55 protein-coding genes and 1 pseudogene (1 of these 56 running past the window's edge) are annotated in these 57,671 nt (G+C 43.3%); 27 read left to right on the top strand and 29 right to left on the bottom strand.

Features of this window, described 5'->3' with window-relative positions; translation table 11 throughout:
- The 9 genes from BLS23_RS17795 to BLS23_RS17750 form a co-directional block, all read right to left on the bottom strand.
- Positions 1–105: the beginning of a DUF4166 domain-containing protein gene (locus tag BLS23_RS17795; RefSeq protein ID WP_089654402.1), read on the bottom strand. The gene continues 540 nt to the left of window position 1, outside the view; the window shows 105 of its 645 coding nt (coding positions 1–105); it begins with the start codon at positions 103–105; its stop codon lies beyond the left edge, outside the window.
- Positions 106–528: 423 nt separating this feature from the next.
- Complete coding sequence (locus tag BLS23_RS17790) at positions 529–2,055, bottom strand: RQC-minor-2 family DNA-binding protein (protein ID WP_089654401.1); 1,527 nt, start codon at positions 2,053–2,055, stop codon at positions 529–531.
- 82 nt (positions 2,056–2,137) lie between these two features.
- A complete protein-coding gene (gene rpiA, locus BLS23_RS17785) occupies positions 2,138–2,836 on the bottom strand; it encodes a ribose 5-phosphate isomerase A (protein ID WP_089654400.1) in 699 nt (232 codons plus the stop codon).
- Between the two features lie 915 nt (positions 2,837–3,751).
- Positions 3,752–4,384 carry a response regulator transcription factor gene (locus BLS23_RS17775; protein WP_089654398.1) on the bottom strand — a complete coding sequence of 211 codons (633 nt, stop codon included), beginning with the start codon at positions 4,382–4,384 and terminating at the stop codon, positions 3,752–3,754.
- Complete coding sequence (locus BLS23_RS17770) at positions 4,381–5,421, bottom strand: sensor histidine kinase (RefSeq protein WP_089654397.1); 1,041 nt, start codon at positions 5,419–5,421, stop codon at positions 4,381–4,383. Before BLS23_RS17770 ends, BLS23_RS17775 begins: the two co-directional genes overlap by 4 nt.
- The gene (gene liaF / locus BLS23_RS17765) at positions 5,418–6,137 is read right to left on the bottom strand and encodes a cell wall-active antibiotics response protein LiaF (RefSeq protein ID WP_089654396.1); all 720 of its coding nucleotides are present in this window, start codon (positions 6,135–6,137) and stop codon (positions 5,418–5,420) included. Before liaF ends, BLS23_RS17770 begins: the two co-directional genes overlap by 4 nt.
- Before the next feature lie 67 nt (positions 6,138–6,204).
- Complete coding sequence (locus tag BLS23_RS17760; RefSeq protein ID WP_089654395.1) at positions 6,205–6,846, bottom strand: PspA/IM30 family protein; 642 nt, start codon at positions 6,844–6,846, stop codon at positions 6,205–6,207.
- Between the two features lie 21 nt (positions 6,847–6,867).
- Positions 6,868–7,215: a lmo0954 family membrane protein gene (locus BLS23_RS17755; protein WP_089654394.1), complete on the bottom strand. Its 348-nt coding sequence runs from the start codon at positions 7,213–7,215 to the stop codon at positions 6,868–6,870.
- Positions 7,216–7,454: 239 nt separating this feature from the next.
- Entirely contained in the window at positions 7,455–8,555 is a 1,101-nt protein-coding gene (locus BLS23_RS17750; RefSeq protein WP_089654406.1) for a M24 family metallopeptidase, read from the bottom strand.
- A 181-nt stretch (positions 8,556–8,736) separates the two neighbouring features.
- Here BLS23_RS17750 and BLS23_RS17745 point away from each other — a divergent pair, with 181 nt between their 5' ends.
- The gene (locus tag BLS23_RS17745) at positions 8,737–9,138 is read left to right on the top strand and encodes a hypothetical protein (RefSeq protein WP_089654393.1); all 402 of its coding nucleotides are present in this window, start codon (positions 8,737–8,739) and stop codon (positions 9,136–9,138) included.
- A gap of 34 nt (positions 9,139–9,172) precedes the next feature.
- Here BLS23_RS17745 and BLS23_RS17740 read toward each other — a convergent pair whose 3' ends face one another.
- Both BLS23_RS17740 and BLS23_RS17735 read right to left on the bottom strand, forming a co-directional pair.
- A complete protein-coding gene (locus BLS23_RS17740; protein WP_089654392.1) occupies positions 9,173–9,760 on the bottom strand; it encodes a biotin transporter BioY in 588 nt (195 codons plus the stop codon).
- Positions 9,761–9,891: 131 nt separating this feature from the next.
- Complete coding sequence (locus BLS23_RS17735; RefSeq protein WP_089654391.1) at positions 9,892–10,389, bottom strand: carboxymuconolactone decarboxylase family protein; 498 nt, start codon at positions 10,387–10,389, stop codon at positions 9,892–9,894.
- 112 nt (positions 10,390–10,501) lie between these two features.
- Between BLS23_RS17735 and BLS23_RS17730 the strand changes: the two genes are divergently transcribed.
- Positions 10,502–11,950, top strand: a complete 1,449-nt coding sequence (locus BLS23_RS17730) for an HsdM family class I SAM-dependent methyltransferase (protein ID WP_089654390.1) — start codon at positions 10,502–10,504, stop codon at positions 11,948–11,950.
- Between the two features lie 54 nt (positions 11,951–12,004).
- Here the strand turns inward: BLS23_RS17730 and BLS23_RS17725 are convergent, their stop codons facing one another.
- Entirely contained in the window at positions 12,005–14,284 is a 2,280-nt protein-coding gene (locus BLS23_RS17725) for an ATP-dependent DNA helicase (protein ID WP_089654389.1), read from the bottom strand.
- Between the two features lie 173 nt (positions 14,285–14,457).
- Between BLS23_RS17725 and BLS23_RS17720 the strand changes: the two genes are divergently transcribed.
- The 3 genes from BLS23_RS17720 (at position 14,458) to cysK (ending at position 17,045) form a co-directional block, all read left to right on the top strand.
- On the top strand, positions 14,458–15,384 hold the full coding sequence (locus BLS23_RS17720; RefSeq protein WP_089654388.1) for an SGNH/GDSL hydrolase family protein: 927 nt from the start codon (positions 14,458–14,460) through the stop codon (positions 15,382–15,384).
- Positions 15,385–15,401: 17 nt separating this feature from the next.
- Positions 15,402–16,037 (top strand): YpmS family protein, encoded by a 636-nt coding sequence (locus BLS23_RS17715; RefSeq protein ID WP_089654387.1) that lies wholly within the window; start codon positions 15,402–15,404, stop codon positions 16,035–16,037.
- Between the two features lie 78 nt (positions 16,038–16,115).
- Positions 16,116–17,045: a cysteine synthase A gene (gene cysK, locus BLS23_RS17710; RefSeq protein WP_089654386.1), complete on the top strand. Its 930-nt coding sequence runs from the start codon at positions 16,116–16,118 to the stop codon at positions 17,043–17,045.
- A gap of 622 nt (positions 17,046–17,667) precedes the next feature.
- Here the strand turns inward: cysK and BLS23_RS17705 are convergent.
- Positions 17,668–18,279: a trimeric intracellular cation channel family protein gene (locus BLS23_RS17705; protein WP_089654385.1), complete on the bottom strand. Its 612-nt coding sequence runs from the start codon at positions 18,277–18,279 to the stop codon at positions 17,668–17,670.
- A gap of 297 nt (positions 18,280–18,576) precedes the next feature.
- Between BLS23_RS17705 and BLS23_RS17700 the strand changes: the two genes are divergently transcribed.
- From BLS23_RS17700 to BLS23_RS17690, 4 genes are all read left to right on the top strand, one after another.
- Entirely contained in the window at positions 18,577–19,113 is a 537-nt protein-coding gene (locus BLS23_RS17700; protein WP_089654384.1) for a helix-turn-helix domain-containing protein, read from the top strand.
- An 11-nt stretch (positions 19,114–19,124) separates the two neighbouring features.
- Positions 19,125–19,271, top strand: a complete 147-nt coding sequence (sda, locus tag BLS23_RS21540) for a sporulation histidine kinase inhibitor Sda (RefSeq protein ID WP_115894725.1) — start codon at positions 19,125–19,127, stop codon at positions 19,269–19,271.
- A gap of 63 nt (positions 19,272–19,334) precedes the next feature.
- Positions 19,335–20,057, top strand: coding sequence for a YqjF family protein (locus BLS23_RS17695; RefSeq protein ID WP_244157272.1), 723 nt, complete (start codon positions 19,335–19,337; stop codon positions 20,055–20,057).
- Positions 20,058–20,137: 80 nt separating this feature from the next.
- On the top strand, positions 20,138–21,091 hold the full coding sequence (locus tag BLS23_RS17690) for a ring-cleaving dioxygenase (RefSeq protein WP_089654382.1): 954 nt from the start codon (positions 20,138–20,140) through the stop codon (positions 21,089–21,091).
- A 46-nt stretch (positions 21,092–21,137) separates the two neighbouring features.
- On the opposite strand, the gene BLS23_RS17685 is transcribed toward BLS23_RS17690, so the two are convergent.
- Entirely contained in the window at positions 21,138–23,087 is a 1,950-nt protein-coding gene (locus BLS23_RS17685; RefSeq protein ID WP_089654381.1) for an aconitate hydratase, read from the bottom strand.
- 318 nt (positions 23,088–23,405) lie between these two features.
- On the opposite strand from BLS23_RS17685, the gene BLS23_RS17680 reads away from it, so the two are divergent.
- Together BLS23_RS17680 and BLS23_RS22155 are read left to right on the top strand one after the other, a co-directional pair.
- Complete coding sequence (locus tag BLS23_RS17680) at positions 23,406–24,686, top strand: helix-turn-helix domain-containing protein (protein WP_089654380.1); 1,281 nt, start codon at positions 23,406–23,408, stop codon at positions 24,684–24,686.
- The gene (locus tag BLS23_RS22155; RefSeq protein ID WP_279615131.1) at positions 24,683–24,805 is read left to right on the top strand and encodes a hypothetical protein; all 123 of its coding nucleotides are present in this window, start codon (positions 24,683–24,685) and stop codon (positions 24,803–24,805) included. Before BLS23_RS17680 ends, BLS23_RS22155 begins: the two co-directional genes overlap by 4 nt.
- Positions 24,806–24,978: 173 nt before the next feature.
- Here the strand turns inward: BLS23_RS22155 and BLS23_RS17675 are convergent, their stop codons facing one another.
- The 6 genes from BLS23_RS17675 to BLS23_RS17650 form a co-directional block, all read right to left on the bottom strand.
- The gene (locus tag BLS23_RS17675) at positions 24,979–26,388 is read right to left on the bottom strand and encodes an MBL fold metallo-hydrolase (RefSeq protein ID WP_089654379.1); all 1,410 of its coding nucleotides are present in this window, start codon (positions 26,386–26,388) and stop codon (positions 24,979–24,981) included.
- A 170-nt stretch (positions 26,389–26,558) separates the two neighbouring features.
- On the bottom strand, positions 26,559–27,077 hold the full coding sequence (locus tag BLS23_RS17670) for a DUF6933 domain-containing protein (RefSeq protein ID WP_244157271.1): 519 nt from the start codon (positions 27,075–27,077) through the stop codon (positions 26,559–26,561).
- 83 nt (positions 27,078–27,160) lie between these two features.
- Positions 27,161–27,874, bottom strand: a complete 714-nt coding sequence (treR, locus tag BLS23_RS17665) for a trehalose operon repressor (RefSeq protein ID WP_089654377.1) — start codon at positions 27,872–27,874, stop codon at positions 27,161–27,163.
- Positions 27,875–27,892: 18 nt separating this feature from the next.
- Positions 27,893–29,575, bottom strand: coding sequence for an alpha,alpha-phosphotrehalase (treC, locus tag BLS23_RS17660; protein ID WP_208599193.1), 1,683 nt, complete (start codon positions 29,573–29,575; stop codon positions 27,893–27,895).
- Between the two features lie 24 nt (positions 29,576–29,599).
- Positions 29,600–31,009, bottom strand: coding sequence for a PTS system trehalose-specific EIIBC component (gene treP / locus BLS23_RS17655; RefSeq protein WP_089654376.1), 1,410 nt, complete (start codon positions 31,007–31,009; stop codon positions 29,600–29,602).
- Positions 31,010–31,033: 24 nt separating this feature from the next.
- Positions 31,034–31,522, bottom strand: coding sequence for a PTS sugar transporter subunit IIA (locus tag BLS23_RS17650; protein WP_089654375.1), 489 nt, complete (start codon positions 31,520–31,522; stop codon positions 31,034–31,036).
- Between the two features lie 296 nt (positions 31,523–31,818).
- On the opposite strand from BLS23_RS17650, the gene BLS23_RS17645 reads away from it, so the two are divergent.
- The 4 genes from BLS23_RS17645 to trhO all read left to right on the top strand — a co-directional run bounded on the left by BLS23_RS17645 (position 31,819) and on the right by trhO (position 36,189).
- Positions 31,819–33,006, top strand: a complete 1,188-nt coding sequence (locus tag BLS23_RS17645; RefSeq protein WP_089654374.1) for an MFS transporter — start codon at positions 31,819–31,821, stop codon at positions 33,004–33,006.
- 58 nt (positions 33,007–33,064) lie between these two features.
- On the top strand, positions 33,065–33,613 hold the full coding sequence (locus BLS23_RS17640) for a cysteine hydrolase family protein (protein WP_089654373.1): 549 nt from the start codon (positions 33,065–33,067) through the stop codon (positions 33,611–33,613).
- Between the two features lie 186 nt (positions 33,614–33,799).
- Entirely contained in the window at positions 33,800–35,161 is a 1,362-nt protein-coding gene (locus tag BLS23_RS17635; RefSeq protein WP_089654372.1) for an MFS transporter, read from the top strand.
- Positions 35,162–35,247: 86 nt separating this feature from the next.
- Positions 35,248–36,189 carry an oxygen-dependent tRNA uridine(34) hydroxylase TrhO gene (trhO, locus tag BLS23_RS17630; RefSeq protein ID WP_089654371.1) on the top strand — a complete coding sequence of 314 codons (942 nt, stop codon included), beginning with the start codon at positions 35,248–35,250 and terminating at the stop codon, positions 36,187–36,189.
- A gap of 603 nt (positions 36,190–36,792) precedes the next feature.
- Here the strand turns inward: trhO and thiD are convergent.
- Positions 36,793–37,596, bottom strand: coding sequence for a bifunctional hydroxymethylpyrimidine kinase/phosphomethylpyrimidine kinase (gene thiD / locus BLS23_RS17625; protein ID WP_089654370.1), 804 nt, complete (start codon positions 37,594–37,596; stop codon positions 36,793–36,795).
- Between the two features lie 108 nt (positions 37,597–37,704).
- Between thiD and BLS23_RS17620 the strand changes: the two genes are divergently transcribed.
- The 4 genes from BLS23_RS17620 (at position 37,705) to BLS23_RS17605 (ending at position 41,129) form a co-directional block, all read left to right on the top strand.
- The gene (locus BLS23_RS17620; protein WP_089654369.1) at positions 37,705–38,016 is read left to right on the top strand and encodes an MGMT family protein; all 312 of its coding nucleotides are present in this window, start codon (positions 37,705–37,707) and stop codon (positions 38,014–38,016) included.
- A gap of 38 nt (positions 38,017–38,054) precedes the next feature.
- Positions 38,055–38,993, top strand: coding sequence for a PD-(D/E)XK nuclease family protein (locus BLS23_RS17615; RefSeq protein ID WP_089654368.1), 939 nt, complete (start codon positions 38,055–38,057; stop codon positions 38,991–38,993).
- An 83-nt stretch (positions 38,994–39,076) separates the two neighbouring features.
- Complete coding sequence (locus BLS23_RS17610; protein ID WP_089654367.1) at positions 39,077–39,712, top strand: SDR family oxidoreductase; 636 nt, start codon at positions 39,077–39,079, stop codon at positions 39,710–39,712.
- A 154-nt stretch (positions 39,713–39,866) separates the two neighbouring features.
- On the top strand, positions 39,867–41,129 hold the full coding sequence (locus BLS23_RS17605; protein ID WP_089654366.1) for a helix-turn-helix domain-containing protein: 1,263 nt from the start codon (positions 39,867–39,869) through the stop codon (positions 41,127–41,129).
- Positions 41,130–41,165: 36 nt separating this feature from the next.
- On the opposite strand, the gene BLS23_RS17600 is transcribed toward BLS23_RS17605, so the two are convergent.
- Positions 41,166–42,041 (bottom strand): 5'-3' exonuclease, encoded by an 876-nt coding sequence (locus tag BLS23_RS17600; protein WP_089654365.1) that lies wholly within the window; start codon positions 42,039–42,041, stop codon positions 41,166–41,168.
- A 196-nt stretch (positions 42,042–42,237) separates the two neighbouring features.
- Between BLS23_RS17600 and adh the strand changes: the two genes are divergently transcribed.
- Both adh and BLS23_RS17590 read left to right on the top strand, forming a co-directional pair.
- Positions 42,238–43,758 (top strand): aldehyde dehydrogenase, encoded by a 1,521-nt coding sequence (gene adh / locus BLS23_RS17595; protein ID WP_089654364.1) that lies wholly within the window; start codon positions 42,238–42,240, stop codon positions 43,756–43,758.
- A gap of 54 nt (positions 43,759–43,812) precedes the next feature.
- Positions 43,813–44,181 (top strand): DUF779 domain-containing protein, encoded by a 369-nt coding sequence (locus BLS23_RS17590; protein WP_089654363.1) that lies wholly within the window; start codon positions 43,813–43,815, stop codon positions 44,179–44,181.
- 188 nt (positions 44,182–44,369) lie between these two features.
- Here the strand turns inward: BLS23_RS17590 and BLS23_RS17585 are convergent, their stop codons facing one another.
- The gene (locus BLS23_RS17585) at positions 44,370–45,101 is read right to left on the bottom strand and encodes a GNAT family N-acetyltransferase (protein ID WP_089654362.1); all 732 of its coding nucleotides are present in this window, start codon (positions 45,099–45,101) and stop codon (positions 44,370–44,372) included.
- Between the two features lie 103 nt (positions 45,102–45,204).
- On the opposite strand from BLS23_RS17585, the gene BLS23_RS17580 reads away from it, so the two are divergent.
- On the top strand, positions 45,205–46,212 hold the full coding sequence (locus BLS23_RS17580; protein WP_089654361.1) for an NADP-dependent oxidoreductase: 1,008 nt from the start codon (positions 45,205–45,207) through the stop codon (positions 46,210–46,212).
- Positions 46,213–46,278: 66 nt separating this feature from the next.
- Here the strand turns inward: BLS23_RS17580 and BLS23_RS17575 are convergent, their stop codons facing one another.
- Positions 46,279–47,103: an STAS domain-containing protein gene (locus BLS23_RS17575; protein ID WP_089654360.1), complete on the bottom strand. Its 825-nt coding sequence runs from the start codon at positions 47,101–47,103 to the stop codon at positions 46,279–46,281.
- A gap of 111 nt (positions 47,104–47,214) precedes the next feature.
- Between BLS23_RS17575 and BLS23_RS21845 the strand changes: the two genes are divergently transcribed.
- Entirely contained in the window at positions 47,215–47,376 is a 162-nt protein-coding gene (locus tag BLS23_RS21845) for a hypothetical protein (RefSeq protein WP_167356117.1), read from the top strand.
- A 612-nt stretch (positions 47,377–47,988) separates the two neighbouring features.
- Here BLS23_RS21845 and BLS23_RS17570 read toward each other — a convergent pair.
- From BLS23_RS17570 to BLS23_RS17560, 3 genes are read right to left on the bottom strand one after another with little or no spacing between them, the layout of a single operon-like run.
- On the bottom strand, positions 47,989–48,360 hold the full coding sequence (locus BLS23_RS17570) for a thiol-disulfide oxidoreductase DCC family protein (RefSeq protein ID WP_089654359.1): 372 nt from the start codon (positions 48,358–48,360) through the stop codon (positions 47,989–47,991).
- Between the two features lie 21 nt (positions 48,361–48,381).
- Entirely contained in the window at positions 48,382–50,127 is a 1,746-nt protein-coding gene (gene pabB, locus BLS23_RS17565) for an aminodeoxychorismate synthase component I (protein WP_089654358.1), read from the bottom strand.
- The gene (locus BLS23_RS17560; protein WP_089654357.1) at positions 50,124–50,729 is read right to left on the bottom strand and encodes an anthranilate synthase component II; all 606 of its coding nucleotides are present in this window, start codon (positions 50,727–50,729) and stop codon (positions 50,124–50,126) included. The genes pabB and BLS23_RS17560 overlap by 4 nt, the downstream gene beginning before the upstream one ends.
- A 179-nt stretch (positions 50,730–50,908) precedes the next feature.
- Between BLS23_RS17560 and BLS23_RS17555 the strand changes: the two genes are divergently transcribed.
- The 3 genes from BLS23_RS17555 (at position 50,909) to BLS23_RS17545 (ending at position 53,646) form a co-directional block, all read left to right on the top strand.
- Positions 50,909–52,264 carry a sensor histidine kinase gene (locus BLS23_RS17555; protein ID WP_089654356.1) on the top strand — a complete coding sequence of 452 codons (1,356 nt, stop codon included), beginning with the start codon at positions 50,909–50,911 and terminating at the stop codon, positions 52,262–52,264.
- Positions 52,242–52,862: a response regulator gene (locus tag BLS23_RS17550; RefSeq protein WP_089654355.1), complete on the top strand. Its 621-nt coding sequence runs from the start codon at positions 52,242–52,244 to the stop codon at positions 52,860–52,862. Before BLS23_RS17555 ends, BLS23_RS17550 begins: the two co-directional genes overlap by 23 nt.
- A 61-nt stretch (positions 52,863–52,923) precedes the next feature.
- Complete coding sequence (locus BLS23_RS17545) at positions 52,924–53,646, top strand: Bax inhibitor-1/YccA family protein (RefSeq protein WP_089654354.1); 723 nt, start codon at positions 52,924–52,926, stop codon at positions 53,644–53,646.
- A 778-nt stretch (positions 53,647–54,424) separates the two neighbouring features.
- On the opposite strand, the gene BLS23_RS17535 is transcribed toward BLS23_RS17545, so the two are convergent.
- On the bottom strand, positions 54,425–55,714 hold the full coding sequence (locus BLS23_RS17535; RefSeq protein ID WP_089654352.1) for an alpha/beta hydrolase family protein: 1,290 nt from the start codon (positions 55,712–55,714) through the stop codon (positions 54,425–54,427).
- A gap of 137 nt (positions 55,715–55,851) precedes the next feature.
- On the bottom strand, positions 55,852–57,024 hold the full coding sequence (locus BLS23_RS17530; protein ID WP_089654351.1) for an MFS transporter: 1,173 nt from the start codon (positions 57,022–57,024) through the stop codon (positions 55,852–55,854).
- A gap of 457 nt (positions 57,025–57,481) precedes the next feature.
- Between BLS23_RS17530 and BLS23_RS17525 the strand changes: the two are divergent.
- Positions 57,482–57,671, top strand: a pseudogene (locus tag BLS23_RS17525) (IS110 family transposase); the annotation flags it as partial.

The raw sequence follows: 57,671 nt of genomic DNA, 5'->3' as shown, positions 1-57,671 counted from the left end.
AAGGATCATTAGATTTTGTTTGCTCGTCAATCCATACTTCTTTTGTAGCTCTGGATGAAGATTGTGGAATTGCTCACCTAGTGCTCGATGAAAAATCGACTTCATGGAAAAACTCCTCCCAAAACAGGTTTCCATCCGTGTTTCTTTTTGGATGGTTTTAAATTATCTGCCCCGTGCCATTTATGTAATGTTCCATATTTAAACAGGGTTAACAAAGCAGGTATGAAATGATTCAGATCAGAATATGGTTTTATTTAGAAACCTATTTTCTTTGATGTATGTAATGGCATTATAGCATAAGTAACCGCTTTCCATTAAACATGCAATGAAATAAGACCTGCCTTTCAGCAGGTCTTTATGCTTGTATTTGTGGAATAACGAAGGTCTACAAAAACGTTTGCCTCATTTCGTCTTATGTTGTGCCTGGAGGCAGTCCTTGGTGACATTAGCCGCCCCGAGATGCAGTAAAGACTACCAACTCACGACTTTGCTTATGTGTCTCCGTCGAATCACTCTCATATAACACAATCACATGACTTCTTCTGCGTAGTCACTGATAGAGTAGCCTTTTTGTTGTTTCATAAGCCATCCTTGTTTTTCGAGCTGGTTGAAAAGTTTTTGAATATGTTTTTCAGGCCAACTTGAAAGGATGCCGAACCACCGTGTTTCGTGCAAATGGAGCTGCCTAAGTTTGTTGGTCGCTTTTCCTGCAAGCACTTGTACTAAGGTATGGGCCGGATAATCTGTTCCATAATAATAGATCAAGTCAAGCACTTGTTGAGTTTCTGCATACGTCAGTGATCTTCCTTTGACAGTAATGATGACATCATTCTCTTCATAACGAACTTCAGTCAGCTTATTTTTCAACTCTTCTAAGACATGGCTTGTCATTGGATATACATTTTCAGGAACAATCTTCTGCCAATCCCGTAGTTCTTTCAACATTCTTACGTCGTCGAGTACTATTCCGGAAAGCCATAACAGCTCAGATTCAGACGTACGCTCTGGGATCTGGCTCCGATTTAATTTGTCATACATATAGAGCAGGGGATGTGATTTCATATCTTCTGCTTTACGCTGATAACGTTCAATCTGTTTGACAACATCTAAACTTTCATCGAGCGTTTTTCTGGCGACGGTCAACTGTTTTTTCAAACCATTTAACTGAATCAGTTGTTCCAGAAGACGCTGGTTTTGTGCAGCGATCTCATTGAACTGTTTCTCAATGGTCATGACTCGCTTCGTTGCTCGCTCCACATCGAATTCCTCTTCAAGAGCAACTCTATCATCATCAATATAATAAAGCAGGGAATAATCACACCTTTCACAAGAACAACAGATGCATCGCTCCTTTGAAAGAAAGGTGAGCGATTTCCTATGTGAACAGCACCCTTCCCTTCCTTCCAACCAATCGGCTGGTAAAGTGCGGAAAGGACGCATAACGATGCTGACTCTGTGACGCCAATAGGCCACATCCTCCGGGTAATTAAGAACCGATATAAGAGCGGATTGATTCATGACTTCAACCGCATCAATGACGTTCCTTTTTTCATGGAACAATCGTACGATCGGGTGATTGTGGAAAGCAGCAGATATTTTATCAATCCAATCCTTGCGGTTGTGTTCACTTATATGGGATAAAAAAAGATAGTCCTCAAGTACTTCCCCTACGTGTTCATAAAGTTGATCCGAGGAGAGTTGAGTGAAATCTGTACTGTATAAAAATTCTTCTTTTAATGGTAGTCCATGTTCTTCCGACAAGGACCTCCATAAAAACAATTCTGGGCGCAACAAATGTGGATGGATCGTCTCTTCTTTTTCAAAAGAAACTGGTAGGACAGCTTTTCCTGACAACCCTAGGTAGGGGCGAATTTTCGCAACATCAAGAGCTTTGTCATTGATTTGGTCCACGATTGCGTCGTTAAGCCTGGATAGTAACCCCCGTTCAAATTTATGTCCAATCGACCGGATTTGTTTGTTCTTCTTTCCGATCGGTGCAAGTACTACATACGGGTATCGTTGATCCTGGTAAGCAATCCTGTTTGGCAGTCCCATAATGATTCCCCTTTGAATAAGGATTTACTACTATTATAGAAAAAGTATTACGATGTACCAATAAATATAAGTAAAATGGGCGTCATACTGTTAAAATTTCCACGGAATACCCAATGAAGAGCCCCGTTTCTATGACACCTGGAATCGCGCTCAACTCTTTTTCCAACGTATCGTGTATATGAGCGAACCTTACGTCCATGAGCATGTTGCCAGCTTCTGTCAAAACCGGGCCATCCTTCGCTGCAGCCATGCGCAGCTGAATGTGATCACACTCAAAAGTTTGAAGGGATGTTTCTACAAGATGAACCGCTCGTGGATCCACCTCTAAAGGAACCGCAAACTTCTCCCCGAGTCTTTCAACATGCTTGCTTCCATCAACTAAAATATACGTTTTTGCAGCACTTGCCATCACGAGCTTCTCCGCAAAAAGAGCGCCTCCTCTTCCTTTAATGAGACGATGCTCTCCGTCCACCTCGTCCGCGCCATCAAATCCCCAATCCGGTTGGTGATTGAGGAGAGAAGTCGTTGTCAGTCCATAATAACTACAGTTCATCTCTGCCTCTTTAGAAGTAGGAATAGCCAATATCTCCAGCTTTTCCTCCGCTACTCTTTCTGCAATCTTTTCGAGAGCAAGAAATGATGTCGACCCTGAGCCGATGCCGATGACATCTCCATCCTTTACAAAACGGCTCACTTGTTGAGCGACTTTTTCTTTTCGTTCACGATTTGAAATCTCCCCTGACCAGACCGGCTGATCGGCTAGATTATTCTTCCATTTCACAGGTATCACCTCTTTCTTTGGTATTCCCGAATGACTTGGAAAACAAGCATGGGTGGTAAAGAAAGTGTATCAGATGAAGGAGCCCATTCCCGTTCCTACGCCAAAACTTTGTCATTCTTAACGCTGTCTTCACATAAATATAAGGTAATCCATTGTTCTGCAGAAAGAAGGGGATGGAATTGAAACGAGTGTATTGGAAGTTGTTCATCTTCTATCTCATCCTCATCGCCGCCATCGTACTCGTCACATTCAATCAATAAACACTACGATGATTCTCCATAAAAGCTCCCTTTTCTGGAAGACTCAGTTTCGAGACTTTTGTGTGAGTTTAGGGGCTGCGGGAAAAGGTTCGCTTTCCATGGGGCGGGCGGTGAGCCTCCTCAGGCTACGCCTTCCGGGGTCTCACCTGTCCCACACGTCCCATAGGAGTCTCACCGTTTCCCTCCGCCCCTTTGCCATATAAGTGTCTCGAAACCACTTCCAGAATAAGTTGCTTTTATGCACAGATTTAATGGAGGATACGAACTGGCAAGCACTCTATTCTGGGTGCGGAAAGCTTGTTATGTAGCGCTTTATGCATATAACACAAGGATAGTGGAAGACCCCCCACACAGTAGCGGGGTTCGTTTCTCACATTCATCGAATGGGGTGGCTGGGAAGCTGCGAGACTCCCGCGGGAATGGATTGGCTGGCGAGACCCCACAGTGCGAAGCACGAGGAGGCTTGCCGTCATCCCCGCAGGAAAGCGAGTAGCTTCCCAGCCATCCCTAACGCTCAACACGGCAAACGAACCCCGAAAAGTCTCGAAATCGAGTCTTCCACAATCCTGCCATATTGTTGAACAAGCGTTTAATTAATGTTGAATCATTACCCCATATATATTCAAAAAACCTCGACCGCTCCATGGTCGAGGTTTTACTTGATTAAGTCGTGTTTGAAGGCATAGATGACGGCCTGGGTACGGTCGGATACTTGGAGTTTTCCAAGGATATTGCTGACGTGTACCTTTACAGTTTTCAGGGCGATGAACAATTGATCTGAGATTTCCTGGTTGGTTTTCCCTTCTGCCATTAAAAGAAGGACTTCTTTTTCTCTTCCTGTCAGTTGGTCGTGAAGTTCAGCTCCACCTGGCGTACGCATTTTTGTCATGATTTTGCCTGTCACTTCAGGTTCTAGGATGGACTGACCTGCGTATGTAGAGCGAATGGCTTTGGCGATTTCCTCTGCTTTTGATGTTTTGAGCATATAACTCGTCGCTCCCGCTTCAAGTGCTGGGTACACTTTTTCATCATCCAGAAAACTCGTGACGATAATGACTTTGGCTTCCGGCCATTGTTCAGTAATCCGTTTCGTCGCTTCAATGCCATCCATCTCGTCCATGACTAAGTCCATCAAGATAATATCAGGACGATGCTCCAACGCAAGGTCCACGGCTGCTTTTCCATCGTCCGCTTCCGCAATAACCTCGATATCTGGTTGTGCAGATAAGTATGCGGATACGCCGATGCGCACCATTTCATGATCATCAGCAAATAATACGGTAATCATTCTTCCTCGCCTCCTTTTATTCGATGAGGAACTTTCACTTCTAACCGGGTCCCCTGTTCCTTCACGCTTACAATCTTTAATGTACCTCCGAGTTCAAATGCTCGTTCCTGCATGTTTTGCAGTCCATATGAACTCGTCTTCGCTTCATCCACATCAAAACCGATGCCATCATCAACGATACGCAGGATGACGTTCTGATCCCTTTCAATCAGCATGACATTCAATAAATGAGCTTTCGCATGCCTTAAGGTGTTTGAAACCGATTCTTGAAGAATCCGGAAAAGCTGATCTTCGATGCCTTTTTCAAGGGTTAAAGGTTCCACGGACCATTCAATTTCCATGGGTACTTTTTGTGTGAGTTCATAAAGCAGCTCTTCTGCTCCTTCCGACAGAGACTTATCCTTGAGGGCCACCGGTCTTAAATGAAGAAGCAAAGCTCTCATTTCAAGCTGAGACTGGTGAATCATTCGTTCGACCATCTGCATTTGTTTTTTCGTTGCCTGCCAATCATCCGGATCTGTTTCATTAATGGCAGACATCATCATGGAAGCTGCAAATAATTGCTGACTGACGGAATCATGAAGTTCTCTTGCAAGACGATTCCTTTCCTGAATCACCACTTCCTGCAGGCTCTTCTCGCGTTCTTCTGCCCTTTCTGTAACCATACGTTGAGCAAGCTCTGTTTGTTTCGTCATTTTTTCTTCCAGTTGTTTAAGGGCGAGGTCGATCTGCTCCATCTCTTTCAAAGCAACCTCTTCTTCCGCAAGCTCATTCCCCTTTGTCAATTCAGACACGCGATGTTCGATGGTGAAGAGCTGCCTGCGCCAAAACCATCCCTGGATGACGCCGACCACAAACCCGAAAGATAAAGAAATGAACAAAACAAAGAAAATATAAGGAAGATCAAAAACCTCCCTTTCCCAAAGCTCTCCCCACGAGCCGAAAGGAAAGGCATAGAACGTAATGGTCAACAACAGAATGGTGAACCCGAAAAAAGTAAGGGTGCCGGACAACAATTGTCTATGCCATACGTTCATACGCGCTTCACCTCAAGCTCACCGGAAACCATAGACGTTATGATTTTCACGCGTGGCTTTTCTTTTCGATACCCTTCGGTTTGAAAGGAGATGACCTGGTTGAACACTTTCGACTTCTTATATTGAAAAATGGAAGCCCGGCCAATGAGAGCACTATGATGAATACTTACCTCTACTTCATAAGGGACATAAACGGTCAGATTACCAATCCACTGGCGTATGGAAATGACGGCCTCATCGTGAGGAAGAACCGTTTGGCTCAAATCGACAATTCTGTCCCCAAAACCGCCATGAATGTTGATATCCTTCCATTCATAAGAGGTTTTCGGTGTAGCATCATCTCCAAAGAACTTCTGCCTTAACAATGGTTCCTGATCAGGGATCTCCTGGTGATGATCAATGATCTCAGGTCGGATGTGCTCCGGCTTTTCCCTTGATTTAAAGTAATCTCTTAGGAACATGAGAATCAATGCAATAACAAGGAACCTAACAGCAATCATACTTAATACGGTGAAAATTAAACTGATCAAACCAATCCAGAAAAGGATTTTCCTCCACAATGGACGATAGTTTTTCCATCCGATATATATAAGGACTCCAGAGAAAACGACAGAAAATACAAGTCCCCCGTTGAAGAAGACGATTTCCACAACGAGGAGAATCACCCCTATGATTAAAATCGTGTTGATCGTATCGGTCGAAAGCTTTTTAAGCATAAAGGTCATCCTCCTCCCTTAAATCGATAAAGACGCAGAAATCTGCGCCTTCATCATACCATGTTTTCTATTTAGCGGGTACTTCCTCCCGTTTCTCCATTTCTTTTTCCAATTGGGCCATTTTACTGTCAAACGTATTGTGGTAATACGCGCTGTTCACTTTGTACTCCAGGTCCTCGATGTAGCGGTCGATTTCTGAAAATCTGGAGTAAGGCTTGTCCGCTGTGTCCTCAATCACACGATTCATACGATGATGAGCACGGGCAATGTTTTCACGCCCCATCAGTTCCATCCGTTTCAAATGCATGTCCTTCAGTTTGTGTTTCATTTCTTCATATTTGCGCTCAAGAGTCTCCAGCTGTTCGATGCTGTCCCTTCTTGACGCTTGAAGGCGATCGGCCCTTGCCTCATATTCCTGCTGCTCCTTGACGGCGAATTCATACATCGTGGTTTCCCCGGCTTTTTCGGCAACTTCAGCCTGGCGTCTGCGCTTGTCCGCCATATCCTGTGCTTTCTGGAACTCACGGGAAAACTCATCTTTTAACCGGTACTGACGCTCTACAAGCTTCCTTACCTTCTCCGTTTCTTTTTCACTTTCACGCAAATACTGATTTAACATCGCGATTGGATTTTTTTGTTCTTTTTGATCCAACGCCTCATGCAAATCTGCAGTAATGGAATCTTTCAACCTTGTAAATAAATTAGCCATACGGTATATCTCTCCTTTAGTTTATTTGTTCATTTCTGCCCATTGACGTTCAAAGTTGGTAAAAGGATCATCGGATTTGGTTGAACGTACCTCTTCGCTTTTGCTTGTCCAATTTTTATAGATCCAGTAAAGCGCAAAAGCAGCGGCGACACCAATCACTGCATAGACATTTGAGACGGCTATACTGAGGATGATCAGTCCAACCACGCCCCAGCCAATCTTTCCGGCCGTGGAGTCACTTTTCATGAACTGCTTGAACACGACATAAAGCAGCCAGACACTTACACCCAGGAGGATCATCGGTCCTAAATTGGCGAGCAATACGGTAAGAGCGACTAATCCAGCCAGGAACAGTAAAAATTTCTTCATCGTTTTTCCCTCCTTGCTGATTTCTTGTTTTTATCATATCGAGATTAGAATCATGTCGTAATGAGCCAGAGATATATTTTCTACTAAGACCAGAGGCGTATAGTAGGTTTGAAAATGTGGAGACAGAACAAATGGTAGAGGGTATTAAGCAGTAGAACGAGGAAGTTGACCATTAATTAGAGGAGGACAATCCCCACCGCAACACACAAAAAGGCCGCCTAACTAAGGCGGCCTTTCTTTTATTCAATGATACGCAGTTCTTTCGGTGTTTTTGTCAATGTCACATACCCGTCTTCCGTAACGAGTACATCGTCTTCTAAACGCACGCCGCCGACTTCCGGGTCATAGATGCCAGGCTCGATCGTGTACGTCATGCCTTCCTTCAAGACGCCATCATTCAAATGACTCATGGAAGGGAATTCGTGCACGTTGATTCCAAGACCGTGACCGATGCGGTGTGGGAACTTGTCTCCGTAACCTGCATCTGTGATGACGTCACGTGCGACTTGGTCAAGATCCCCGATTCGTGTTCCCGGCTTACTGATTGCAAGCGAGGCTTCCAAGGCTTCCTTCACTTTATTGTAAATCGCCTTTTGTTCCTCACTCACCGAACGATAAGCAAACGTGCGGGTAATATCGGACGTATACCCTTTCCATACGACGCCAAGGTCGAATAAGACAAAATCCCCCGGCTTCAGGCGGCGGTCCCCAGGGTTCCCGTGGGGTTGACCGGATTTTTCGCCGAACAGGACCATCGTGGAAAAGGACATTTCCGCAACGCCTTTCTTCTTCAGTTCATATTCAATCTTTGCGAGCACTTCCATTTCGGTGGTTCCCTCTTCAAGGGCTTCAACACCTACGCTCACACCGAAATCTGCAAGCTCAGCCGCTTCTTTCATAATGCCGATTTCGTGATCGTCTTTGACAACACGCATGTTGTTCAATTGTCCTTCGATGTCTTCCACTTTCACATTTTCAAAGAGCTCGAAAAACGATTCACTTCTGCCATAAGAAAGGACTTGTTTTTCTATCCCTACTGTTTTCACATTGGCGATGCCGTTCTCTTTCATCTTGTCCGCCATCATCTGCCATGGGTTTTCGTGATCGGCATAACCAATCATTTCCTTTGTCCATCCAGCATCACGGATTTGACCTTTCTCCATCCCGGGCAGGACAGCAATCGGATCCGCTTCAGGGAAAACGAGCAATCCCAGCAACCTTTCATGTGGGTCTGTATGAAATCCCGTCAAATAAAAAAAGTTCTCTGTTGAATTAATAAACGCTGCATCAACGTTTGTATCTTTTAAGTATTGAGAAAATAGTTCCAATCGATGTTCCAACATTCATCACTCCTCTTCGCTTCTTTTTTCATCATAGCTCAATCTTTCAAGCAATCCAAATCACACAAAAGTCCAAAAATAGGAGTGAACGTTTAACGACACTTTTATCTTTTTCATTCTCATAATGAGAAGCATTCGATATAATGGCGAAAGGTGATTAAAAAATAGGAGGTGAACTGATATGGACCGTACTCGTTTTTTTGTGCGGGTAGCTGCGATTTACGCATTGATCGGCGCATTTATGGGTTCCCATATGGCCGGCGGAGGGGGACTGCAATTGAGCGCGATTCACGCTCACATCCTTGTTGTTGGATGGCTTTCTCTTTTTGCTTTCGGTGTTTATTATAGAGTGTTCTCCATACCCAAAGATTCTAAGCTCGCAACTGCCCACGTATGGACATCGTTCTTTGGTGTATTCGGCTTAACGGTTGGTATGTGGCTGTATTATACCCAGCCGCTTCCAGGTTTGAGCACATTCAACACAATTTTCTTCATCGTTGGAGGGACAGTTCTTCTCATCGCATTCGTCTTATTTGCGATTATGACTTTCGTTCACGGTAAACAAATTTCTGAGAACGCATAAAAAGAGATCCGCTCCCCATAGCGGATCTCTTTTCTTATGCGGCTTGTCTTAACGGAGTACGTTGTAACAACGACTTTTCTAATCGGATAGCAAAAAATGCGGACACGATGGCTAAGCCGACATCTTTAATTAAAAATGGCACCATGCTTGACCAGGCCAGAACAAATCCAATACCATCCCCTCCAACCCAGAAGTTCATAGCGAGATAGAATAGATTGACACCAATAAAATAGTTCAACACAATTCCGACAAGGGCTGCGGTGATATAGGTCGGAAGGTTCCGTTTAGACTCTGCAATCTTTCCAACAGCATAAGCGACGACAATAAAAGATAAAATAAATCCAAATGTTGGCGATATGAGTGTGGATACTCCACCTTTAAATCCAGCAAAAATGGGTGCACCCACCAGTCCCAGAAGGGCATAAACAAGAACAGAGAATGAGCCTAACCTGCTCCCCAGGACGAGTCCTGCCAGGATGGCAAAGAATGTTTGAAGCGTCAGCGGTACGCCCATGACCTGCAAGAATGGCATAAATGCGGTGATGTTGGCTCCGATCGCCATGAGAGCAACGAATAAGCTTCCCAAAGTAATGTCGTAAGCCGATAAACGAGATGGTTTCATTACGGTGTCCTCCTATATATAAAATCTCTTTAACTATTATTAAGATACGAGAATTCACCTCATAATGTCAACTAACTTTTTTTATAGTTAACAAAAGGAGTGCCATGATAACCGGCACTCCTTTTTAATATTTATAGTCCCAACCCCATAGAAAGTTGGTTCGTATAACTTGTATAAGCAACGGTTTGATTCAATGCTGCCATTTTCTGAGCATCATACCCATATTCCTTCAACCGTTCCGCATCATCTTTTGTCACTTTTACTGGTTTTGCAATTAAGCGGTCCGCATAGGTGAGTACCGCTTTCCATTCCTCACTCATGTTGGATTCCTTATAATTGTTAAGCCATTTCAGCACATCCTCTTGATCTACCAGCTCTTCAAGTAATTTGGAGTGACTATCGGTACAGTATTTGCAGCCATTCTTCATAGAAACGAACGTGATTACAGCTTCTCTCAAATCGTCTGGGAAGTCTGTCTCTTTGATCGCTTTCTGCAAGGGAAGAAAAGCTTCATATAACTTCTCATCATTCGCCAGCAGCCGATCAAACAAAGGGGCTGGATTCGGCATGTTGTGTTGTACATTGAGTTCCTTCATTTCTTTTTGTTTTACAGGTTTAATCCATGGCATCGCTATACCACTCCTCTATCATTCTTTTTAACTAGGTAATTATAACCTATTAAATGGTGACTTCTCCCTCTTGATGTAGTAATATAGACTCAAAAAGTAGGAGGGGGAGTATATGTTTTCTCCTCAAAGGATGATGGGTCAATATACGACCCCGAAAGAAACGGTGCAATATATGACTCGGAAACTTCTATCAGAACTTCCAGAGAAGAGCGACCTGAAGATTCTAGACCCTGCTACCGGGGATGGTATTTTCATCCATACACTGCTGGAAGAAGGCCTTACAGCAGAAAACCTCTATGCCTTTGATATCGACCAGAAAACAGCGTCTCCTCACCCAGATGTTCATTTCTACTATGAAGATTTTCTAAAGGTTGATCAACAAGGGCAATATGATGCAATCATAGGTAATCCTCCCTATAAGTCCAAGCGCCAAAGCCCTTACTTTTCCGAAAACCGTGAAAGAATAGAACGCGAATTTGGAAAAATCGGCATCCATAACTTATATTCCCTCTTTATTCACAAAGGCATACAATGCTTGAAGCCTGGTGGAGTGATGACCATGATTGTACAGGACTCATTTCTTACAAACATTTACTACAAAAACTTTCGTGAATTTCTACTAAAAGAGACCGAAATCAAAGAAATCGTTCTTGCTCCCAGACGCCTTTTCCATATAGGGAAAGCGGATGTGCGTACAGCTATCATTACTCTAAAGAAAAGAGACATGGAAGCAGCTGCCTTCACACAAATGAGGTTAGTCGACCGCCTGAATGAGCAAAATTACAATCATCCACCAGAGGACAACATTCAATATCTATCCCAGCAAACGTTTGAGCAGATGCCTGCTCATAACTTTGCGATCAATGTTCCTGAAGATATCTTGAGGCACTTCAAAGTCCCCTACCAGCCACTTGGAAGTGTCCTGAAAGGAGGGACAGGCATATCTACCGGAGATGACCGTTCTTTCTTACGGGAATTCAAGAACGAGCATGCGCCCTCGGACTGGATTCCTTTTTACAAAAATGGCGGTAGAAAAGATGCCTGGTATTATGAACCTAAATACTACATCCATAAAAATTGGCCTGAATATGTCAATAAAGGGGAAAACTTCACGGTACGGAACCGGTCGTATTTCTATCAGAGAGGCATTACATGCTCGTCCATGGGAGTAGATTTCTCGGCTGCTTTACTTCCGGAAGGCTCCTTGTTCGGTGTGAACGCCAACCTCTTTCCAGAACATGAGGAAGATCTATACTACTTCCTCGGGCTGTTAAACAGCAAGTTGATCAAATATATGGTAAGAAAAGTTCTCAACCGAACCAACATGATTACCTCCGGCTACATCAAGAAGATTCCTTACATAGAACCTGATCCTCTGCAAAAGCTGGTAATGATTGAAACAGCTCGGAATATCGTTGATAAGAAGAAAGAGGATCCATCTTTTCAAACCGGTGAATGGCAGTCGTTGGTGGATCAAACCGTTTATGAAATCTATGGAATATCGAGTTTCAGTCGTTCGAAAGTCCATGATTTCTGCCATGATATTATGGAGAAGATTTGACTCTTCTCCACCTCCCCTCTCATTTTCCGGCACAATATTTCCTGGGAAATCAAATCATTTAAGAATTCGATAATTTCCCCAATCATCAGGTAGAAGCTGCAAATATTTGCGCGAAAGAAAGCGGTCATCGACAAGCTGAATCGATCCGTGATCCTCTTCTGAACGGATTAACCGCCCGCCTGCTTGCAACACCTTGTTCATTCCCGGATAAACATAGGCATAATCATAGCCGTTTCTTCCTTTTTGATTAAAATAATCTTTGATCAATTCCTTTTCAAAGCTTCTGGGAGCAAGCCCAATACCTACCACTGCTACACCGTTCAACCGATCCCCACGAAGGTCTACACCTTCAGAGAATATCCCTCCCAGCACAGCGAAACCGACGAGTCGGCCTCCTTCCTCAAATTGAGCAAGAAAGTCTTCTCTTCTTTCTTCATCCATCCCTCTCTCCTGCATGACCGCATCCACAGGAGAGAAGTTTTTGAATTCACGATAGACCATTTCCATATAGTGATACGAAGGGAAAAAGAAAAGATGATTCCCTTCATGGAGTTCCACCTGTTCATACAGGCGTTTGGTCAGTTCACCAACCGTCTTCTCCCTGCTCTTATACCTCGTCGACAAGGGAGTGATCATCACATCAATTTGTGATGAGTCATACGGAGAGGGCAAATGTAAAATATAATCTTCTTTGGTGCCCCCTAGCATCTCTTTATAATAAGCAAATGGTGAAAGAGTCGCTGAAAAAAACACCCCTGACCTGAAAGTTTTCGTCGTTTCGCTTAGTACGTGAGAAGGATCAAGACAAAACAGCTTTAATATGAAGTTTCCCTCTCGCGTACTCTCCCCCAACAAACGATAGTGTTCATCTACATATTCGAGGATTTTTAAAAACCTCTGAGACTGAAAATATACATCCATCAGCCGTTCAGATCTTTCCCCTTCCGTATCCTCCTGCAAAAGCGACTCCGCCTCTGAAAGGAAACGTTCTATGTTTTCCTCCAACTCTCCGGGCACCTGATCCAGTTGGGTGAATTCTTCCGTGGAAGAATAAAAACGCTCTAAATCTTTTCCGATCGCGTCAGCCACTTTGACTAAGCTATCTTCTTCCCCATCCCATTCAGCCGCAACGCTTTCATAGGATTGCTTGGCAATGGAGGCGGAATACATCTCGCGAGCACGCTCTACAAGGTTATGACTTTCATCCACGAGCAGCGCTGTTTTTTTCTTCCGATCGGGCATTAATCTTTTCAGAGAAACCCGAGGGTCGAAGATATAATTGTAGTCCCCAATAATCACATCAGACACATCCGTAAGGTCCAGTGAAAATTCGAAGGGGCAAACTTTATGTTTCCTTGCATACGATTCAATAACCGAACGTGTCATCTGTGTTTCATGGAGCAGAATATCAACAATTGCTCCATTGATTCGATCATAGTAACCGTCGGCAAATTCACAGTAGTCCGGCTGACAAATTGTTTCTTCCTGGAAACAGATTTTATCTTTTGCTGTCAATGTAACTGATCGGAGCTTAAGTCCCCTTTCTCCCATCTTCTGTAGAGCTTCTTCTGCCGTCGCTCTTGTAATTGTCTTTGCCGTTAAATAATAAATTCTTTCCAAACCTTCCAACTGCAACGCTTTAATAGCTGGAAAAAGGGTGGATATCGTCTTCCCAATCCCTGTCGGCGCTTGGGCAAACAGGTTCCTCTTTTCTTCAATCGTGCGGTAGACACTTCCTGCTAGTTTCCGCTGGCCGTCACGATAACTCGGAAATGGAAAATTCAAATCAGGGACTGTTTTTTCTTTTTGCTCTCGTATATGAAGAAGAATCCGCGCATAAGACGCGTATTCGCTGACTGTTTCTTCCATGAATTGATGCAATTCCTCGTATGTAAATGTACGTAGAATCCGCTTTTTGTCTTTTGTTCTTTTCTGGACATACGTCAACTGCACCTGGATTTTTTGAAGCTCTTCTTGTGCTGCATAAATAAAGGCATACCCTTTGGCTTGGGCCCAATAAAGGGGATAAGTGGTATCATCAATTTCTTCAAGATCCCTTGAGGTGGATTTGATTTCATCAATCACCGGACCTTCTTCTGTGTCCAATAAACCATCACACCGTCCCTGTACCTTAAGATTCAACCCTTCCTGTTGAAACTCATATTCCAGAAAGACTTCTGATTCGTCTTTTTCTTTATACTTCTTTTGTACTTCTTGATGTATGGCCGTTCCTTCCACAAGCGCTGTATTCGTTTGGAAACGTTCGTCAATACTTCCCGTCCTGTACACATAGGAGACAAGGTCTCTAACGGAAATCGTCATTTGTGTGTCCATCGATTTCCCTCCCTGCTTAGCGGTTTTATTTTCTTACCCTCATCTTCTTACACTCTTTTCCGTATGTCTATTGTATAGGACCATGATATAATTGTGGTTAAAACTTTTCATTTCCCATTAGATGGGAAGCACATATAATAGAAGTGAGATTACCCTTCAGGAGGGATTCAGCCTTGAAAAAATGGAGATGGATGGCAGCCGTCGCACTCTCCTTCTTGATCGCCTTTTTTATCATAGCAGCTTTTATATATACCCCGGAAGAAGAACTGTCGACTGAACCGAAAGAATCAGAGCAACCAGCGGAAACCATCCCCGCTCAAGAACAACAGATTGAAACCGATGAACCCGAAGAAGATGAACAGGAAAGTGAAGAAAAAGAAGGGAAACTGAGTGAAGGATTACGTGAGGTCTTTACTAGTGTGATTGAAAGTGCCCGGGATGTGTTTATAAAAGATGACCTGAATATCGTAGCTATTGGTGATTCTTTGACACAAGGTGTCGGCGACTCTACAGAAAATGGCGGATATATAGGGATCCTTGAAAAAACTTTCAATGCTAACCCGGATACAGAAACCCTCAATATAACAAACTACGGAAAACGAGGAAATCGGACAGACCAAATGCTTGAACGAATGGAAGACGAAAAAATTGCCGAGTCCCTCCAAGAAGCGGACCTGATTCTGATTACCATCGGCGCCAACGATGTCATGAAAGTAGTGAAAAATAATTTTACAAGCTTGAATTATCAGGACTTCGTTGAGGAACAAGAAGGTTATGAGAAACGGATGCGTAACATTTTCAGTCGGGTCCAGGAATTGAATCCTGATGCCCCTGTGTATCTAGTGGGTCTCTATAATCCTTTTAACCAATACTTCACTAACATTCCCGAACTCGGGAAAATTATGGGAGATTGGAATGACATCAGTCGTCGAGTCACCGCTGACTACGAACAGGCCACCTTCATACCCATTAGAGACTTGTTTGAAGGAAACGAAGAAGAGCTTCTTTGGGAAGAAGACCTTTTCCATCCCAATGAAAGAGGTTATAAAAAGATGGCGGAGCGCGTGTTACAATACATTAGAGAAGACATCGAACAATAACAGGTGGAATGTATAAGATGAAACGACTATTGTTAAATAATAAATGGAGAACATCCTTTTGGCTTTTAGCTCTGATTAATGTAGGGGTTGTCATCTGGCTTGTCGCTTTAGTTTTCTTACCAAGCTCTTATACCATCGTTAATGTGGATCAGGAGAAAGAAAGCCCTGATGCAGAGTTCACCATCGTTTCCACAAAAGAGAATATGGAGCAACTCGCCAATGAGTACCTCTCAGAACTCTCAACCCAAACGGTCTTCGATTACTCCATCACCTTAGACCGAAATGTTACTTTATCAGGGAACATCAAGGCCTTTGATCAGGTCATCCCCATTAATGTAGAGTTACATCCTGAAGTGCAGAAAAACGGAGATCTTGTGTTAAGACAAGAGAAGATCTCCTTAGGGAAGCTCCCCCTCCCAAATAAAAAAGTATTGGAATTCGTGAAAGACAACTACAACTTACCTGAATGGGTCATTGTAAATCCAAATGAAGAAAATATTTATGTAGCTGTCACTCAAATGGACACGGCAAGCAATTTCAATGTAAAGGTCGATCGCTTTAACTTGAATTCCAACCAGCTTGCATTCAAAATTGCCGTGCCGAGCAATAGCTTCCAATTCGCACAACGAGTTGTAAACGATCATTTGGAGTGAAAAGCAAAGCAGATGAATGCCGCTGTTCAACTATGATAAAATTGGACTACCATTCCCAAGGATAAGGAAGTGACAGATATGCGCGTTGTAAACAATATTGCCGATCTCATCGGTGATACACCTTTAGTTAAGCTGAATCGTATTGCGCCAGAAGGCGGAGCCGACATTTATATGAAATTGGAAAAATACAACCCAAGTGGAAGTGTCAAAGACCGCGCTGCTTTCAATATGATGGAACAGGCGGAAAAGGATGGACACCTCAAAAAGGGAGCCACGATTATCGAACCGACGAGTGGAAACACAGGAATCGGAATTGCTATGAACGCGGCTGCAAGAGGATACAAAGCCATTCTTGTTATGCCCGATACAATGACCCAAGAACGCATCAATCTTTTGAAAGCATACGGTGCCGAAATCGTTCTGACACCTGGAGATGAAAAAATGCCAGGAGCCATCGCCAAAGCGAAAGAACTGGTCGGTGAAATTGAAGGAAGTTTTATGCCCATGCAATTTGAAAACATGGCCAACCCAGACGCCCACCGCCATACGACGGCCGCAGAAATTATAGAAGCTATGGATGAGCTCGGCAAACCTCTATCCGCTTTCGTTTCCACTGCCGGAACTGGCGGAACCATTACAGGGACAGGGGAAGAGCTAAAAAAACGCTATGAAGATCTGACCATCCATGTGGCAGAACCTGCTGGCTCCCCTGTACTTTCCGGTGGAAAGCCTGGAAAGCATAAGCTTGTAGGGACGAGCCCGGGTTTCGTCCCTTCAATCTTGAATCAGGAAGTGTACGACGAGATTTTCCAAGTGACAGATGAAGATGCTTATGACATCACTCGCAGGCTTGCTCGTGAAGAGGGCTTGCTCCTTGGAACTTCCTGTGGAGCCGCCTGCTGGGCAGCCATTCAGGTCGCAAAAAAGAAAAAGCCGGGTGAAGTGATCGTATGTATCGCCCCAGACACCGGAGAGCGTTACCTTTCAGGAGACTTATTCCGCTACTAAAAACAACGAAGCACTCAGAGTTTGAGATCTCTGAGTGCTTTTTTTATATCCTTCTTTCACCATAGCTCCCTTTTCTGGAAGACCTAGTTTCGATAACCGGGGTTCGTTTGCCGTATTTGGAGTCAGGGGTGGTTGGGAAGCTACTCGCTTTCCTGTGGGGGAGCGCCGAGCTTCCTCAGGCTATCGCCTATCTCCTTCTCCCACGGGAGTCTCGCAGCTTCCCAACAACCCCATTCCATGTAAGGAAGAAACGAACCCCTATACCGAGAAGGAGTTTCTACCACTCTTCTCTCCTAAGCATGCATAAAGCGCTCTGTATCAAGCTTTTACGTTGTGAATGCCAGGTGTGGAGAGGGTTATATTATCCACTTCCCTCAATCATACAAGCTGATTTTTCCAGAAGTGGTTTCGAGAATCTTCCATGGCAAAGGGGCGGAGGGGAATGGGGAGACTCCTGCGGGAAAAAAGTGCTTGGTGAGACCCCACAGGACGCAGTCCGAGGAGGCTCACAGCGCTCCCGCGGAAAGCGAGCCATTCCCCGCAGCCCCCATCCACTCAACAAAAGTCTCGAAACTGAGTCTTCCACAATCCTGCCATTTAGCTTAAGATGAGCTTGAGTGATTTACAGGCGGTATAGGTCTCTGAAGCGTAAATGCCAACCAAGGTGGAAGGACGCGACACGGCAGATGATGACGAGAAGGAAAATCATATAGGTCTGCCAGGCGCTTTCGATATCGATCCAACCTACTCCTATAAGGAGCCCTGCCATCAATGCCCACACAGCGTAAATTTCTTGGTGCATAACCATAGGACGTCGCTGAGCGAGTACATCCCTTGTGACCCCTCCCCCTACGCCTGTCAGAATAGCTGCAAAGATAACCCCTCCAAGAGGAAAACCATTCTCTATAGCAAAAGATGCCCCTTGAAGAGCAAATGCAGATAAGCCGATGGCATCGGGATATATATTCCAACGGTCCCAGGTCATGACCCACGTCTTAGGGAAGAAATAGACAATGGCAATCGTACCGAGGGCTACATAAAAGAGATAGCCTTGTTCCCAAACATGGACGACCGGTACATCCAGGGCAATATTCCTGATGATTCCTCCCGCGAATGGTGTCGCAATACCAAGAATAAATGTGCCAAATATATCATATCTTTCATTTAATGCTACAATCGCTCCACTAAAAGCAAACGCCGACACGGCTAGTATGTTCAATATTTCCCATGTCATTGTCTTCCCCCTCCCTGAAGATGCATTTCTTTGTAATTCTTTCCGTTTATTTCAGACTGATTGATTATAACAAATTCTCATCAACAAAATAGGTGTTTTTTTATATTTTTGCTAGAATACTAATGCTAGAAAGAGAATGGATTAGGATACACCCCTACATGTCCCTTTTATCACCTGAAATGGAAAATATAACGATTAATATAAGAAAAATCCTTGAAATTGTAGCAATCTGCCACAAGGAATCTAGCTAAGAAAATCGAACTAATTATATGAAAATAGAAATCAGGATGTGGAAAAATGAGAAGATGGCTTATTCAATTAAGAAAAGAACAACAATTAACACAACAAGAAGTTGCAGCAGGAGCTCACATTGACCGGGCCTATTATGCTCAACTTGAAAACGGCACACGAAATCCAAGCATGACGGTCGCTTCTCGCATTGCTTCCTATCTTCATATTAATCCTTCACTCTTTTTTTCCGAACATTTGAGTGAACCTTTCGAAGCAGCACTCACAGGTTCCCCCATTACAATCGCCCATTGTGACCTTGAACATCGTTATACATGGCTTTTCAATAATCATCCTGACTTTACAATGAGTAAAGTGATTGGAAAAAGAGTGGATGAAATCTTTCCACATGAATCCACAGAAGAATTACTGAACATAAAGAAAAAAGTGGTGTTAGAAAAGAAACCAATAAGACAAGTGGTATCATTCCCACTATCAGAGGGAGCCATCGCCTATGATATTTTTTGCAAGCCGATCTATGATTCGAATGGCAATATCATAGGAACGGCAAGTGTTTCGATGGAAATGATAAAACCGCGCATGTAGGGGGCCATAAAATGATCATTGAACAGCTCTCTTCAAGGTTGTTAAAAGATACACTCCTAAGAGCGATAGACTTAAAGCTGGAAGACGATTTCATTTATATGTTAAAAGAGGAAATTTCAAAAAGAGAAAAGGAAGACAAGACGATCAAAAAACTATGATTTTTGATACATTACCTAATGCACACACCCAGATGTATGATTCAATGATCGTGAGGGTAAACCATGACAGAGGTGATACACATGGACCGAAATCATTGGATTATGCATCAAGAGTGGAATGACTTGATTTTCATGCATTGGCCTGTCCCAGCAGAAGTATTACGCCCTTTCATTCCGCCTGCTTTTACTATCGACGAATATGACGATTCCGCATGGATTGCCATCGTTCCCTTCCGCATACAAAATATCCGCTTCCGCACTCTCCCCTCTCTCCCATTTGGAAATCAACTGCTTGAATTAAATGTTCGAACATACGTGACGTTCAATGGTGAACCAGGGGTCTATTTCATCACTCTTGATGCCAACCATCCCCTTGGTGTATTTTTAGCCCGCACGCTGTTTGGACTACCTTATGTCCATGCGAAAATGAGAATGGACCAAACAGAGGCGGGATATCAGTTTACGAGCAGACGAATTCATAAGGGGTATCCTGCTTCTCATTTTCATGCAAACTTTCATACGGTATCGGAACCTATACATGCTCAGCCAGGATCTCTCCTTTATTGGTTAACAGAAAGGTATGCCTTGTGGTTGGTGAGAGGCCGTTCTAAAATTTACAAAGGTCCTATTCTCCATAAGAATTGGAGGCTGCAAAAAGCGGAAGCTGATATCCACGTGAATCAACTTGTGGATTTCCTTCCCCCTTCTTTATTTGCAACCAAGCCTATCACTTATTCCTCAAAATCCCTGCATACAAAAATCTTCCCTTTTGAAAGAAAAGGCTGAAACAGAGGCTTTGACAGTTTTATGTAAAGATTATATAATTATCTCGAATTCAAGATTATTGAAAACAAGGAGGAATGACCATGCAACTCAAGGGCATTCATCACGTTTCAGCTATAACCGCTAATGCAAAACGCAATTACGATTTTTATACAAATGTTATGGGCATGCGCTTAGTCAAAAAAACGGTCAATCAGGATGCCCCATCCATGTACCATTTGTTCTATGCAGATGAGAAAGGTCGACCCGGAACGGACCTCACCTTTTTCGAGATCCACCGAGCAGGACATACGTATCCTGGAACGAGAAGTATTTCTACCACATCGCTTCGTGTAAAAAGCGATGAAGCTCTGGAGTATTGGAAGAAACGCTTTGAAGAGCATTCTGTCGAACAAGATGATATAAAAGAAAGACTCGGCCGAAAGACGCTCTCCTTCCGAGACCCTGAGGGACAGCGGCTCATTCTCATATCCGATGAAAATAACAGTGGAGTGGAAGCCGGAAAAGCATGGGCACATTCTTCCGTTCCTGAGGAATACGGAATTACCGGACTTGGTCCCGTTCACCTTACCGTGAACGAAGCAGCTAAAACAGAAAAAGTCCTGACCGAGCTCTTAGGATTTCGAAAAAAAGGATCCTATGAGCAATGGGACGTCTATGAAACCGGCGAAGGAGGAACAGGTGCAGAAGTTCATGTGGAAGAAAAGCCCGATGAACAGCCCGAAAAACCTGGCCGCGGAAGCGTTCACCATGTGGCATTCCGTGTAAATAATGAAGATGAACTCAAGAAATGGCATGAAATCATCCAAGCCGCAGGTTACCCTAACTCTGGCCTTGTCGATCGTTATTACTTCAAATCCCTTTATTTCAGGGAGGCCAATCACATCCTTTTTGAACTAGCTACGGATGGACCTGGATTTGCTACAGATGAGGACATCGATCATCTTGGAGAGAGCCTTGCTCTTCCCCCTTTCTTAGAGCACAAACGTCAGGAGATTGAAGAAGACTTGACTCCTTTGGATACGTCACGGTCATAAAAGCAAGCAAAAAAATTCCGGCAGGTTCGTAACCTGCCGGAATTTTTTATGCTTCTAACCTATTTTTGACCCAGTTGATTAAACCGCCCATCTGCATAATTTCAATTTGACGATCAGAAAGGGCATGTTCAAGTTTGAGGGTTTTATCTTTCCCTTTCACTTCAACTTCCACTTGAGGAGACTGCTTGATTTTGTCTCTCAGACCTTTGAATACAAGTACGTCTCCTTGCTCTAAGTCATTAAGATCGGATGGATCTGTAAAGGTTAATGGCAACACTCCAAAGTTAGCAAGGTTCTGCCAATGGATACGGGCAAAATCTTCCACAATGGCCACCTTAAGTCCCAGGTACTTCGGTGCGAGAGCCGCATGTTCACGACTCGATCCCTGTCCGTAGTTTGCTCCAGCGACGACTGCATGTCCTCCGTCATCTCTCACTTTCATAGCACGATCATAATAGGTTTCATCAACAATTTCGAATGTGAACTTGCTGATTTCGGGCAGATTGCTTCGATATGGAAGAACACGTGCTCCGCCCGCTAAGATTTCATCCGTGGATATATCATTTCCCATTTTCAGTAAAATAGGCAATTCCATATCATTCGGCAGTTCACCCATCTCAGGAATGGAGGCCACATTTGGACCTTTGACCAACTCTACATCTTTGGCTTCCTCAAAAGGTAAAGGTTCATCAAGTAATCTTGTATCCACCGTTGGATTATCCAAGTCCTTTACCTGTGGAAATCCAAAGTTTGATTTTCTAGGGTCTGTAATTTTACCTGTCAGTGCTGAAACAGCTGCGGTTTCAGGACTGCATAAGAAAACACTATCTTCTTTCGTACCTGAGCGTCCCGGGAAGTTCCTCGGGGTCGTACGCAAACTATTCCTTCCTGTCGCAGGTGCCTGTCCCATTCCGATACAACCGTTACATCCGGCCTGGTGCAACCGTCCTCCTGCTTGAAGAAAGTTAGCAATATGACCTTCTTGAGATAAATCAATCAGCATTTGACGCGAAGTTGGGTTCAAATCAAAAGATACCCCATCTGCAATGTGCCGTCCTTCTACGATTTTCGAAGCAATCGCAAAGTCCCTGTATCCAGGGTTCGCTGACGAACCGATGTAAGACTGATAAATCGGCTCCCCTTCTACTTCTTCTACTGGAACCACATTACCCGGGCTCGATGGCTTGGCCACCATTGGACCTAATGAAGAAAGATCCAGCTCATCGTGAACGTCATAGGTCGCATCATCATCTGCGACAAGTTCAAGCCACTCATCTTCTCTTCCTTGAAGCTTCATAAAGCGTTTCGTTTCTTCATCTGATGGAAAGACCGTGCCTGTGGCTCCAAGCTCAGCACCCATGTTTGCAATTACGTGACGGTCCATAGCCGTTAAGTTTTTCAAACCAGGACCATAGTATTCAAAGACATGGTTGACCCCGCCTTTAACCCCATGCCTTTTGAGCATCTCTAAAATGGCATCTTTTGCACTCACCCAGTCTGGAAGCTCTCCAGTCACTTTCACTCCCCAGACTTTCGGCATTTTCACATAAAAAGGTTCACCGGCAATAGCCATGGCTACGTCAATCCCGCCAGCACCCATGGCAAGCATCCCCATACAGCCATTCGCACATGTATGGCTGTCCGAACCAAGTAACGTTTTCCCAGGCTTCGCTAATCGCTGCATATGAACAGGGTGGCTCACACCATTTCCAGGTCTACTGAAGTGCAGACCGAAGCGCTTAGCTGCACTTTCAAGGAAAAGGTGATCATCAGGGTTTTTACTATCTTCCTGAATCAAATTATGATCCACATACTGAGCGGAAGCTTCCGTTTTTGCCTGATCAATACCCATCGCTTCCAGTTCGAGCATAACCATTGTACCGGTCGCATCCTGTGTAAGCGTTTGATCAATTTTCAAACCAATTTCCGATCCCGGATTCATCTCCCCCTCTACTAAGTGATCCTTAATCAATTTTTGTGTGACATTATATCCCACATTTATTCCTCCTTCTCACTTGTAGTTGATGACGGTCTTGATGATACTTTTTATAAAATTCCTATACCTTTTATACCCTTAATGTTGTATGATTACTCATAGGTTCCAAAAAGTTCCTTTACAAATGCGAAAAGACCCATTAAATGGAATTCTATGAAAGTCCCCCTTCCAAAGTCCCCTTAAAGCCACAAAATTTTCCCGACTTGGGAAACTAGTGAATTTTGTTGAAAATCCCAGAACGAACATGTATTCTAAATATAGATTTGAAAGAGCAAACACTCTGAAAAATCAACAGTTGATCAACTAGGTGTGAGAAAAATGGAATATGGTAAAGTGCTTCGATTCCATCGTGTGAAGCAGGGTTTGACACAGAACCAGCTTGCAGATGGGATAATCTCGCCGGCGTATTTGTCTAAGATTGAGAACGACCAAACCGTTCCCGCGTTCGAGGTACTTGAACACCTCTACGAACGTCTCGGACTCGATTTCCATGACTCTTCTTATCATCACCCTTCCAAGGAAAGTTTGAAGGAATGGTATGAGATGATCGTCTTCAAACGGAAAGAAGAGGCCAGGGAGTTAAAGGAAGAACTTATACAACAAAAAGATACGCTGAATAATCATCATTTGTATATATTTTTCGAGCTGTTCCGCATTCGCCATCTGCTGTTAGAAAACGAGGTGGAGGAGGCTTATGAAGCATGGAAAAATATCCGCCAGCATGAGGATACATTTGATGATGAGATGGAGTATTATTTCCACTTAAGTTCAGGCCTAGTCAGTTATTACCGTGGAGACTTTGAAGACTCCTACCTCAAGTTGATGGAAGCTAAAAATTACAGTGTTTCAATTGATTTAGAAGACTGGGAAGAAAGTGATTTATACTATCTTCTCGCTCTGAGTGCTAGTCAAGCAAACAATATATCAGCATCAATCTTTAATGCTGATCAAGCTTTAACCATATACCAGCAACAGTACAACTTGGTAAAAAGCGCGGATTGTCATATTCTTTTAGGTATTAATTATGGCAGACTTAAAAATTATGGAAAAGCACTAGAAAACTATCATCTTGTTAGTAAGATTGCTACTCAAACACAAGACAACTATCAGCTAGGACTTGTATATCATAATATTGGAGTCATAGAGTCCAGAAGAGGTAATTTTGAGGCAGCTCTAATGAATTACCAAAAGAGCTTATCTTATAAAACAGGCAGAGCATCAGTACATGAAATATTTGAAGCTATTTACTGTTTAGTATTTGAAACATACAAAATTGGCAGATTAGATGATTGTAAGAAATGGATCAGTGAGGGTCAAACTTATCTGGATTCAACTACAAGGGATACATCTACTGCTAGAATACACTTGAACATCTATACTATGTTAATTAATAAAGATGTAACTACAGCTCAGTATTTAGAAAATGTTGCAATCCCACATTTCCAAGAAAAAAAACAGCATCGCTTTGTAATAAGGTATTGCATGATCGTTTCAGACCTTCTAGAAGCTGAGAGAAGTTATAAAAAATCTTCAAGATACCTAAGGTTAGCAATTGATTTACTAAATAAATACTCTAATTTAGGAGGAATGTTATTATGAAAAAACTAGTAGGCTTACTTGCTATACTAGGGGTTGTTTTATCATTAACTGCGGATATTAATTATACTAATACTGCAGATGAAGCTCATCCTCGACCACTAGTTGTGGATCAAATTTAATTTTCTGCAATATTGATTTAAGTTTTTAATTTTGTGTGTTAATTCAATTTTTATATAATTAACACCTCCCCTAATCCTATACCTATACAAACTTTTGCCTCTATCTTTATGGTAGAGGTCTTTTTTTTTGCACAAAAAAGCCTGCCCTGATAACAGGGCAGGCTTTTGAGTAATTAAGAGTTCACTTTTTCTTTATGCTCTTTCCAGGCTGAAAATCCACCTTTCAAGTTCAAAACATCCTTATAACCAAAAGCCTGCAGTAAACTTGCAGCAATCGCTGATCTCATGCCTGACTGACAATGAACAATCGGTGTTTTATCGTCAGGTACGTCCTTGATGCTTTCTTTTAACTTCCCAAGCATGATGTGCTGGGCTTCTTCGATGTGATTATCATCCCATTCGCTATCATTTCTTACATCAATGATGACATAATCTTCGTGTCCTCTGAATTTGTTCTCGAGTTCTTCTGCTGTAATGCTTGCATACGTTTCTAATCCACCATAGCCATTGATTTCTGATTCATCCACATAACCGACTAGATCATCCAAACCGATAGATTCTAAGGAACGCTTAATCGCTGGAATGGTTTCTTTGGATGCGACGACTACGATCTTTTGATCATATTCAATCAGCCAGCCTGCCCAATTTGTAAATGAACGATTATAAGGAATGTTGATTGTCCCTTTTAAATGACCGTTTGAGAACTCAGATGATGGTCTTGTGTCCACAACCATATACTCATCAGACATGTAGCTCCCCACATCAGACACGGAAATTCCCTCCACATCTCTTTCCTTTTCAAGAGACGGGCCTTCTTTATTCAGCTTTTTCATCATGGAGAAATACTTAGGCGGTTCTGGTTGTCCATCCAGCAATTCTTCTGTGAATGCTTTTTCATCTGTGTGATTTAAAGCCCAGTTGTTCTCTTTTTCATAACCTACAGTTGAAGAAGGGACGGCTCCTAATGATTTCCCGCAGGCACTACCTGCCCCGTGCCCCGGCCATACTTGCACGTAATCAGGCAGTTCTTTGAAGCGCTGGACGGATTGATACATATCCGCAGCACCTTTGCTTGCTGTGCCCTCGGCTCCGGCAGATTTCTCGAGCAAATCCGGACGCCCTACGTCACCAACGAAGACAAAGTCCCCTGTAAATATTCCCATAGGTACCGATGAACCTCCCCCTTCGTCAGTCAATAAGAAAGAAAGGCTTTCAGGGGTATGGCCAGGGGTGTGAATAACATCAAGTCTCACATTCCCTACATAAATTTCATCGCCATCTTTCACAAGTTCGTGATTGATTTCATTAAGGTATTGATACTTCCAATCGTCATCACCTTCATCGGATAGATACAATTTCAAATCCTTTTCGGCGTTAGCCAGTTCTCTCGCACCTGAAAGGAAGTCTGCGTGGATATGGGTTTCGGCAGCTGCAGCCAGGTGAAACCCTTCCTTTTTGGCTGTTTCATAATAAGGAGATAAATCCCGGGCAGGGTCAACGACCATGGCTTCCCCTGTCTTTTGGCAGCCAATCATGTAAGACATTTGCGCTAACTCTTCATCAAAATAAGATTTAAAAAACATTCAATAACCCTCCATTTATGAAATCCTTGTTATGTAATATACCCTCATGTGTATAAAAGAAACATAACCCTTTATTATTATTATCCACCTAAGCAATAAAATCCTTCATAAAGGATACGTATTCAAATTCGTGAACAACGATAAAGAAAAACAGCAGCAGTGACTAGGCACTACTGCTGTTCAAAGTAATGAATAAATTCTTTATAAGTCTTGATGTGTTCCAAATTAGAAAATACAAGTTCTTTATTATTAAATTGATTAATTTCAGCAGCATCTATATCTTCGTACGCTTTACCTGCTGCCATATCTTCAGAGAAAAATTTAATCTCGTTCAGCATACCAAGTACCTTCCGGCTCTTCGTTTTCGTATAAACGATTTCATCAGCCGCGTCTAACATTTGATCAGCGACCTTTTTCTCTACCCCTAACAGTTGAAACAATTGCTTTAGGGAACCTTTAATGACACTGTCGAGATGTTGGAATTGCTGCTTTCTTAAGCCAAACAATGTCAAGTTCAATCCTGTTGCATTATTCATTAAGAGAAGACATTTCCTTCGATTAATGGTAACAACATTCGCATGCCATTGGTAAATCTCTGGTACATTCTGGTATTCTTCTACATTTTCAATCGGTTGATCAATTTCGTTTTGTAACTTTTTTGTTGCTCCGATTACGAACAATTTGTCCACCTCGTCCTTACTAGTCGATATTCTTATTCTAACGTGTATAGGTTAAAAAACAAAGAGGAACCAAAAAGTGGTTCCTCTTCACATTATACCTTTGTTCTCCGCGCAAAATCGACGAATTGAAATTTATCCGGTCTGTGTCTGGATTCTGTGAATTGAAAGGCTGTCGTATCTCCTAAATAGACATAACTGCGAATCACCACGACTTGATCATGTCCATTCAAATCCAGAAATTCTTCATCTTCAACCGTCACCGGTTCAACAACAATTTCCTTTTTCGCAAAGCTGATATCAAGTCCGAGTTCATTTTCGATATAGTGATAAAGAGAAGTTTCGGCAATATCTTTTGTCAGGTCATGGACAAGATCCTGCCTCAAAAAATCTTTATCTAAAATGATTCGTTCACCGCCAATTTCTCTTGATCGTACGACCTTCCATAAGTGAGAACCTTCCTGGCAGTTGAGCTGACGGCAGACTTCCGCCTCTTTGACAAGAGTCAGTTCATGGACATGTGTTTGAAAACTTTGGCCCAATCGTTCCGAGAGTTCCTTGAAGCTCGTCAAACCTGATACCGGAAACTCGAATTTATCCCGGTCCAGCACCACAGAACCTTTCCCGCGTACTTTTTGAATGTAACCATTCTGGGAAAGCAGGGTTAAAGCTTTACGTATCGTCTCTCTTGATGTCTCAAATCGTGCACACAAATCATGTTCAGAAGGGAGAGTACCACCTGCGGCGTACTCTCCCTTTTGTATGTCTTTGACGAGTTTATGATAAATCTCGACATATTTATTTTTCATTCTATGCCCCCTCACCTGTTAATCGGTAAGATGATAAACGACCGACTCGTATGGGCGAAGGCTGATTTCACGGTAATCCTTTGCTGAATCTTCATAGTTGCTTAGAAGAATGTCAGCCTCACCAGATACCTGAACATCTTCTGGTAATGTGAACGTCGTATCTTCACCATAGAAGTTATTCACAACAAGCAACTGTTCCCCATTCCATTCACGAAGATAAGCGAAGACCTGATTATGGTTTGGTACCAACAAACGATAATCTCCATGGGTTATGATGTCGTGAGATTTACGCAGTTCGATCAATTTTTGATAGTGGTTGAAAATGGAGTTCTCTTTGTTCATCACCACTTCTGCATTGATTTCTTTGTAATTATCCGCGACATCAATCCAAGGGGTTCCTTCAGTAAAGCCGGCATTTTCTTCTCTATTCCATTGTACAGGAGTACGAGAATTGTCACGAGACTTCTGTTTTAAAATCTCTATGATTCCTTCCTCACTGACACCTTTTGCTTTTAACTCTTCATGCATATTCAGGGACTCGACATCACGGTAACGGTCAATGCTTGCGAATTTAGGGTTTGTCATTCCGAATTCTTCACCCTGGTAAATGTATGGCGTTCCCTGCATCATGTGAATGGTCGTTGCAAGCATTTTCCCGGACTCTACCGGATAGTTTTCATCGTCCCCAAACCTTGACAATACGCGGGGCTGGTCGTGGTTACACCAGAACAAAGCATTCCAGCCATTTCCTGCATTCATTTCGCGCTGCCACCTTGAAAGGATCTGCTTCAACTCATGAAAATCAAAATCAGCGACTGTCCATTTTTCACCGTTCGGATAGTCCACTTTCAAATGGTGAAAGCTGAACGTCATACTCAGCTCATCACGATCTGGAGCCGTGTATTTGACGCAATGTTCAATGCTCGTCGAAGACATTTCTCCAACGGTCATAAGATCATAAGGTTTGAAAACTTCACGGTTCATTTCCTGCATGAATTCATGCACCCGAGGTCCATCCGTATAAAATTTCCGCCCGTCACCAGGGGCAACACTTCCATCATCGTTAGGGAACTCCTGGTTTTTCGAGATCAAGTTGATGACATCCAGACGGAAGCCATCCACCCCTTTTTCCCCCCAGAAGCGCATCATTTCATAGATATCTTCACGCATCTGTTCATTTTCCCAGTTCAAATCGGCCTGAGTGACATCGAACAAGTGCAAGTAATACTGGCCTGTTTTTTCATCATACTCCCAGGCATTGCCTCCAAATTTAGACTGCCAATTCGTCGGCTCCTCCCCATTCACAGGGTCACGCCAAATGTAATAATCACGATACGGATTATCTTTCGACTTTTTGGCCTCCTGAAACCATTGATGATCCGTTGAGGTGTGGTTGACGACGATGTCCATAATCAGTTTCATGCCACGCTTATGCGTTTCTTCAAGCAGTGTTTCGAAATCCTGCATCGTCCCGAATTCATCATGGATATCGTAATAATCACTAATGTCATATCCATTATCATTTTGTGGAGACTTGTACATCGGGGTCAGCCAAAGGACGTCGACCCCGAGTTTATTCAAGTAATCCAGTTTCTCAATAATTCCCTGGATATCACCGACACCGTTCCCTGTCGTGTCATTGAAACTTTTCGGATAAATTTGATAAACGACAGCTTTTTTCCACCAAGGTTGTTCAATCATTGTAGCACCACCGTTTTTTAATTTTTATACGTCTTTTTTACGCTTCGCATAGAGATACGTTCCTACTAGCGGCAGGACAATGACGATGACCATACCGATAGCAAAGTCTAGCCAGTACTCCGCAACGATCGAGAAGATCCCCGGCACACCACCGACTCCGATGGAACTTGCCAATACACCTTGTGCTGAGATATAAAGGCCGGCAAGAGCGGAAGAGGTGATGGCAATAATGAATGGATACTTAAAGCGCAGGTTCACTCCAAATAAAGCTGGTTCTGTAATCCCGAGCCATGCAGAAATACCAGAAGATACACTCAAACCTTTGAGCTTATCATCTTTTGAAGCTAACCAGATAGCGAATGCGGCAGAACCTTGAGCGATGTTGGATAGAGCAAGCATCGGCCACAAGAACGTTGTTCCCGTGCTGCCAACTAGCTGAATATCAACGGCAAGGAACGTATGGTGCATTCCTGTAATGACGAGTACACCGTATAGACCACCGTAAATAAGACCGCCTAACCAAGCGAATGTATCAAAGGTAGCGACAAGGCCGTCTGTAATCCAGTTACCGATTGCAAATGTAATTGGTCCAATGATGATGAACGTCAAGAAACCTGTCACTAACAAGGAAATCGGTCCGACGAATAACAACTGAATGTTATCAGGGATACGGTTACGTAAGAATAGTTCGATCTTAGTCAACAAATAAGACGCAACAAGGACTGGCAGGACTTGTCCCTGGTAACCGATTTTCTCAACGGTTAATCCGAATAAGTCCCATGTTGGTACAGATCCTTCAGCTACGGCATCCCCGTAAGACCAGGCATTCAATAGGTCAGGGTGTACAAGCACAAGACCTATGACAATACCTAAAATTGGACTACCACCGAACTTTTTAACCGCGGACCAACCAATGAGCCCGGGTAAGAACACGAAGGCAGTATTGGCTATGATGATGATCATGTTCGCTATTCCTGACCACTGTGGATACACATCAATAATGGACTGTTTGTCCCAGAAGATTCCTTCCGCAGTCAAGATATTATTGATACCAAGCAGCAAACCAGCGGTTACGATCGCTGGTAGAATCGGAATGAAAATATCGGCAAGTGTTTTGATTGCTCGTTGAAGAGGATTCATATTCCCCTTGGAAGCCTCTTTCACCTCTTCTTTAGAAGATTCTCCAACACCGGCAAGAGCTACAAACTCTTTATAAACTTTATCAACAGTCCCCTGTCCGACGACGATTTGAAACTGACCGTTTGTTGAAAAAGATCCTTTCACAGCATCAATATTGTTCAGTTTTTCCTGATCGACAATGCCTTCATCATGTAACGCCAAACGAAGACGTGTGACACAGTGGGTTGCAGCAGACAAGTTTTCCTTCCCGCCGATCGCTTCTAAAATCTGTTCGGCCTGTTTTTTATGGTTCATTTTCCCTACCTCCCGATGTGTTTTTTACTTTTTATTCACAGTCATTAATGGTGTAGAACCGGCGATCAATTCAACTTCTTCAGCTACCTGCGTATCAAAATCATCGCTGTTTGTGACAATGATTGGTGTTACTGTACTCTTCGCCTTTTCTTTCACGAGATCCAAGTCGAAGGAAATCAATTTGTCTCCTACTTTCACCTTGTCCCCTTGAGACACAAAAGCTTCAAAGCCTTCTCCCTCCATTGCAACGGTTTCAAGACCAATATGGATTAGAATTTCTGCACCACTTTTCGTTTCCAAGCCTACCGCATGCTTCGTTGGGAACAATTGAACAATTGTACCTTCTACAGGGCTAAGTACTTCACCGTCTTTTGGTTCCACTGCAATTCCTTCACCCATCATTTTCTGAGAAAACACAGGATCCGGCACTTCCTCCAATGCCACCTTCTTTCCAGTTAATGGTGAAGCCACTTTCAATTCTGTCTCTTTATTTCCAAACAATTTCTTAAACATATGTTTCTCCTCCTCAAACGCTTTCAATGAAGCTCTTATAACTTGTATATACATCAATTAATTATGATTATAATTTGTATATACATGTTTTGCAACCGTTAACAACCCGACAATATAAATGGAATTCCCTTCCTTATCAATAAGAAACTTATAAATGTAAAAAAGTTGCTGGAATTAGGTCGTTTACGGTTCCCCTTTTTTAAGAATTATGTTATGTATTTAGGGTGTCGAAATAAATAGGAAGAAGGGATATTATCCTTACTAACGAATCTCGGGCGAAACGGAACCTGTGGATCATGTGGTTTGCCAATTTCTTTATAGCCGGAAGTATTACAATGGTCCTGCCGTTTTTATCTTTATATATCGAAGAACTCGGAAATTATACAGAGGCCTATGTCCAGACCTGGTCTGGATGGGTTTTCGGCATTACGTTCGTGTCCGCTTTTCTATGTTCCCCAATCTGGGGGAAAATTGGAGATAAATATGGAAGAAAGAACATTTTAATTATCTCTGCTACAGGGCTCGCGCTCTCCGTATTTCTTATGGGATTCGTCACATCCGTGTGGCAGCTTTTTCTTCTCCGTTTATTCATGGGCATCTTCACGGGATTTATCCCCATGTCACAAGCATTGATTTCTACCCAAACGCCTAAAAATATCGCCGGTCAAGTTCTAGGTTCATTGCAGACAGGAAGCATTACCGGAAGTTTAATGGGGCCGTTGCTCGGAGGTTGGATTGCTGATTCCATTGGCTATGCGACCACTTTTCAATATGTATCCATCACAGTCGCTCTGTCTGCTCTTATAGTTTACTTTGGCATTCATGAACAGCGTATTAAAAAAGAAGGAGACCATGAAAAAACAAGCTATCAATCCAGAGAGGTTCTTGCGCATATTTTCAAGCACCCTGTGTTATTAATGGTTATGATTGTTTCTTTATTTGTCCAAATTGCCCATTTCAGTATTCAACCGATTCTTTCATTATTCGTTGGTGATTTACACGGGCCAGAAAATTTAGCCTTGTTCTCAGGAATCGCCTTCTCAGCTGCAGGGCTCGGGAACTTAATGATGGCCAAACAATGGGGGAAAATCGCCGATCGAATCGGTTATGTGAAGATTCTCGTATTCCTTTTGTTCATGGCAGGAATCGTTTACCTCCCCGCTGCCTTCGTTACGAATATCTGGCAGCTGGTTGTTCTCCGCTTTCTATTAGGCGTATCCATCGGTGGTATTATTCCTGTCCGGACCGCTTACATCCGACAAGAGGCTCCAGTTGCTATGCAAGGTGAGGTATTAGGTTACAACACGAGTATCCGTTTCCTTGGGAATATCATCGGTCCGTCAATGGGCGGAATGATTGCAGGGTTTTATGGCTTTTCTATGGTATTTTTCGTTACAAGTGCACTCCTTGTTATCTCGGGATCACTATTGTTTCTGGCAATGAATAAAAGCATGACCTCCGCAAAGCATATTCCCGGCTATTAAGTGCACGTTTCTTTCTCGCATCTGTTAAGATAAGTGTAAAGACATCGGAGGGGATATAATGAAACGGGCTTTAATCATCATCGATTATACGAACGACTTTGTAAAAAATGATGGAGCATTGACCTGTGGACCACCCGCTCAAGCTTTGGAAAAATACATCCATGATGTAACGGAGACATTTATGAATGAGAATGACTTAGTCGTGTTCGGGGTAGATGTTCACGAAGAAGGTGACCCTTACCATCCCGAGACAGACCTTTTTCCTCCTCATAACATCCGGGGAACGAAAGGACGGGAGTTGTACGGATCGCTTCAAAAACTCTATAAAGAAAATAAGCATGAGCCGAATACTCTTTACATGGATAAAACCCGTTACAGCGCCTTCGCCGGAACAGACTTGGACTTGAAACTGAGAGAACGCGGGATCACGGATCTCCACCTTGTCGGAGTCTGTACAGATATCTGTGTGCTCCACTCAGCCATCGATGCTTATAATCTTGGTTACCACATTCATGTACACAAGGATGGAGTCGCAAGCTTTAATGAAGCTGGCCATACATGGGCTCTTTCACATTTCGAGTCCACTCTGGGCGCGAAAATTCTATAACACCACAGGCTCTGCCTGGATGTATCTCCAAAGGAAAGTATGTCCAACTTGAAATTTCCAGATCATAAAAAACTCCCGTTGCTGCCGGCAACGGGAGTTTTTACGCTTGTCATTTTTCTCTCTAGGAAACTTGTGGTATAGTATTTCGAGTGTCTAATGAAATAAAAGAAAGGAAGAAGAGACGATATGCCACTGACCTCTCGTCCTTCCCAGGAACATTTTCGTACGGTCTTCATTTTAGCCGCTACGATTTTAATTGTTGTTATGAATACGACGATGTTCAACATCGCTTTACCAAATATATTAAAAGATTTCTCGCTCATGCCTTCAGAAGGAGCATGGGTTGTTTCCGGCTATTCGATTGTGTTAGCGATTTTCACGATTACCTTTACACGCCTGTCTGACTATATGCCGATTCGGACATTATTAACGATAGGGATCTGTATTTTCAGCCTTTCTTCCATCATCGGATTTTTGGCGGACAGTTACGTCTGGTTGTTGATTGCTCGGTTATGCCAGGCGGCAGGAGCGGCAGCGATCCCTGGTTTATCCATGGTCTTCGCCGGGAGGTACATCCCGATGACGAGACGAGGAAGCGCCTATGCGCTGATTGCTTCTGCAACATCCTTAGGGTTCGGCCTTGGTCCAGTCATTGGTGGGTTGATTACAGACTATCTTGATTGGAACTACTTGTTCATTGTGACCATTATGGTTTTCATCGTCATCCCGGTTTTGTACAAGTTTATGCCTGTTGAAAAAGCTGAGAAAGGGCGTTTTGATGTCATTGGAGGTTTGTTATCCGGAATCAGCGCCACCATGTTTTTGCTTTACATTTCAACATTAACTCCATACTACTTGCTGGGCGGTCTCCTGTCTGCTTCTCTCCTATGGTGGAGAGTCAATCGGACGAAAGCGCCTTTCATCCAGCCAGAACTTGTAAAAAACAGCCACTACCGCCGCATTGTCTTTACAAGCTACATCGGCTTTACTTTGCACTTCGCAGTTTTGTTTTTAATGCCGATCATGCTGGAGCAAGTGTATGGACGTGGGGCAGCCGCCATCGGATTTATCATTTTCCCTGGCGCTATGCTATCCGCCGCAGCCGCGATTTACGTAGGACGACTGATTGATGCCTACGGAAACATCAAAATTCTATTTTTGTCTCAAATTTTACTGATGATTTCAGCCTTAATTTTCTTTTTCCTGGCTGGCAAGAGTCCGTATATGATTATGATTGCTTATATGTTTACAAGTTTCGGGTTCTCTAGTTTATCTTCAAGTTCGACCAATGAAGTTTCACGAATCCTGCCTAAAGAACAGATCGGTGCCGGAATCGGACTCAAGCAACAGATGCAATTCATTGGAAGTGCGACCGGTTCTGTTCTTGCCGGTATATTATTAGAATTTAGTTCACAACCTTATACCGCCGAGAACTTTATCCTACCGTTCGGTTCCCTGATCGTTTTAATGACGGCTTCCACCTTGGTCCTGTGGCTGTATTCATACAAGATCAGACGTATGGAATTTGTTCAAAAAACTGACATTTGAAATCCGATTAAGAATCGAATATGATGGACTATGGACATTTATGTTATTTACTACTGTATAGATATAAATATTAGGAGGAATCACTTATGAGCTCAAAAGATTATCGAGTTCTGCTGTATTATAAGTATGTCGACCTTCCTGACTATGAAGAATATTGCCAAAACCACCTGAAATTCTGTAAAGACCTTGGATTGAAGGGACGTATCATCGTTTCTCACGAGGGCATTAACGGAACAGTTTCAGGTACTGTTGAACAAGTGGAAGAATATATGAACTATGTTCGCTCTGATGAGCGTTTCGCAGATATCCACTTCAAAATTGATGAGCATGAAGGGCACGCATTCAAGAAGATGCATTGCCGCGTGAAGCCTGAGCTGGTCAACTGGAGTATTGAAGAAGATGATATTGATCCGAAAACGTTCGGTGGAAAACACTTAAAACCTAAAGAGTTCAATGAAATGCTGAAAGATGAAGATACCATCGTCATCGACGGCCGCAATGAATATGAATACCGCATCGGCCACTTCCGCAACGCGATTCAGCCGGATGTCAATCACTCCCGTGAGTTCCCTGAATGGATTGCCGAGAATGCTGACCAGTGGAAGGATAAGAAAGTACTTACCTACTGCACAGGCGGAATTCGATGTGAGAAATTGACAGGTATTCTTAAGAAAAACGGTGTCGAAGATGTCTATCAGCTTGAAGGTGGAATCACGACTTACGGCAAAGATCCAGAAGTCAAAGGTGAGCTCTTCGATGGTAAAATGTATGTATTCGACGAGCGTATCGCTGTTCCAATCAACCAAGTGGAAGAAAAGGTCATTGCAGAGTGCGAACATTGTGGGAAAGCAGAAGATCGTATGATCAACTGCAGTAACCCGGTATGTAACCGTCAATATGTATGCTGTAAAGAGTGTGAAGAAGAGCAGCATGCTGGATGTACAGCAGAATGTAAAGAACACCCGGAAAACCGCTGGGATGTTGTCCGCAAGAAACAAATTGATAAATACGACCGCATCAACGGTTAACTCTTATCCCCTCTCTCACCATTCGTGAAGAGGGGATTTCTTATATCATACATATGCTCCGTTTTGTTGAAGACTCTGTTTCGAGCCTTTGTTTAGTGGATGGTGCTGCGGGGAATGGCTCGCTTTCCGCGGGAGCGCGGTCAGCCTCCTCAGGCTGACGCCTTGCGGGGTCTCACCAAGCACTCTTTTCCCGCAGGAGTCTCCCCATTCCCCTCCGCCCCTTTATCATGGGAGTATCTCGAAACCAATTCTCGGGAACTCAGCTGTATGCTCAAGCGAAGTGGATAATATACAACTCCCCCAGTGTCAATCCGAGTGTGAAAGCTTGATATAGAGCGCTTTATGTTTGCTTCTGAGTGGGGTGGAAGACACCCTAACTTGGTATAGGGGTTCGTATCACTTATATATCGAATGGGGTGGTTGGGAAGCTGCGAGACTCCCGTGGGAAAAGGAGACAGGCGAGATCCCACAGGACGCAGTCCGAGGAAGCTCGGCGCTCCCCCACAGGAAAGCGAGTAGCTTCCCAACCACCCCTGACGCTCAATATGGCACCGAACCACGAAACATCTCGAAATCAAGTCTTACACAATCCCGCCATATACTTTAATTACTAATAATTCTATGGGCGGCGTGGTAGGTGGAGCCTATGCCGCGGTCGAAGGATAAGGCGTGACGGATAGCACTGGTTACAAACGATTTCGCACGTCTGACCGCTTCTTCAACAGGGTAGCCATTCGCAAGTTCTGCTGCTATGGCAGCTGAATACGTACACCCTGCCCCGCTCGTATGAATGGTTTCTACTCTTTCCGTTTCAAGCTCAGTAATACTGGATCCGTCATAGAGCATGTCTACAGCAGGATATCCTTTTAAACTGCCCCCTTTTACAAGGACATACTCCGCGCCGAGGTGATAAAGATCCCGTGCCACGACCTTCATATCCTCAGGGTTTTCAGGAACCTCACATTGAAGCATCCTTGCTGCTTCATGTAAATTAGGAGTTACAACTTTTGCGAGAGGCACAAGCTCTTGAGTCAAGGCTTCAATCGCATCGTCTTTCAATAATTGGGAACCCATCTTCCCGATCATCACAGGGTCCACAACGATATTTGCAACACCTGATTCCTTTATAACAGTGCCCACCTTTTTTATAATGTCTTCTGTGAACAGCATGCCTGTTTTAAGAGCATCAACTCCGACATGTTCCAATGCAGCATAGATCTGGGCTTCGATGGCTGCTATTGGCTGGGTAAAAATTCCTTGCTCTGTTTGGTTGTTGTTCGCTACGATGGCAGTTATAGCACTCATTCCATATACATTGAATTCTTGAAACGTTTTAAGATCTGCCTGAATGCCGGCACTTCCCTGTGCAGCAGAGCCGGCGATTGACAAAACTTTCGGTATGCTCATTCTAATCGTCCCCTCTCTTTCATCTATAGAAATTGTATCAATAATGGAAGCAGGCTTCTATTCCCACAGCCTTGTCATTCTGTAAAATATAAGTAAGGAGGCCCATTCATGCAGCCGTTCACACAAAATATCATTCAAATTATACGTAGTATTCCAAAGGGATGCGTCATGTCATACGGACAAATCGCTGCCTGCGCTGGAAATCCGAGAGCGGCAAGGCAAGTAGCACGTGCTCTCCACAGCATGAGCGAAAAGCATGACCTCCCTTGGCATAGGGTGGTCAATGCAAAAGGAGAAATTGCTGTAAAGGAACCTTCCAGACAGCGTGACCTTTTAGAAAAAGAGGGGGTTGTTGTCATTCATGATAAAATATCTATGAGAGATTACCAGCACGATGACCCTCTCTGTTTTGAAGAGTAGGAAGAAATAAACTATGAATCTAACGAAGGATGTTACTCATGTTTGAAGTAAAACCATACCCTGAATTATCCTGGTCTTTGTCCAGGCATAAAACGATGTTATCCTGCCTAAGAAAATATGCATACGATTATTATGTTTCGCATAATGGTTGGTTGAGTTCTGCAGACACCTTAGCCAAACAAGCATATCGTCTAAAAAAAATGACCAATTTGGAAATGCACTTCGGAAGCGTTGTCCATGATTTGATTTACCAGACCATTCAGCGTGTATTAAAGAGTCAATCGATTATGGGGGAACAAGAATTCATTGATGAAGTCCGCCATCACTTGAATCGTGGTTTTATCGAATCAACGAAGAAAGAACATTTATGGATGAACAGGCCGAAGCACTATACCATGCTTCATGAAATCTACTACAGCCAGACAGACACTCTCCCGGAAACGAAGGTGCGCAAAATCACAGATCGTCTCCAAAAAACGGTTGCAAATTTTTACTCCAGCAAAACCTTCACGGATGTACGCAACAAAGAACAAATGAAGTTCATGGAGTCCGAAACCTTCCGTTTCCTTAAGACGGACGAAGCAAAGGTTTATATTGTGATGGACCTTGTGTATAAGGATCTCACCAATGGCAAATGGATTATTGTGGATTGGAAAACAGGAAAATCATCCGATGAAGACCGTAACCAACTCGCCCTTTATGCTCTATATTTACAACATAAGCACGGAATAGAATCCATTGACGATATTATCATTCGAAACGAATATTTAGTTGACGGTACACATGTCGAACATCAGTTAACAGAGCAGGATCTCATTAATGTCCAACACTTATACCAAATCAGTATGGAGCAGATGAAGCTCTATTTAGAAGATGCAGAAAAAAACCAGCCACTCCCTATAGAGCAATTCCCGATGCAGGATGACCCGAGGGTCTGTGCTCGTTGTAACTACCAGGAGCTCTGCTTCCCTTCTTGACCGCACGTCCGTATGTTTACCAGATGCGGAAACAGGCTAAATAAGTATTGTAATCTTATTTCCAGAAGGAGTCGTGATTATAGATGAAAGTACTTGTAGCAGGAGCAAATGGAAATACAGGACGACTACTTATTCAATATTTAAAAGCGGATGGTCATGAGCCATACGGTTTAATTCGGAAAGAAGACCAAAAAGGTACCATTGAAAAATTAGGTGGAACCCCTGTTCTCGCTGATCTCACGAAAGATGTCGGTTATGCTGTTAAAGGTATGGACGCTGTCATGTTCGCTGCTGGATCAGGATCAAGCACAGGCGCTGAGCAGACAGAAGCTGTTGATCGTGACGGAGCCATTAACCTTGCTAAAGCAACAGAAAATCTAGGTATAAAGAAATTTATCATGTTGAGCGGCATGGGCGCCGGAGATCCAGAGCGAGGCCCTGAAGAATTGAAGCATTATCTTGAGATGAAAGGGGAAGCGGATGACTTCCTGAAAACGACCGAGCTTGATTACACCATTGTACGTCCCGGCGGCTTGACGAACGACGAAGGGACAAGCAAAATCCAGGTCGGAGAAACCGTTGAGAGAGGAACTATTCCTCGCGCAGACGTTGCTAAGACAATGATCGCTTCCCTACAAGAACCAAACGCTTACCATAAAACATTCGAAATGATTTCAGGAGATACTCAAATCGAAGAAGCCCTGAAGACACTATCTTGATGAAACTGCTCAACCACTTCATGTGGTTGAGCTTTTTACATATCAAACGCCCTTCTTCCATTCCTATAACACCCTGAAAAGGTAATTATATACATTGAACGAGACAGTATTTTGCTATAATGTATGTAATTGGCGCTTTAAAGGAGTAGTGAATATGAAAGGATCGTTAATTAAACAACACCGCAAATTTAAGAATTTAACATTAGAAGAACTTGCATCAGGAATTTGCTCAGTTTCCTACTTGAGTAAAATTGAGCACGACATCATCAATGCCAGCGATGAAATATACCGTCTTCTCGGAGAAAGACTAAACATTAAGTTAACCGACATCAACGAAGAATTTGATGAAAAGATTCACAACGCCCTCCTTGAATGGAACCAAGCTGCACAAATGAGAGACTTCCCTCTAATGGATGAATTATATGAAGACTGCAAAGCATCTTTAGAAGACAACCAAAACATCGAACTCGTTAATTTGTATCAAATAATAGAAGTACGCCACATCATGACAAAAGAAAGAAAGCCCATTGACGAAAAAAAGCTAAAAGAAATTCGTACCACTTATGAAGATGCAACAAATGAATATAAATTCTTCTTTCATAAAATCGTAGGAGTTCATCACCTATTTTTAGGGGAACTACCTCAAGCTTTACAACATTTCAATGATACTGAAAAATTAATGAAGAAATTGCCATTTGATGAAGGTGAAGTCTACTTACATTTAGCTCTCACTTACTCAAAATCAAGAGCTTATGTTGAGTCTAACCATTACGCCTTCCGTGCATTAGATTTATATAAATCTACTCTGCATTATTCACGAATGGTCGACTCCTATATTATTATTGCCATCAATTATAATTCATTAGGCGCTTTGCAAATCGCTGAAGATTATTTGTTAAAAGTTTTAAAGATTGCAAAATACCATCTTCCAATCCATGAAACCCGCCGAATATACCACAACCTTGGAAGTAATTACATTAACCAAGAAAAATATGAACAAGCATACTATTACCTTCAAAAGGCATATGACATCGAAACTAAAGAAACTCCCTTCAAAGCAGGTACCATATACCTTCTTGCATTGGCCAGCTTTCATAATGGTGAAAAACAATTGTGTGAGGAGTATATTCAACAAGGAGAAAATATAGCCGTTGAAAATAATTACCTTAAATATAAGCACAAATTCTATATTTTAAAGTACATGCTTAATGGAAAAACTTTAAATGAAGAATTTATTAAAAAACTAGAAGACACAATTATTCCTGATTTCAGAAGACTTAATGAATATAAAGACTACAAAGAATTTACAGAGATGCTAGGAAATCTATTTTATGAAAAGCGTATGTACAAAAAAGCTGCTATGTATTACAAAGAATCAAACAATTATCGCGATACTCAAAAGAAAGATCTTCTATAGCAAAAAGGTCGGAGGAATCATTCCTCCGACCTTTTTTTATATTCTCACAATATTTTTCTCCCAATTTTTAAATTCAAGCTCATTAAACTTGGCGCTCATCTTTTCATCATCAATATAGAACAGAGCCTCTTCTAATGAACAGTCCACATCCGCTTCACAATGGATAGCTGCAAGCTTTCTGGATAGATGCAGCATATCCAAGCTGTCTTCAATTTTCGTACGCTGCCCCTTTGTCAGTTCTTCTATATTCTCTAAGATTCCTTCGATGGATCCATACTTAAGAAGAAGCTTCAACGCGGTTTTCTCTCCGATCCCTTTCACGCCTGGATAGTTATCACTTGTATCCCCCATGAGAGCTTTCAAGTCAATCATCTGCTGTGGTGTGATTCCTTTTTCATCTGTAAAGGAACCCTCATGATACTCCGCATAATTGCCATATCCTTTTTTCAATAGTACAACATTTACATTCGGCTGCAGCAACTGTAGAAGATCCTGATCTCCAGTCAACAAGAAGACTTGAGAATGCTGACTGTACACTTGACTCAGCGTTCCCATACAATCATCCGCTTCGTAACCGACTTGTCCGACGTTAGGAATATCAAGAGCTTCCACAACTTCTTTAGCTAAATCGAATTGTGGGATCAATTCTTCTGGAGGGGCTCCACGATTCGCTTTGTAGTCTGGAAAAAGATCATTACGGAACGTCTTACTTCCCATATCCCAACAGCAAATCACGTGTGTGGGCTGGTAGGTTTCTATTGCCGTAAATAAGTGTTTCATCATGCCGTAGACCCCGTTTGTCGGGATCCCTTTACTGTTGATCATATAATAATTGCTCATAGCTGTAGCGTAAAACGCACGGAAAAGCAGCGCCATGCCATCCACGAGCATCACTCGATTGGTTGTTGTCATTTTCTAAGAACTCCTTTTCCCTTTGAATAGTTCTATTATAACAATTCTTCTCCTTTGTTCGTACTAGAAATTTTCACACATTTGTCTGTAAATTGACAATATTCTGTACAAGTGATACCTTAAAAAGTAAGCGCGCCTACTTACATAAACTTTTTTGTAAGCGGTTGCAAAAGTAAATTACTAGGAGGATGTTTTTATGGTATATGCTTTTCCTAATACGGAAGGATCTAAAGTTCAGTTCAAGGAACGCTACGACAACTTCATTGGCGGAGAATGGACAGCACCTGTCAAAGGGCAATATTTTGATAATGTCACCCCTGTAACGGGACAAACGTTTTGTCAGGTTGCACGTTCGACAGAGGAAGATATCGAGCTTGCCCTTGATGCAGCACACAAAGCGAAAGACGCGTGGGGTGCAGCATCTGTGACGGAACGTTCTTTGGTTCTTAACCGCATTGCAGACCGTATGGAAGAAAACCTTGAGAACCTTGCCATCGCGGAAACATGGGAGAACGGGAAAGCTGTCCGTGAAACCCTGAATGCTGACCTTCCACTTGCGGTCGATCACTTCCGTTATTTCGCTTCGGTTATTCGTTCCCAGGAAGGATCCATCGGCGAAATTGATAACGATACGATTGCTTACCATTTCCACGAACCACTGGGAGTCGTCGGTCAAATCATTCCTTGGAACTTCCCTCTGTTAATGGCGACATGGAAAATTGCTCCTGCTCTCGCTGCTGGGAATGCAATTGTCCTGAAGCCTGCGGAACAGACACCAGCATCCATCATGTATTTGCTCGAAATAATTGAAGACTTGCTGCCTGCCGGGGTATTGAACGTTGTGAACGGATTCGGTTTAGAAGCTGGTAAGCCGCTGGCCCAGAGCCCACGCATCAATAAAGTGGCTTTCACTGGAGAAACAACAACCGGACGAATGATCATGCAATATGCATCTCAAAATATCATCCCTGTTACCCTGGAGCTTGGTGGAAAATCACCGAACATCATTTTTGAGGATGTCATGCGTGAAGATGACGATTTCTTAGATAAAACAATTGAAGGAATGGTCATGTTTGCTCTGAACCAGGGTGAAGTATGTACATGTCCTTCTCGCGCTCTCATTCAGGAGTCGATCTATGATGAGTTTATGGACCGTGCTATCAAACGCGTCAAAGAAATCAAGACAGGAAATCCACTTGATCCTGAAGTGATGATGGGTGCTCAAGCTTCCTCAGAACAATTGGAGAAAATCTTGTCTTACCTCGAGATCGGTAAGGATGAAGGAGCCGAATGCCTTACTGGAGGGGCGCGTAATCAGATGGAAGGCGACTTTAAAGATGGATATTACGTGCAGCCGACGGTATTTAAAGGCGATAACAGCACGAGAATTTTCCAGGAGGAAATCTTCGGACCTGTCCTATCTGTAACGACCTTCAAGGATAAAGAAGAAGCGATGAAGATCGCCAATGACACACTTTATGGATTGGGTGCCGGTGTGTGGACACGTGATATGAATACTGCGTACCGATTCGGACGCGGAATTGAAGCTGGACGCGTTTGGACAAACTGTTATCACGCCTACCCTGCTCACGCAGCTTTCGGCGGATACAAAATGTCCGGTGTCGGGCGGGAAAACCATAAGATGATGCTCAGCCATTATCAACAAACCAAAAATATGCTCGTGAGCTACAGCCCGCAGAAGCTTGGATTCTTTTAAAACCAGAAAATGGGTAACTCCTTGATTTGCGGCCCTACGAAAGGAGCTGAAAAGATGGTTGAACGTGTAAAAGCGACCGACGCCGCTCTTGAGCTTATTGAAATGCTGAAGGAAAAACACGGCCCTCTTCTTTTCCACCAATCAGGTGGGTGCTGTGATGGAAGCTCTCCGATGTGCTATGAAGAAGGCGATCTTTTAATCGGCAGTCAGGATGTATTGCTTGGAAAAATCGGGGACACTCCTTTTTACATCAACAAAAAGCAGTATGACTACTGGAAGCATACACAGTTGATCATTGATGTCGTAGATGGACGCGGAGGGATGTTTTCGCTGGAAGGAGTCAAAGGAAAAAGGTTCCTCACCCGCTCACGCGCATTTACTGATGAGGAGTATAAGGAACTGAAGGAAAGCATAGAGTCATAACGTAAAGCGCCCAGGAATCTCCTGGGTGTTTTATTATTTCTTACCTGAGTCATTAATCCCCCCATAGTGGCTCGAGGGATTTTTTTATAATCATAGTAAACCGATAAGGCTGAGGATGACCGTGACGTTCAATGCTCCACCATTTTCATCCCCCTCCCCTACACTCCCTAATGAAGGACCGCATACCATCACTTTGAGTATTTGTATATGCCCACTCTTTCTGTCACTGCACACCCGCATTTCTCAAAAACTTTCAACATTGGTTTGTTATGGACACTTGTCGCACCAACGCTATAGGTGGCATGGAAGATGCTCTGAAGGAGATGTAACCCCTCTTTATATAGAGGAGCGCTCTTGTTCTTTCCTCGTTCTTCCGGAACTAATCCGAAATAAAAGATCCTCCCTTCATCTTTTGTTCCTGGTTCGATATGTGGCATAACCACTCCAATAGGCGTACCATTTTCATAAGCAGTCAAACACGTATCCACATAACCTTGTCCAAGCTCTTTTTTGACACTTTTCATTTGTTCATCCATGTTCAAGGATTGGGGAGCGTTCAATGACCCTTCCATTGCCCTGCGCCATGTCTCTTTAAATACCCCTTCCTCTCCATCCCTCAGTGAAACCATTTCAAAAGACAGTCGTTCCGTATCGATGGGGTCCAACTCAGCCAATTCACAACGTACAAAGTAAACCTCATCATGATGTTTGAAGCCAAGGTCTTTGATGTAGATCACTGTCTCTTCTTGAAAAGTAGATGGGACAAGGATCGTACGATTTCTCACTCCATCATACTTAGCATCTCTTACAAACTTCCCTGCCAATGACTGAAGCTCTTCATCTGTGAGAAGTCCTGTATCTTCGATGGTTACAAAATTTTCCCCCTCCACGAACTTCACTTTTTCATAAAGACTTTCCATACTTTCCCCCCTTTTGCTCTATCGTATCTTACATCTTAAAACATATCATTTCCCAATGAGGGAATAGACCCGTTATGATACAAGCAAGGAGAGTGATTAAAAAATGAACAAAGAAATCCAGTTAGTCAAACGTCCCGAAGCCGCTCCTACACATGAGCATATAAAAATGGTTGAAACGGAACGCCCTGTCCCATTGCAGGGAGAAGTACTCGTGAAATTGCTTTATGTGTCCGTCGATCCTTACATGAGAGGCCGCATGAGTGCTGCTAAATCCTATATCGCTCCTTTCCAATTAAATGAACCTATGGAAGGTGGCATTGTTGGCGAAGTTGTGGAATCGAACGCGGATACTCTACAAGAAGGTGACATCGTCACAGGTATGCTTCCTTGGAAAGAGTACGCGTCGGCTCCAGCAGATACGCTTAGAAAAATCGATCCTAGTCTCGGCCCCGTCACGACATCACTAGGGATTCTCGGAATGCCTGGGTTAACCGCTTATTTCGGATTGATGGATATCGGTCAGCCAAAAGAAGGCGAAACTCTGGTGGTTTCCGGAGCTGCTGGAGCCGTCGGTTCTGCAGTCGTCCAAATTGGTAAAATTTCAGGCTGTCATGTTGTCGGAATTGCTGGTTCAGATGAAAAGTTAGCATACCTGAAAAACGAACTTGGCGTCGACGAAGTCATCAACTATAAAACAGAAAGTGTACCTGATCGCTTAGAAGAAACCTGCTCAAATGGAATTGACATCTATTTTGATAATGTCGGCGGGGATATATCAGATGCTGTCTATCCATTATTGAACAAATTCGCACGCATCGCCCAATGTGGAGCCATTGCATCCTACAACGTCCCGAACGATCAAGGACCACGGATGCAGATGCACTTGATTAAATCCAGCGCGCTCATTAAAGGGTTCACAGTCGGTGATTATCAGGATCGATTCACAGAAGGATTCTCTCACTTGGCTCAATGGCTCCAGGAAGGCCGTTTGAAATATGAAGAAACGATCACAGAAGGATTTGAAAATATCCCAGATGCATTCTTCGGGTTATTTGAAGGAGCAAACCTTGGTAAACAACTTGTCAAAGTTGCAGAACCCTCTCAAAAATAATAGTCGTTAAAAAAACAGACTAAAAAGGACTGAGAAATATGATTTCTCAGTCTTTTCTCTATTATATTAAGAGTCACCATGATGAATGTAAATGCCGATCTCTTCTAAAGCCTGATGCAAACCTGCCTTCGTATGTACTTGAGTAAAATCCACACCCATATCTACAAGGGATTTTGCTGTTTCTGGCCTTAACCCTGTTAGAGTTGCATGAACACCAACGAGTTCAAGGGCATGAACAACTTGATAAATGTAGTTAGCGATCATCGTGTCAATCACTGGAACACCGGATACATCAATAAAAATATAATCCAATTCAAATTCCGAACTTTTATTTAAGGAGGTTTCCATGATCAGCTGGGCCCGGTTGGTATCAAGTTCCCCGATCAATGGAAGGACAGCAACTCCCTTTGTGATCGGTACAACGGGAACAGACAGTTCAGCCATCCGCATTTCTTTTCTTTCCCACTCCATACGAATGTTTCTGGAGTACGTTTGACTAAAATGTTTCGTAATTTCATCTAATACTTCATTAATGGTTTTGCAGATGTGAACCACCGTGGAAGAAGAAAATTCATCGTTGGTTAATTCCTCAGAAAATATCCCCCAAATCGCTCGGCGAACAAAGTTCATCGTTCGAAGGGATTGATCCAGCTCGACTTCCGCCTCTACCTTCTGCTCCCCTTCACGATCTGCCCACATTTCAATGTGCTGCATCGAAGAAGTACCATCACCGATGATCACTTCACCGATATAGGAGAATAGCTCTTCCCAATTCGCTGTTCGAATGGTAGCAGCCCCGAACTCCTCTGTTTTCAACTCTCGCACTCGATTAGCTAATTGATCCGAGTTTTTCTCGATCTTTTCGCCGATGTATGTGATTTCATCTCTCATCTTGGATACCCCTCAACTCAAATTATTATCAAATAGTAATGTAACACAGAACACTAGATAAAACGAACGCCCTCCGGTATGATAAAGGAAGTTTACGCATAGGAGGACACTATGAATAAAATATCGTTGGTCTTGTTTCTGATTTTATCTCTATTGTTTCTTTCTCATGGTCTTTATCAAGGCGTCGCGAACGGCCAGTGGACATCCCTAACCTTTGCCATCATCGTCATCGCCCTCGGTTCATACAGCATGCTAAGAAAAAAACGCAAATAACCCTTCCAAAGAATAGCTCCCGATTGTGGAAGACTCAGTTTCGAGACTTTTGTTGAATGGGTGGGGGCTGCGGGGAATGGCTCGCTTTCCGCGGGAGCGCAAGGAGCACATACCGCGTATCCTTAAAGAAAGCCTTACCTAGTTGAAATAATGAATGACAATTCCTGGCCATGGATACGGGGTCAGGGAAACGACGATTCGCAGTGCTTTGAATCAGTCAGTAGAAAAACACACATGTTCGTGTCTCCATTCGTTTTTCATGCGGACGTTTCCCTGACCCTGTTCCCACGCCATATTCGTGCAGGATGCATGGTTAAAACAACTCTATAACGGCGTGGGTGAACAGACCTTCATTACAGAGCTCGGCAGGTTACTGTTAAAGGGATTTCGAGAACCTCGTATGGCAAAGGGGCGGAGGGAAACGGTGAGACTCCTATGGGACGTGTGGGACAGGTGAGACCCCGCAGGACGAAGTCCGAGGAGGCTCACCGCCCGCCCCATGGAAAGCGAACTGTTTCCCGGAGCCCCTAAAAGCACAGAAACGTCTCGAAATCAAGTCTTCAACAATCCTGCCATATACCGTAATAAAGACCCTCGCTGAGGAGGGTTCTTTTATGCGTACCTTGGAAGGTCGTAGCGGCCGAACCATTGGTGTCTGTGATCAGAAAACCAGCGGTATAAGGGAGAACCGACCCGATGGACTCCTGGGAAGGAAAAAAGAATGCCGATTACAGTGAATAAAGGCAAAGAAAGCAGCAGTTTCCGAATGGTTTCAAAACCTTGTTTCACTTCTCCTTCTTTTGTCAGCATATGAATCTCATCCAGCGTATTGCGCCCTTCCAAGTAAGGGTACTTCCCTGTCTCTTCTGTATCCTGAACAGCTACCCATTTAATTTGATGAAGCCAGTCAAACGTTCGGAACGTTTTCTTCACATAAAAACAAAACGGACATTGCGCATCGTAAAAGACGATATGTTTTTTCATAAATCAAAACACTCCTTTCTATTATTGAGCGTCCTCTTGTAGTTGAACCTTCACCCAGCCTCTGACTGCGTTAATCATCCATACTTCATCGAACTTGTGGATATCCTTTTTATAGAGAACCTTTTCTTTTAGTTTTCCACATCTTAATAAATTTTTCCTATACGTTCCCGCCAATAATCCACAGTCAACGGGAGGGGTATAGTAATAACCGTCGATGTTTACGACGAGATTAGCTATTGTGAATTCCGTCAATTCACCTCTTCGATTCCAAAGCAACGTCGCTTCTGCTTCGTCGGATCGATGACGATGATAGACATCCCGATGAGTGGTTTTATGAAACAGAAAAGGATTCTCTTCGTTTATAGGATCGTCAGATAAGATGCCGGTGACACAAGAAGCAGATGATTTTATACCATAGACTTCTATTTCAGCTTTCCCTTCTTCGTCAACGAGCATGCGAGTTTTATAGAGACCACTTGGATAAGCTTTGGCAACTTGAGAGCATTTCTTTTCTAAATCACTTCTTTTAATGGGATAAGCAAAATACGAAGCCGATGCAATGATTCGGTCCAGGTGATCGTTGAGTAAGTCAATCGATCCATTTTCCAGCTTCATCGTCTCCAAAAGTTGAAATTTTGGACGATCTTCTGTCAGAAGGCGAGCCTTCGTCTTTAATTCCTCAAACTCTCCTTCCGAAGTTGAGTCCCACGTAATGCCTCCCCCTGTACCGTAAACGGCTTTTTCTTGTTTTTGATCAATCATAACAGTACGAATAGGAACATTGAAAATGGCTTCTTTCTCCGGTGTCATATAACCGATAGCTCCGCAATACACTTCACGCGGCGAGTCTTCTAATCTTTGAATGTATTCCATGGTCCTTACTTTTGGAGCTCCTGTAATCGATCCACACGGAAACAATGCTTGAAATAATTCGTACATGGTGTAATTTTCCGGTAACCGACCTTCTACAGTCGAAGTCATCTGGTGGACCGTGGGATAGGTTTCCACTTCAAATAGATTGGGGACATGGACACTCCCGGGCACGGCGATTCTACCTAAATCATTCCTCAATAAATCAACAATCATAAGGTTCTCGGAGCGTTCCTTTTCTGATGTCTGAAGATGCCGGCGCTTCACCTCATCCTCTTTGCTATTACGGCCTCTAGCTGCCGTACCTTTCATTGGCTTTGTTTTCAATTGGTTGCCATCGACTCTAAAAAACAGCTCCGGAGAAGCAGATAGAATCTTCCGATCACCCATGTTCAAGTAAGCACTGTAGGAGGCCAGCTGATTCCTGACAAGTTTTCTATACAAAGTGTAATCATCTCCAGAGAAAGAGGCTTCCATTCTAGTCGTAAAGTTCACCTGATACGTATCGCCCCGTTCAATCCCCGCTTTCACTACTTCTATTCCTTTTTGATAAGAGGCATAATCCCCACGCAGCTCCCAGTTCGAAACTTGAAACGGTTCAGAATCTGCATCCTCCCGCTTTGTTTCAAATCCATTGAACACTCCGAACCATACAAGCGGCCATTCAGGATGAGAGTGAACGCGAAGGGCATGGTCAAAAGCGGGGGCAGCTTCATAGGATACATAACCAGCTACATAGTACCCCGCGTCAAGCCTTTCTTCCACTCGATCGAAGACTGCTTTCATCTCGTTCAGATCATAGGTAGTGAGAATCTCTACCGGGTGTTGAAAAACTTTAGGGTCCGGATTCCCTTGAGCGTTTGTAAATTCAAACTGTAAAAAAGGTGAGGTTGTCATACGCCCACTCCCTCTCTTCTACTTGCTTTGTAACGAACAGCTCGGTCATAAACGTTTCGAAGCAGATCAAACCCGTACTCCGTCAATATGGACTCTGGATGGAACTGTATGCCTTCCATCATCTTTTCCCTGTGGCGGACACCCATAATGACACCATCTTCAGAAAGGGCAGTAACTTCGAGTTTTTCCGGCAATGAAGGGAAATCTGCCTGAAGAGAGTGGTAACGGGTGACTCGGAAGGATCCGGGAAGCTTACGAAACATGGTACGGCCATCATTCGTAATCGTCGTCACTTTCCCGTGCATCGGTTGACTTCCTTTGACGACGATTCCACCAAAATGTTCAACCATCAGTTGATGGCCAAGACATATGCCTAATAAGGGAATTACTCCACCAAAATGCAGCAAGACATCCTTACAGATCCCTGATTCTTCCGGCCTCCCCGGTCCTGGGGAAAGGACAATAAGATTCGGATCGAGCGCACGGATCTCTTCGATCTGCCATTCGTCGTTTCGTTTCACAACTACTTCCGAATCCATCTGTTTAAAATATTGGGCTAAATTATATGTGAATGAATCATAGTTATCAATGATTATGATCATAGTTGCGGACACCTTTCATCCTTGAATATATGTCTATTATACTACCGCCTGCTACGTTTTCCATAGAAGATAAGAATGGAAAATCATCACTTTGTAGTTCTTCAAAGGAAAAAAGAATCGAAAATATCAGTCTCATATATTAGAATATATAGAAAGATCTCGTCGTTAGGGTGACTGCCATGAAATCAGAATTGCTAAAATCGAAGAGTATATGGATTAAAATCGTTCTCATATTGATTGGCATCACGATGCCGCTCTGGCTAAGTGTTGAGAGGTCCGGCCTTGCAGCTGTAATCGAAAGGCTTCAGGCCGCTCCATCAGGGGCTACACTAATGATGGCTGCATTCGGGCTCGTCATGTTAAACACGGTACGAGCCCTCCCCCATTACATTGGTGCTCTTCTGCTCGGAGATGAGCTCGGAGTAAGGTTGAACCGCCCATGGTTGAAGGTCGCCGTCCCTGTAATGATCATCCCATTGGTTTACGCTTTGATTAACGGGTACAATTCAATCAACTATCATTTCGGAGGCCCGGCCATTTTTCTATTATTATCGATCGTCGTTCTTCATTTTTTAGGAAATGGTCAATTACGCCCTGTATTCAAAGCTTTCATTCTCGCTCAATTGCTATTCGGTTTCCAGTGGCTGGATACGGTACTTTTCCTAAGTGCTTTCGGATTCGGTGGCGGGGAAATTTCTATGGAAGTGAAAAGAATGGCCGCGGAGTTAGGGTTCGGAAGTACCTTAAGTTTTTACAGCCTCGTCTTTTTCGCAGTATTTATTGTAAATGCCACCTTCCTTGCCGTGTACTTAACCGTTGCTGAACAAAAAGCAAAAATGAGACAGGACTTGGACATCGCCCGGCTCGACATGGTGGAGTCGCGTTCTGGAAGAGAAGCGTTACATCTCGTTCACGACTTAAAAACTCCATTATCACTGATGGAGGGACTGAACAGCCTCATTCAAATGAAAACGAAGGACGACGAAATCCTTCAGTACACCAATAAAATTTCCTCGTCCATTCAAGCGACCAGCGATATGGTTTCTGAAATCTTGTATCATGAGAAGAAAAATTGGTGTACATTGAAAACATTCATCGAATATGTACGTGCGAATAAACTTTCAGATTCAGCAACCATCTATGCGTTCGATTTGGCCGCCGATGAGAATATTGAAATCTACATTAATAAAATCAGAATGACACGAGCGCTTGTCAACTTAATTGATAATGCCAGTGATGCCGTTGAAGGAAAAAAAGACGCCAAAGTGACCATTGCTACTAAAGTAGAACAATCAGGCATCCTGATTGGTGTGAAAGACAACGGTCATGGCATCAGCCAATCCAATATCAATAAAATTTGGAATGCAGGCTACAGCACGAAATCCCATCCTGGTGTAGGGCTGACATTCGTTAAAAATGTCGTCAAAGAACACGGCGCGGAGCTATCTATTGAAAGCGAACAAGGAGTCGGAACGATATTCTGGATTCATTTACCGAAGGAGAGAGTACGAGATGAAAATACTGATCATGGATAATGACGAATCCTTACGTTACATGCTGACAGAGTTTTGTAAACATGCCGGGTGGGAATCAAACACGGCCGTGAATGGACGCGAAGGTGTCGATATGTTTTTAAAAGGAAGGTATGACGTCATCCTTGTCGATTATCATATGCCGGAAATGGATGGCCTTCAAACCGTCAGGGAAATCCGTAAACACAATACAGTTGTCCCCATTCTCGTGCTGACGGTAGATGAACGACAGGAAGTGGCTGATCGCTTCCTGGAAGAAGGCGCCACCGACTTTGCCTTAAAACCTGTGAAAGCTCCTGATCTCATATCCAGGATCAAACTGCATGCACAAATCGCTAATATGAAAAATAAACACGAAGAAGATGACGATGTTTTTACCGCCAAAGGAATTAGTAAAGGAACATTAAGTTCCATTTCAAACTACTTGCAGGAAAATCGTGAAGCCTATCCTGTAGACGTCATCTCAAAAGACATCGGCCTTGCCTACCCCACTGTATACCGATACCTCATGCATTTACTAGAGGAAGGCAAAGTCAAACAAGTGGTCAGTCATCAGAAGATTGGACGGCCGAAAAAGCTTTACAAATGGTATGCCCATTAAGTGTCTCTCGTGACTAGGAAGGGTATAACCAGAAGGAGAAGCATAGAGAAGGAGTGGTAAGATGAGATCGGGGAATCCCGTTTTAAAAGATGATACATTTCAGCGTTCTGCAGCTTCAGGAAAGTCAATGACCCTGGGTGGAACGACAGCAAAAATATCCCTGCTGTTTTTATTTTTGGTGGGAACAGCAGCGTACACATGGTACCAGTACTCACTGGGAGTCGATGTCACACTCATGATGATCATCGGTGCCATTGGAGGGCTTATATTCGCTTTAATAACTGCCTTCTTCCCTAAAGCTGCGCCTGTCACTGCCCCTATATACGCAGCACTCGAAGGTTTTTTCATCGGTGGCATTTCCGCCTTCGTCGAGGGAGCTTATTCCGGGATTGTCATTCAAGCTGTCAGCTTAACGCTCGCCGTGATGGGAGCTTTATTGATTCTTTATGCAACAAGAGTCATTAAGGTCACAAGAAACTTCCGACTGATGGTTGTTTCCGCTACGTTAGGCATTTTCCTCGTCTATCTTGTGAATTTCATTCTGAACTTTTTCGGCATGACCGTTCCCTATCTCCATTCCAGTGGCCCTGTTGGGATCGGAATCAGCCTCTTCATCGTGGCTGTTGCTGCCTTGAACCTCGTTCTTGATTTTGATTTCATTGAGAAAGGCGTCAACCGCGGTGCACCCAAGCACATGGAATGGTACGGAGCATTCGGCTTAATCGTAACCCTTGTCTGGTTATACATTGAAATTCTCCGCCTTCTTCAAAAACTCAGACGCTAAACGCCCAAAAAGAGAGTGATAGCCTAAATAGGCGATCACTCTCTTTTTTCCTCTTCCATTAAAGCTCCCGATTGTGGAAGACTCAGTTTCGAGATAACCCGGGGTTCGTTTGCCATGTTAGGAGTCAGGGGTGGTTGGGAATCTACTCGCTTTCCTGTGGGGGAGCGCCGAGCTTCCTCAGGCTATCGCCTTGCGGGATCTCGCCTATCTCCTTCTCCCACGGGAGTCTCGCAGATTCCCAACCACCCCATTCGACATAGAGGAGAAACGAACCCCAGTACCAAAATGGAGCGTCTTCCACTATCACTGTGCTATAGACAAAAGCGCTCTGTATTAAGCTTTCACCATCGGAATCCAACTGCAATTTATATCCATCTACTTCCACTAAGCATGAATACTGACTATCACTGAAATTGTTTTGAGCACCACATATGGTAAAGGGGCAGAGGGAAACAGTGAGACTCCTATTTTAAGTGTGGAGGCGCCTTGGTCAGCGGCGTATGGACTAGACTGAGCTGGCGGAGATAAAGGAAACACGAAGAGCGTAGCGATTCGATGTTGACTTATCGTACAGAAGCGAGGGAAGTCTCACTAGCCGCTAGGCGCCGGAACCGGATAACTAAGAGGGTGTGCGGGACAGCTGAGACCCCGGAGGGCGCAGGCTGAGGAGGCTCAGCGCCCGCCCCATGGAAAGCGAACCTTTTCCCGGAGCCCCTATTTCCACACAAACATCTCGAAACTGGGTCTTCCCACAACCCTGCCATTATCCTAAACAGCGTTACTTCTCAAAACCGTGTTGGTTTAGGAAATCAATGATGCCCTCGACAAGTCCATCTGCAAGAGGCAGGTCAGGGTTTGTATAGGTCGCTAAATTTCCATCCCTATCCTTGGGAGCTTCTTTCAGCACATGATTCATCCCTTCTACAAGCATGAGTTCCGCCTCTGGCTCTGCTTTTTTCAAGAGCTCTGCTTCTGATTCTGGTACCTGAATATCGTTCGTTCCATTCACAATTAATGTCGGAACATCCAATTCAGCCAATTGCTCCGCAGGATCATAAGCCATCCATGAAAGGAGAAAAGGTTGGACATCTGGAGAAAACACTCCTTGCAGAGCCTGGCTGACATCAGGAACCGTCTCCCCGTCCCGCATTTTACCAAGAATCGTTTGACTTTCTTTGAACAAGTCTTCGGGTAAACTGTCCCCGAGTTGCTTTTCTAATACATGATCAATGGTCTGACCGGCTCCTGCTAAGGAAATGAATGCTTCTGTCGTTTCAGCACCTGACGCCATCATTCCGACAAGGGAACCTTGACTGTGACCAATCACAGCTATGTTTGTAAAGCGTTTATCATCTTCTAGCGTTTCCAGCCACTGTTTAGCATCATCAATAAAAACTTCAAATCTCATTTCACTGTTGCTGGTTACAGCGTTTATATTTTTGCCCGCGCCTCTTTTATCATATCTTAAGGAAGCAACCCCTTTGTCTGCTAAGGATTCTGCCAAAAGTTTGAGACTATCATTGTTTCCTGCACCTTGAGAGTTTCCATTCCGATCGGTCGGTCCTGAACCGGGGATAATTAAAGCGACAGGATAAGACTCTTCTTTTTCAGGCACCAATAACTCACCATATAATTTACCAGTAGAGGTTTCAATGGATAAGAAATCCCCCTCTTCTTCCTTCGCTTCTTTCTCACCTTTCCTCAATAAGAATGGGAAAGTTTGTCCGTTTTGTGTAAAAGTACCACTTAATTGCTCTCCTTCTATTTTTCCATCAAACTGAACAGACTGCCCAGGAAGAGGCATCTGAAAAGAGACACTTCCTTCATTGGTATCTATCTCGGTTAATGAAAAATCCGTAACATTCTGTGCAGGAATGGTAATCGTCCCCGTCCACTCTTCTCCAGATTGAAAATCGACCAAAATGTTCAATGGTTGATTGGGGATTTGGATTTCACCCTCCCAATGACCTTCCAATTCTTTATTCCCTTGTCCTTCCGCTTCCTCATTTTTTTCGTTACAGCCTGTAAATATAAAAAGTACGATTCCTAACATAAGTAGCTTTTTCATCGTCATCCTCCCTCATATCTATCATTTTACAAGAAATGAAGGAAATTTATAACAAGATGAAAGCAAACCATTTCATTTGTTTTCGATCATCGCACCTAATAAAAACACTCCGCCAAAAAGGGACGGAGTGCTTTCATCTATGCTTGGGTCTGACTTGACTTCTTACTATTCAGGAAGAACGTCGTGATAAACATCAGTGCTAAGAAAACAATCACGATACTGAAACCACCAGCCATTCCGAAAGCTTCGGAAGCTAGTCCGATGATGTAACCAGCAATACCACCGCCGATGCCTGCAGCAATATAAATGAGTCCAAGCGCTGAACCACCTGTTTTAGATAGCTGAGTACCAAACGCTGTCGCCGTCGGGAACAATGTTGAGAAGAACAACCCTGCCCCAGCGAACAAGTAAGGGAAATTCTCAGCGACTAGGAAACTGGCACCGACCATCAATAATGCTCCGGCAGAGAACGTAATTAAAATAATCCGCTCATTGATCCAATTGGTCAAATAGGCGACACCAAGGCGTCCCGCCATGAAGAAGATGGAGAAGAGAGACAAGATGGTCGCTACCATGTCCTCTTTATTAGCCGTTGACATGCCACCCAGATCCAGTGACTTCAAGTACGTCGGGAAGAAATTCATGAACGATACTTCCGCAGACACCTGGAAGACGAGAAAGATCATGAGGAATACGAACTGAGCGTCTTTCAACATAGGAATGAATGCTTTCAAATCGATTTTTTCTGCTTTCCCTGATGGAAAAGCTACGCTAGTAATATAGATGATAACAGCTATTAAACTGACTGCAATTCCTATATAAAAATAACGCCATGATGCAAATTGGAACATGTAGTTTAGAAATTGTGGAAATAGCACCATTCCTAACCCGTACACTCCCATTGCAAAGTTGAACATCTGATTTTGTTTTTTCGGATAAGCCGCTGGAATGATCGCATTGGAAGCAACACCGAGCGCCCCTAAACCGAACCCGACAATCATGTAGAAACCTAAGAAGAACATAATATTAGGCGCAAGACCTGTACCAAGAAAGCCAAGTCCCATAATGATGGCACCGATGATGGTCATCGTCCGCAGGCCTTTTTTATCTGTGTAATAACCGATTACGACACTGGCAAGCGTGAATCCGAGTTGGAAAATAAAGACTACCAGACCAAATTCACTCATATCCAAACCTAGATCCTTTTCCACTTGATCCAGTACGATTCCTTTTGTATTAGTAACACCACCCGAAATAAATTGGGTGAACATAAGAATAATTAATGCATGTATACTTTTTCCCTTTGTCATGTGGTACCTCCTGAAAATTGTTTAATTCGTGAACATTTTCAGGAGATTCCCCGCTATATATCAGTTAAAACTGCCTTTTTACATGTAAACGTTTTTTCAGTAAAATTTTTACGCTCTCCGCCCACTTAAGCTGGATAACATTCCAAGTATCTCCTGAACTTCATTTTATTCCAGGCTGCCTACCATAGCGAATTCTTCGACCCCTTTATGATCATAACCCCCATCCGTAATTTTTCTTACGTCTGTAAGCATCTTTTTCATTGGAACATGAGTACCTTTCACACGGGAAAAAAGTGCTTGGTGAGACCCCGCAGAGCGAAGCTCGAGGAGCATTCCTGTAGGGAAACGATTTGAGGATATATCGAATAGTTTGCGGTGTGCATAAAAAAAGCCCCCTTGGTACGATAGAGAGTGTCATGCATGACCTCGAATTAAGTACCGAAGGGAGACTTCAATTATGGATACTACACAAAATCAAAGAATAATGCAAACCAATGAACACACGATCGCTATAGGGGTGGACGTGGCGAAACACAAACACGTAGCCCGAGCGGTGGATGATCGTGGGGTTGACCTTGCCAAACGCATGGTTTTCTCCAATTCACTAGAAGGTTTTCAAAAGTTACAGAAATGGATTCAGGCTTTAA

This window comes from Halobacillus aidingensis (assembly GCF_900104185.1).
Taxonomy (GTDB): Bacteria; Bacillota; Bacilli; order Bacillales; family Halobacillaceae; genus Halobacillus; species Halobacillus aidingensis.
Note: the sequence above shows the minus strand (reverse complement) of the source record. Positions and strands in the feature narration are given on the sequence as shown.

What these genes read in the sequence shown, in the direction of transcription:
- BLS23_RS17745 (WP_089654393.1), top strand. Translation starts at nt 8,737, where the DNA reads ATGGACCGTACTCGTTTTTTTGTGCGGGTAGCTGCGATTTACGCATTG.
- BLS23_RS17605 (WP_089654366.1), top strand. Translation starts at nt 39,867, where the DNA reads ATGAAAGGATCGTTAATTAAACAACACCGCAAATTTAAGAATTTAACA.
- BLS23_RS17690 (WP_089654382.1), top strand. Translation starts at nt 20,138, where the DNA reads ATGCAACTCAAGGGCATTCATCACGTTTCAGCTATAACCGCTAATGCA.
- BLS23_RS17790 (WP_089654401.1), bottom strand. Translation starts at nt 2,055, where the DNA reads ATGGGACTGCCAAACAGGATTGCTTACCAGGATCAACGATACCCGTAT.
- BLS23_RS17775 (WP_089654398.1), bottom strand. Translation starts at nt 4,384, where the DNA reads ATGATTACCGTATTATTTGCTGATGATCATGAAATGGTGCGCATCGGC.
- BLS23_RS17590 (WP_089654363.1), top strand. Translation starts at nt 43,813, where the DNA reads ATGGTTGAACGTGTAAAAGCGACCGACGCCGCTCTTGAGCTTATTGAA.
- BLS23_RS17635 (WP_089654372.1), top strand. Translation starts at nt 33,800, where the DNA reads ATGCCACTGACCTCTCGTCCTTCCCAGGAACATTTTCGTACGGTCTTC.
- BLS23_RS17560 (WP_089654357.1), bottom strand. Translation starts at nt 50,729, where the DNA reads ATGATCATAATCATTGATAACTATGATTCATTCACATATAATTTAGCC.
- pabB (WP_089654358.1), bottom strand. Translation starts at nt 50,127, where the DNA reads ATGACAACCTCACCTTTTTTACAGTTTGAATTTACAAACGCTCAAGGG.
- sda (WP_115894725.1), top strand. Translation starts at nt 19,125, where the DNA reads ATGATCATTGAACAGCTCTCTTCAAGGTTGTTAAAAGATACACTCCTA.
- BLS23_RS17725 (WP_089654389.1), bottom strand. Translation starts at nt 14,284, where the DNA reads ATGGACACACAAATGACGATTTCCGTTAGAGACCTTGTCTCCTATGTG.
- BLS23_RS17770 (WP_089654397.1), bottom strand. Translation starts at nt 5,421, where the DNA reads ATGAACGTATGGCATAGACAATTGTTGTCCGGCACCCTTACTTTTTTC.
- BLS23_RS17730 (WP_089654390.1), top strand. Translation starts at nt 10,502, where the DNA reads ATGTTTTCTCCTCAAAGGATGATGGGTCAATATACGACCCCGAAAGAA.
- BLS23_RS17530 (WP_089654351.1), bottom strand. Translation starts at nt 57,024, where the DNA reads ATGACAAAGGGAAAAAGTATACATGCATTAATTATTCTTATGTTCACC.
- BLS23_RS17700 (WP_089654384.1), top strand. Translation starts at nt 18,577, where the DNA reads ATGAGAAGATGGCTTATTCAATTAAGAAAAGAACAACAATTAACACAA.
- BLS23_RS17550 (WP_089654355.1), top strand. Translation starts at nt 52,242, where the DNA reads ATGAAAATACTGATCATGGATAATGACGAATCCTTACGTTACATGCTG.
- BLS23_RS17695 (WP_244157272.1), top strand. Translation starts at nt 19,335, where the DNA reads ATGACAGAGGTGATACACATGGACCGAAATCATTGGATTATGCATCAA.
- BLS23_RS17640 (WP_089654373.1), top strand. Translation starts at nt 33,065, where the DNA reads ATGAAACGGGCTTTAATCATCATCGATTATACGAACGACTTTGTAAAA.
- adh (WP_089654364.1), top strand. Translation starts at nt 42,238, where the DNA reads ATGGTATATGCTTTTCCTAATACGGAAGGATCTAAAGTTCAGTTCAAG.
- BLS23_RS17645 (WP_089654374.1), top strand. Translation starts at nt 31,819, where the DNA reads ATGTGGTTTGCCAATTTCTTTATAGCCGGAAGTATTACAATGGTCCTG.
- BLS23_RS17610 (WP_089654367.1), top strand. Translation starts at nt 39,077, where the DNA reads ATGAAAGTACTTGTAGCAGGAGCAAATGGAAATACAGGACGACTACTT.
- BLS23_RS17760 (WP_089654395.1), bottom strand. Translation starts at nt 6,846, where the DNA reads ATGGCTAATTTATTTACAAGGTTGAAAGATTCCATTACTGCAGATTTG.
- BLS23_RS17535 (WP_089654352.1), bottom strand. Translation starts at nt 55,714, where the DNA reads ATGAAAAAGCTACTTATGTTAGGAATCGTACTTTTTATATTTACAGGC.
- BLS23_RS17715 (WP_089654387.1), top strand. Translation starts at nt 15,402, where the DNA reads ATGAAACGACTATTGTTAAATAATAAATGGAGAACATCCTTTTGGCTT.
- BLS23_RS17575 (WP_089654360.1), bottom strand. Translation starts at nt 47,103, where the DNA reads ATGAGAGATGAAATCACATACATCGGCGAAAAGATCGAGAAAAACTCG.
- BLS23_RS17580 (WP_089654361.1), top strand. Translation starts at nt 45,205, where the DNA reads ATGAACAAAGAAATCCAGTTAGTCAAACGTCCCGAAGCCGCTCCTACA.
- BLS23_RS17615 (WP_089654368.1), top strand. Translation starts at nt 38,055, where the DNA reads ATGTTTGAAGTAAAACCATACCCTGAATTATCCTGGTCTTTGTCCAGG.
- BLS23_RS17555 (WP_089654356.1), top strand. Translation starts at nt 50,909, where the DNA reads ATGAAATCAGAATTGCTAAAATCGAAGAGTATATGGATTAAAATCGTT.
- BLS23_RS17705 (WP_089654385.1), bottom strand. Translation starts at nt 18,279, where the DNA reads ATGACATGGGAAATATTGAACATACTAGCCGTGTCGGCGTTTGCTTTT.
- BLS23_RS17650 (WP_089654375.1), bottom strand. Translation starts at nt 31,522, where the DNA reads ATGTTTAAGAAATTGTTTGGAAATAAAGAGACAGAATTGAAAGTGGCT.
- BLS23_RS17620 (WP_089654369.1), top strand. Translation starts at nt 37,705, where the DNA reads ATGCAGCCGTTCACACAAAATATCATTCAAATTATACGTAGTATTCCA.
- treR (WP_089654377.1), bottom strand. Translation starts at nt 27,874, where the DNA reads ATGAAAAATAAATATGTCGAGATTTATCATAAACTCGTCAAAGACATA.
- cysK (WP_089654386.1), top strand. Translation starts at nt 16,116, where the DNA reads ATGCGCGTTGTAAACAATATTGCCGATCTCATCGGTGATACACCTTTA.
- trhO (WP_089654371.1), top strand. Translation starts at nt 35,248, where the DNA reads ATGAGCTCAAAAGATTATCGAGTTCTGCTGTATTATAAGTATGTCGAC.
- BLS23_RS21845 (WP_167356117.1), top strand. Translation starts at nt 47,215, where the DNA reads ATGAATAAAATATCGTTGGTCTTGTTTCTGATTTTATCTCTATTGTTT.
- liaF (WP_089654396.1), bottom strand. Translation starts at nt 6,137, where the DNA reads ATGCTTAAAAAGCTTTCGACCGATACGATCAACACGATTTTAATCATA.
- BLS23_RS17755 (WP_089654394.1), bottom strand. Translation starts at nt 7,215, where the DNA reads ATGAAGAAATTTTTACTGTTCCTGGCTGGATTAGTCGCTCTTACCGTA.
- BLS23_RS17675 (WP_089654379.1), bottom strand. Translation starts at nt 26,388, where the DNA reads ATGTTTTTTAAATCTTATTTTGATGAAGAGTTAGCGCAAATGTCTTAC.
- treC (WP_208599193.1), bottom strand. Translation starts at nt 29,575, where the DNA reads ATGATTGAACAACCTTGGTGGAAAAAAGCTGTCGTTTATCAAATTTAT.
- BLS23_RS17740 (WP_089654392.1), bottom strand. Translation starts at nt 9,760, where the DNA reads ATGAAACCATCTCGTTTATCGGCTTACGACATTACTTTGGGAAGCTTA.
- BLS23_RS17545 (WP_089654354.1), top strand. Translation starts at nt 52,924, where the DNA reads ATGAGATCGGGGAATCCCGTTTTAAAAGATGATACATTTCAGCGTTCT.
- treP (WP_089654376.1), bottom strand. Translation starts at nt 31,009, where the DNA reads ATGAACCATAAAAAACAGGCCGAACAGATTTTAGAAGCGATCGGCGGG.
- BLS23_RS22155 (WP_279615131.1), top strand. Translation starts at nt 24,683, where the DNA reads ATGAAAAAACTAGTAGGCTTACTTGCTATACTAGGGGTTGTTTTATCA.
- BLS23_RS17570 (WP_089654359.1), bottom strand. Translation starts at nt 48,360, where the DNA reads ATGAAAAAACATATCGTCTTTTACGATGCGCAATGTCCGTTTTGTTTT.
- BLS23_RS17600 (WP_089654365.1), bottom strand. Translation starts at nt 42,041, where the DNA reads ATGACAACAACCAATCGAGTGATGCTCGTGGATGGCATGGCGCTGCTT.
- BLS23_RS17585 (WP_089654362.1), bottom strand. Translation starts at nt 45,101, where the DNA reads ATGGAAAGTCTTTATGAAAAAGTGAAGTTCGTGGAGGGGGAAAATTTT.
- BLS23_RS17735 (WP_089654391.1), bottom strand. Translation starts at nt 10,389, where the DNA reads ATGCCATGGATTAAACCTGTAAAACAAAAAGAAATGAAGGAACTCAAT.
- thiD (WP_089654370.1), bottom strand. Translation starts at nt 37,596, where the DNA reads ATGAGCATACCGAAAGTTTTGTCAATCGCCGGCTCTGCTGCACAGGGA.
- BLS23_RS17680 (WP_089654380.1), top strand. Translation starts at nt 23,406, where the DNA reads ATGGAATATGGTAAAGTGCTTCGATTCCATCGTGTGAAGCAGGGTTTG.